Annotated in this window: 52 protein-coding genes; 32 read left to right on the forward strand and 20 right to left on the reverse strand. The window is 36.3% G+C overall.

Going from position 1 to position 57671, the window contains the following annotated elements; genetic code table 11:
* Window positions 1-1311 (forward strand): MSCRAMM family protein (locus tag I583_RS00935; protein WP_016249887.1); only part of this gene is annotated, 1311 nt, incomplete at its 5' end.
* Between the two features lie 12 nt (window positions 1312-1323).
* Window positions 1324-1890 carry a DUF5067 domain-containing protein gene (locus tag I583_RS00940; protein WP_010762670.1) on the forward strand — a complete coding sequence of 189 codons (567 nt, stop codon included), beginning with the start codon at window positions 1324-1326 and terminating at the stop codon, window positions 1888-1890.
* A gap of 128 nt (window positions 1891-2018) precedes the next feature.
* Here I583_RS00940 and I583_RS00945 read toward each other — a convergent pair whose 3' ends face one another.
* The 3 genes from I583_RS00945 to I583_RS00955 all read right to left on the reverse strand — a co-directional run bounded on the left by I583_RS00945 (window position 2019) and on the right by I583_RS00955 (window position 5456).
* Entirely contained in the window at window positions 2019-3179 is a 1161-nt protein-coding gene (locus I583_RS00945; RefSeq protein ID WP_010762671.1) for a pyridoxal phosphate-dependent aminotransferase, read from the reverse strand.
* 98 nt (window positions 3180-3277) lie between these two features.
* Window positions 3278-4000: an amino acid ABC transporter ATP-binding protein gene (locus I583_RS00950; protein ID WP_010762672.1), complete on the reverse strand. Its 723-nt coding sequence runs from the start codon at window positions 3998-4000 to the stop codon at window positions 3278-3280.
* A complete protein-coding gene (locus tag I583_RS00955; protein WP_010762673.1) occupies window positions 3993-5456 on the reverse strand; it encodes an ABC transporter substrate-binding protein/permease in 1464 nt (487 codons plus the stop codon). The genes I583_RS00950 and I583_RS00955 overlap by 8 nt, the downstream gene beginning before the upstream one ends.
* Window positions 5457-5679: 223 nt before the next feature.
* On the opposite strand from I583_RS00955, the gene I583_RS00960 reads away from it, so the two are divergent.
* From I583_RS00960 to I583_RS00995, 8 genes are all read left to right on the forward strand, one after another.
* The gene (locus I583_RS00960; RefSeq protein ID WP_010762674.1) at window positions 5680-6768 is read left to right on the forward strand and encodes an iron-containing alcohol dehydrogenase family protein; all 1089 of its coding nucleotides are present in this window, start codon (window positions 5680-5682) and stop codon (window positions 6766-6768) included.
* 225 nt (window positions 6769-6993) lie between these two features.
* Window positions 6994-8139 carry a tRNA guanosine(34) transglycosylase Tgt gene (tgt, locus tag I583_RS00965; RefSeq protein WP_010762675.1) on the forward strand — a complete coding sequence of 382 codons (1146 nt, stop codon included), beginning with the start codon at window positions 6994-6996 and terminating at the stop codon, window positions 8137-8139.
* Between the two features lie 82 nt (window positions 8140-8221).
* Entirely contained in the window at window positions 8222-8590 is a 369-nt protein-coding gene (gene yajC, locus I583_RS00970; protein ID WP_010762676.1) for a preprotein translocase subunit YajC, read from the forward strand.
* Window positions 8591-8681: 91 nt separating this feature from the next.
* Complete coding sequence (locus tag I583_RS00975) at window positions 8682-8954, forward strand: post-transcriptional regulator (protein ID WP_034682593.1); 273 nt, start codon at window positions 8682-8684, stop codon at window positions 8952-8954.
* Window positions 8955-9143: 189 nt separating this feature from the next.
* Window positions 9144-11741: a bifunctional acetaldehyde-CoA/alcohol dehydrogenase gene (gene adhE / locus I583_RS00980; protein WP_010762677.1), complete on the forward strand. Its 2598-nt coding sequence runs from the start codon at window positions 9144-9146 to the stop codon at window positions 11739-11741.
* 94 nt (window positions 11742-11835) lie between these two features.
* A complete protein-coding gene (locus tag I583_RS00985; RefSeq protein ID WP_010762678.1) occupies window positions 11836-12273 on the forward strand; it encodes a GNAT family N-acetyltransferase in 438 nt (145 codons plus the stop codon).
* A 25-nt stretch (window positions 12274-12298) separates the two neighbouring features.
* The gene (map, locus tag I583_RS00990; RefSeq protein WP_010762679.1) at window positions 12299-13063 is read left to right on the forward strand and encodes a type I methionyl aminopeptidase; all 765 of its coding nucleotides are present in this window, start codon (window positions 12299-12301) and stop codon (window positions 13061-13063) included.
* A 114-nt stretch (window positions 13064-13177) separates the two neighbouring features.
* Entirely contained in the window at window positions 13178-14038 is an 861-nt protein-coding gene (locus I583_RS00995; protein ID WP_010762680.1) for a VOC family protein, read from the forward strand.
* An 80-nt stretch (window positions 14039-14118) separates the two neighbouring features.
* Here I583_RS00995 and fni read toward each other — a convergent pair whose 3' ends face one another.
* The 6 genes from fni to I583_RS01025 form a co-directional block, all read right to left on the reverse strand.
* On the reverse strand, window positions 14119-15165 hold the full coding sequence (fni, locus tag I583_RS01000; protein WP_010762681.1) for a type 2 isopentenyl-diphosphate Delta-isomerase: 1047 nt from the start codon (window positions 15163-15165) through the stop codon (window positions 14119-14121).
* Entirely contained in the window at window positions 15149-16246 is a 1098-nt protein-coding gene (locus I583_RS01005; RefSeq protein WP_010762682.1) for a phosphomevalonate kinase, read from the reverse strand. The genes fni and I583_RS01005 overlap by 17 nt, the downstream gene beginning before the upstream one ends.
* Window positions 16243-17241, reverse strand: coding sequence for a diphosphomevalonate decarboxylase (gene mvaD, locus I583_RS01010; RefSeq protein WP_010762683.1), 999 nt, complete (start codon window positions 17239-17241; stop codon window positions 16243-16245). Before mvaD ends, I583_RS01005 begins: the two co-directional genes overlap by 4 nt.
* Complete coding sequence (gene mvk / locus I583_RS01015) at window positions 17241-18185, reverse strand: mevalonate kinase (protein ID WP_010762684.1); 945 nt, start codon at window positions 18183-18185, stop codon at window positions 17241-17243. Before mvk ends, mvaD begins: the two co-directional genes overlap by 1 nt.
* Before the next feature lie 470 nt (window positions 18186-18655).
* Complete coding sequence (locus tag I583_RS01020) at window positions 18656-19291, reverse strand: pentapeptide repeat-containing protein (protein ID WP_010762685.1); 636 nt, start codon at window positions 19289-19291, stop codon at window positions 18656-18658.
* A 43-nt stretch (window positions 19292-19334) separates the two neighbouring features.
* On the reverse strand, window positions 19335-20393 hold the full coding sequence (locus I583_RS01025; RefSeq protein ID WP_010762686.1) for an FUSC family protein: 1059 nt from the start codon (window positions 20391-20393) through the stop codon (window positions 19335-19337).
* Window positions 20394-20853: 460 nt separating this feature from the next.
* Between I583_RS01025 and I583_RS01030 the strand changes: the two genes are divergently transcribed.
* Complete coding sequence (locus tag I583_RS01030) at window positions 20854-22530, forward strand: peptide ABC transporter substrate-binding protein (RefSeq protein WP_010762687.1); 1677 nt, start codon at window positions 20854-20856, stop codon at window positions 22528-22530.
* 77 nt (window positions 22531-22607) lie between these two features.
* On the opposite strand, the gene I583_RS01035 is transcribed toward I583_RS01030, so the two are convergent.
* Complete coding sequence (locus tag I583_RS01035; RefSeq protein WP_010762688.1) at window positions 22608-22955, reverse strand: DUF3899 domain-containing protein; 348 nt, start codon at window positions 22953-22955, stop codon at window positions 22608-22610.
* 81 nt (window positions 22956-23036) lie between these two features.
* Here I583_RS01035 and opp1B point away from each other — a divergent pair, with 81 nt between their 5' ends.
* From opp1B to I583_RS01090, 11 genes are all read left to right on the forward strand, one after another.
* Entirely contained in the window at window positions 23037-23978 is a 942-nt protein-coding gene (gene opp1B / locus I583_RS01040; RefSeq protein ID WP_010762689.1) for an oligopeptide ABC transporter permease Opp1B, read from the forward strand.
* On the forward strand, window positions 23978-25030 hold the full coding sequence (gene opp3C / locus I583_RS01045) for an oligopeptide ABC transporter permease (RefSeq protein ID WP_010762690.1): 1053 nt from the start codon (window positions 23978-23980) through the stop codon (window positions 25028-25030). Before opp1B ends, opp3C begins: the two co-directional genes overlap by 1 nt.
* Before the next feature lie 5 nt (window positions 25031-25035).
* Window positions 25036-26097, forward strand: a complete 1062-nt coding sequence (gene opp1D, locus I583_RS01050) for an oligopeptide ABC transporter ATP-binding protein Opp1D (protein WP_010771135.1) — start codon at window positions 25036-25038, stop codon at window positions 26095-26097.
* Window positions 26097-27056, forward strand: a complete 960-nt coding sequence (locus I583_RS01055; protein ID WP_010762692.1) for an ABC transporter ATP-binding protein — start codon at window positions 26097-26099, stop codon at window positions 27054-27056. The genes opp1D and I583_RS01055 overlap by 1 nt, the downstream gene beginning before the upstream one ends.
* A 365-nt stretch (window positions 27057-27421) precedes the next feature.
* The gene (locus I583_RS01060; RefSeq protein ID WP_010762693.1) at window positions 27422-28546 is read left to right on the forward strand and encodes an RNA-guided endonuclease TnpB family protein; all 1125 of its coding nucleotides are present in this window, start codon (window positions 27422-27424) and stop codon (window positions 28544-28546) included.
* 265 nt (window positions 28547-28811) lie between these two features.
* Window positions 28812-29597, forward strand: coding sequence for a Cof-type HAD-IIB family hydrolase (locus tag I583_RS01065; protein ID WP_034682997.1), 786 nt, complete (start codon window positions 28812-28814; stop codon window positions 29595-29597).
* Window positions 29598-29611: 14 nt separating this feature from the next.
* A complete protein-coding gene (locus tag I583_RS01070) occupies window positions 29612-30412 on the forward strand; it encodes a Cof-type HAD-IIB family hydrolase (RefSeq protein ID WP_010762695.1) in 801 nt (266 codons plus the stop codon).
* Window positions 30413-30725: 313 nt separating this feature from the next.
* Complete coding sequence (gene infC / locus I583_RS01075) at window positions 30726-31247, forward strand: translation initiation factor IF-3 (protein ID WP_010762696.1); 522 nt, start codon at window positions 30726-30728, stop codon at window positions 31245-31247.
* Between the two features lie 111 nt (window positions 31248-31358).
* Window positions 31359-31559 carry a 50S ribosomal protein L35 gene (rpmI, locus tag I583_RS01080; protein WP_010762697.1) on the forward strand — a complete coding sequence of 67 codons (201 nt, stop codon included), beginning with the start codon at window positions 31359-31361 and terminating at the stop codon, window positions 31557-31559.
* 131 nt (window positions 31560-31690) lie between these two features.
* Window positions 31691-32050, forward strand: a complete 360-nt coding sequence (gene rplT, locus I583_RS01085; protein WP_010762698.1) for a 50S ribosomal protein L20 — start codon at window positions 31691-31693, stop codon at window positions 32048-32050.
* 425 nt (window positions 32051-32475) lie between these two features.
* Window positions 32476-33144, forward strand: a complete 669-nt coding sequence (locus I583_RS01090; protein ID WP_010762699.1) for a CPBP family intramembrane glutamic endopeptidase — start codon at window positions 32476-32478, stop codon at window positions 33142-33144.
* A 71-nt stretch (window positions 33145-33215) separates the two neighbouring features.
* On the opposite strand, the gene celB is transcribed toward I583_RS01090, so the two are convergent.
* Window positions 33216-34526: a PTS cellobiose transporter subunit IIC gene (gene celB / locus I583_RS01095; protein ID WP_010762700.1), complete on the reverse strand. Its 1311-nt coding sequence runs from the start codon at window positions 34524-34526 to the stop codon at window positions 33216-33218.
* 228 nt (window positions 34527-34754) lie between these two features.
* Window positions 34755-35483 (reverse strand): TraX family protein, encoded by a 729-nt coding sequence (locus I583_RS01100; RefSeq protein WP_010762701.1) that lies wholly within the window; start codon window positions 35481-35483, stop codon window positions 34755-34757.
* A 260-nt stretch (window positions 35484-35743) separates the two neighbouring features.
* Here I583_RS01100 and psiE point away from each other — a divergent pair, with 260 nt between their 5' ends.
* Complete coding sequence (gene psiE / locus I583_RS01105; protein ID WP_010762702.1) at window positions 35744-36196, forward strand: phosphate-starvation-inducible protein PsiE; 453 nt, start codon at window positions 35744-35746, stop codon at window positions 36194-36196.
* 55 nt (window positions 36197-36251) lie between these two features.
* Here psiE and I583_RS01110 read toward each other — a convergent pair whose 3' ends face one another.
* Window positions 36252-37298: a YeiH family protein gene (locus I583_RS01110; protein ID WP_010762703.1), complete on the reverse strand. Its 1047-nt coding sequence runs from the start codon at window positions 37296-37298 to the stop codon at window positions 36252-36254.
* Window positions 37299-37408: 110 nt separating this feature from the next.
* On the opposite strand from I583_RS01110, the gene I583_RS01115 reads away from it, so the two are divergent.
* The 5 genes from I583_RS01115 (at window position 37409) to I583_RS01135 (ending at window position 43598) form a co-directional block, all read left to right on the forward strand.
* Window positions 37409-38236, forward strand: coding sequence for a LysR family transcriptional regulator (locus I583_RS01115; protein ID WP_010762704.1), 828 nt, complete (start codon window positions 37409-37411; stop codon window positions 38234-38236).
* 226 nt (window positions 38237-38462) lie between these two features.
* Entirely contained in the window at window positions 38463-38819 is a 357-nt protein-coding gene (locus I583_RS01120; protein WP_010762705.1) for a DUF7006 family protein, read from the forward strand.
* Between the two features lie 241 nt (window positions 38820-39060).
* Window positions 39061-39570 (forward strand): MepB family protein, encoded by a 510-nt coding sequence (locus tag I583_RS01125; protein WP_010762706.1) that lies wholly within the window; start codon window positions 39061-39063, stop codon window positions 39568-39570.
* 1181 nt (window positions 39571-40751) lie between these two features.
* Window positions 40752-42083 (forward strand): dihydrolipoyl dehydrogenase family protein, encoded by a 1332-nt coding sequence (locus I583_RS01130; RefSeq protein WP_010762707.1) that lies wholly within the window; start codon window positions 40752-40754, stop codon window positions 42081-42083.
* Window positions 42084-42341: 258 nt separating this feature from the next.
* The gene (locus tag I583_RS01135; protein WP_010762708.1) at window positions 42342-43598 is read left to right on the forward strand and encodes an MFS transporter; all 1257 of its coding nucleotides are present in this window, start codon (window positions 42342-42344) and stop codon (window positions 43596-43598) included.
* A 187-nt stretch (window positions 43599-43785) separates the two neighbouring features.
* Here I583_RS01135 and I583_RS01140 read toward each other — a convergent pair whose 3' ends face one another.
* From I583_RS01140 to I583_RS01155, 4 genes are read right to left on the reverse strand one after another with little or no spacing between them, the layout of a single operon-like run.
* Window positions 43786-44955 carry a hypothetical protein gene (locus I583_RS01140; protein WP_010762709.1) on the reverse strand — a complete coding sequence of 390 codons (1170 nt, stop codon included), beginning with the start codon at window positions 44953-44955 and terminating at the stop codon, window positions 43786-43788.
* A 34-nt stretch (window positions 44956-44989) separates the two neighbouring features.
* Window positions 44990-45835, reverse strand: coding sequence for a YitT family protein (locus tag I583_RS01145; RefSeq protein ID WP_010762710.1), 846 nt, complete (start codon window positions 45833-45835; stop codon window positions 44990-44992).
* Window positions 45832-46971 (reverse strand): M20/M25/M40 family metallo-hydrolase, encoded by a 1140-nt coding sequence (locus tag I583_RS01150; protein ID WP_010762711.1) that lies wholly within the window; start codon window positions 46969-46971, stop codon window positions 45832-45834. Before I583_RS01150 ends, I583_RS01145 begins: the two co-directional genes overlap by 4 nt.
* A 29-nt stretch (window positions 46972-47000) precedes the next feature.
* Window positions 47001-47210: a hypothetical protein gene (locus tag I583_RS01155; RefSeq protein WP_010762712.1), complete on the reverse strand. Its 210-nt coding sequence runs from the start codon at window positions 47208-47210 to the stop codon at window positions 47001-47003.
* 327 nt (window positions 47211-47537) lie between these two features.
* Between I583_RS01155 and cls the strand changes: the two genes are divergently transcribed.
* Both cls and I583_RS01165 read left to right on the forward strand, forming a co-directional pair.
* On the forward strand, window positions 47538-49034 hold the full coding sequence (gene cls / locus I583_RS01160; RefSeq protein ID WP_010762713.1) for a cardiolipin synthase: 1497 nt from the start codon (window positions 47538-47540) through the stop codon (window positions 49032-49034).
* Between the two features lie 99 nt (window positions 49035-49133).
* Window positions 49134-50615 carry an AcpB/EbpR/MafR family transcriptional regulator gene (locus I583_RS01165; RefSeq protein WP_010762714.1) on the forward strand — a complete coding sequence of 494 codons (1482 nt, stop codon included), beginning with the start codon at window positions 49134-49136 and terminating at the stop codon, window positions 50613-50615.
* A gap of 68 nt (window positions 50616-50683) precedes the next feature.
* Here I583_RS01165 and I583_RS01170 read toward each other — a convergent pair whose 3' ends face one another.
* The 3 genes from I583_RS01170 to I583_RS01180 are packed head-to-tail and all read right to left on the reverse strand — an operon-like array spanning window position 50684 to window position 54439.
* Complete coding sequence (locus I583_RS01170) at window positions 50684-51829, reverse strand: ArgE/DapE family deacylase (protein ID WP_010762715.1); 1146 nt, start codon at window positions 51827-51829, stop codon at window positions 50684-50686.
* Between the two features lie 13 nt (window positions 51830-51842).
* The gene (locus tag I583_RS01175) at window positions 51843-53240 is read right to left on the reverse strand and encodes an MFS transporter (RefSeq protein ID WP_010762716.1); all 1398 of its coding nucleotides are present in this window, start codon (window positions 53238-53240) and stop codon (window positions 51843-51845) included.
* A gap of 2 nt (window positions 53241-53242) precedes the next feature.
* Complete coding sequence (locus I583_RS01180; protein WP_010762717.1) at window positions 53243-54439, reverse strand: M20 family metallopeptidase; 1197 nt, start codon at window positions 54437-54439, stop codon at window positions 53243-53245.
* Window positions 54440-54627: 188 nt separating this feature from the next.
* Between I583_RS01180 and I583_RS01185 the strand changes: the two genes are divergently transcribed.
* Both I583_RS01185 and I583_RS01190 read left to right on the forward strand, forming a co-directional pair.
* Window positions 54628-56967 (forward strand): helix-turn-helix domain-containing protein, encoded by a 2340-nt coding sequence (locus I583_RS01185; RefSeq protein ID WP_010762718.1) that lies wholly within the window; start codon window positions 54628-54630, stop codon window positions 56965-56967.
* Window positions 56968-57049: 82 nt separating this feature from the next.
* Window positions 57050-57523 (forward strand): glutathione peroxidase, encoded by a 474-nt coding sequence (locus I583_RS01190; RefSeq protein ID WP_010762719.1) that lies wholly within the window; start codon window positions 57050-57052, stop codon window positions 57521-57523.
* Window positions 57524-57671 lie beyond the last annotated feature (148 nt).

The following is a 57671-nucleotide window of genomic DNA, read 5'->3' on the forward strand; positions in this document are numbered from 1 at the left end:
CAAATCATCAAGCAAGACGACACGAAAAAACGATTAGCCGGGGCAAAATATACAGTGAAGAACGCCGCTGGAGCCCAAGTAGGAAGTGGACAAACCAATGCGAATGGTGTGTATACATTAGGGAATTTACCGACAGGTAAATACACGGTAACCGAAACGGCAGCGCCAACAGGACACGTAGCGGCGCCAGTAGAAGGAAATAATCGAACTGTAGACGTGGTGAGGAATCAAACGGCAAGTCTGACGTTTACAAATAATCGCCAAGGGCGAATCAAGATCAAGAAGGTAGACAAAGAAAGTAAGGCAGTTTTGTCAGGAGCGGAGTACCGAGTAACGGATAGTCAAGGTAAGGTAGTAGTAACGAGTGTGAAGACAGGAAGCGATGGGACGGTGACAACGGGCTACTTACCAGCAGGAAATTATCGAATTCACGAAAGTGCAGCGCCAGCAAACTATGAATTAGCGAGCCCGTTAAGTGTTGTAGTGACGGTGAAAATGGGAGAAACAACCCCAGAGGTGTTGTTTGAGAACCAACGTCAAAAAGGCGGGCTGCAAATCATCAAGCAAGACGAAGAGAAAAAATATAGGAAATTGTCAGGAGCTATTTTTGATATTGCAAGTGACGATAAAGGTCAAAATATCCTGTATAAAAATCAAAAAACGGATGGATCAGGAAAAATATCTATTCCAGCTATTGCAACGGGTACGTATTATATCAGAGAAACAGCTCCACCACCTGGTTATCAGATAATCGAAAAAGGTTGGATACCAGTAACTGTAGTTCACGGAAAAACAACCACATATCAAGTTGAGAACAGGCCTACTCGGTTGCATTTACGACAAGTCGTACTAAATCAGAATGACGCTTTAGTAGTTCCTAGCACAGGTTATTTCAAACTGGAGCAATTCGCAGGTTCTAACACAGTCAATACGTACCAATTCGTTACTGGTTCGACTGTGAAGAATAAACCAGCAGAGATTACAAAAGAATTGTTTACAACAGTAAGAATTTCCGTTGGCATAGATAAACTTCGGATTATTGATTTAGTACCTGAATATTATATGTATCGTGGAGCCATTGCAACAGAAACTGATACAGATTTAGAAGAAAAACATTCTTTTGATCATACTTCTGAGATAGTAAAAGCTGATCCTATTGTAGATTATAGTAAGTCAAGTGAATATTGGGTAACTGTTTTTGTCGAACCAAAAATGGGAACAACCTCTAATGGTGAAAAAGAAAAAGAGCCTCGACCGTATAGTTGGGACTATAAAACAAATGAACTAGGTCGATTGACTCAAGTGAAGTAGGAGGAAATGTAAATGAAAAAGAAACTTATTGGATTGGCAATTCTTGGATGCTGCCTATTGTTAGCAGGATGTAACTCAAAAAATGAGAGTGAATCTAAGAAAAAAAAAACAGATCATGAAAAAATTGCAAAAAAAGAAGTATCTGAAAATAATTATGCCTCAGCAGACAATTCATTTGCTGTAAATAATGAAAACTTTATCAGCCCAGACTTTGAAGCAAAGCTTACAGGATCAAGTGTTGTTAGTGGAGACGATAATGCAACGTACCTCGTAGTTTTTTATACCTTTACTAATAAAACAAATGTCTTTAAATCAGGACAAGAAGTATTTGAAAAGTATTTGCAAGCTAACCAAGCATCAAATAAAAATGAGATGGAAACGTTATTTATAGATCATCCAGAACTTAGTGAACAGATTAAAAAACTTTCAGATGAATCTACAAAAGAACAAGAGCAAGGGAAAGCAATTCCTATGGCTACAGTTTATAAAACAGTTTCAGATAAAGACTTAAGATTAGATTTTTTAGATGCTGAAGGATCAACCATAGTATCAAAAAATTATTTGATTAAACTAGATTAGTTCCACTATTCAATAAAGAGTATTTACTAGAGAAGTAACGAATAAAATCGGTTAAAATAGAATAAAAAAAGACCTATAGCTAAATTCTACTCATACGAATGACAGAATTTAGTGGTAGGTCTTTTTTTCTAGTTTATTTGAAAGCTCATTTTCTCAATTCGATCAAATGCTTCTTTTAATATAGTTATGTCTTGAGTTGCTGCTAAACGCACGTAACTATCCCCAGTTGTTTCGCCAAAAGCTTTTCCTGGGATCATCAATACATTTGTTTCTTTTAAGACTTTTTCAACAAAGGGGACAGACGTTAAACCAGTTTTTGAAATGTTGATGAACGCATACATACTGCCCTTGACTGGATGTAATGAGAGAAACGGAATAGACGAAATTCGTTGTTCCAAATATTCTAGACGTTCTTTAAAAATGGTTACAACTGTTGGAGTTAGTGTTTCAGCATGATTTAATGCGTAAATACCAGCTTGTTGAGAAGGACTAGGTGCTGAGTAGGTTATACTTTCATTGATCAACTTCGCAGCATCGTTAATATAGTCGGGAGCAATCATATACCCAATACGCCAACCAGTCATCGCGAAGGCTTTTGAGAAACTGCTAAATGTAATCGTATTGTCAGGAGCAAATGTTGCCATTGGGACGAAATCATCATAAAAACAAAATGCTTCATAGACTTCATCAGAAAGAATATAGAAATCATGTTCAATAGCTAAATCAGCAATAGCTTTGAATGTTTCAGGAGAAAAAACAGCGCCTGTCGGATTGTTTGGTGAATTGATGATAAGCGCTTTTGTTTTATCTGTAATAGCAGCTTTCAAAACATCAATATTGATTTGAAAACCATCCTCTTCATAAGTTGGAATAAATACTGGTTTACCACCAGCAAAAATTACTTGATCTTTGTAGGGTGAAAAATAAGGTTCATGAATAATGACTTCATCTTCAGGATCTAACAATACTTGTAACGTTAAATACATGCCATGTAAAGCACCAACAGTTGCTCGAACTTGATTAGGTTCAAAGGATAAGCCATATTGTTTTTGGTAAAAGGCCACGACAGTATCGATAAATTCTTGACTACCACCAGAAGCGGTGTATTTCGTGTGCCCGTTTTTAACATCTTTAAAAGCGGCATCAATAATTCGTTCATCTGTAATCAAATCGGGATCTCCGATCGACAGGTCCAGTAAATCAGGTACTTGTTTTGCTAAAGTGGCAATATCCATCAAGATATTTTCAGCAGGTTGTTGATGTTTCTTTGAAATATTTAGTCGATCCATTTTGTTACCTCCAATTACTTGTTGCTTAACTTCATTCTATACTATTTTTTTAAGAGGGCAAAGTAAGTTTTTCTACTTACTTTGCCCTCTTGTAGTTTTTACAACACTTTTCTTAAAAAATCTTGTGTTCTAGGATTTTTCGGTTGTCCAAAAATTTCTTCTGGTGTCCCTTCTTCTTGAATGATTCCAGCATCCATGAAAATCACACGGTCGGCAACTTCACGTGCAAAGCCCATTTCATGGGTTACGACAACCATTGTCATTCCTTCAACGGCTAATGCTTTCATAACAGCTAACACTTCACCAACCATTTCTGGATCTAGTGCAGACGTCGGTTCATCGAAAAGCATCACGTCAGGATTCATTGCTAGCGCACGGGCAATTGCTACCCGTTGTTGTTGTCCGCCAGATAAGCTGGAAGGGTAGCTAGTAGCTTTATCTTTCAAGCCAACTTGTTCTAATAAGGCAAGAGCCTTTTCTTTCGCTGCATCTGTTGTTTCTTTTTTGACCTTGATTGGGCTGATCGTTAAGTTATCTAAAACTGTTTTATGAGGAAATAGATTGAAGTTTTGAAATACCATACCCATTTTTTGACGAAGGGCGTCGATATCGGTATCTTTGTCTAATAAATTTTTTCCTTCAAATTCAATCGTTCCATCTGTTGGTTGTTCTAATAAGTTTAAACAACGTAAAAAGGTACTTTTTCCGCTACCAGAAGGGCCGATGATCACGACAACTTCACCAGCGTTTACATCTAGGTCTATGCCTTTTAAGACTTCATTTTTTCCAAAGGTTTTGTGTAAATTTTTAATATTAATCACTAGTGCTCATTCTCCTTTCAGCAACACCTAACAGGCGTGAAATGGTAAAGGTTAAAACAAAGTAAATCAATGATACTACAAGGTATGGTAAAAATGGTTTAAAGCTTGCGCCTTGAACATTACCGGCTTGGAAAATCAACTCTGAAACCCCGATTACCGAAACGACAGAAGATTCTTTGATTACAGTTACAAACTCGTTTCCTAAAGCAGGTAAGATATTTTTGATTGCTTGCGGTAAAATGATGTAACGCATTGCTTGCGGTTGATTCATACCAAGAGAACGAGCGGCTTCTAACTGACCTTTATTAACGGCGTTGATTCCAGCACGAACGATTTCAGCAACATAAGCCCCGCTATTTAAGGCAAGAGCGATACAACCAGCAGCGATTTTGGATAAATCAAGCCCTAACACACCTGTACCAAAATAAACGATAAAGATTTGAACTAATAAAGGAGTACCACGAACATATTCAATATAGCAAATCGCAATACCACGTAAAATTTTTGATTTAGATAACTTCATTAAGGCTAATAAACCACCCAAGATAGCACCGAATAATACACCCATAAAGGCTAAGAAAATTGTATAACCAGCACCACTAATATAGAATTTACCGTATTTTCCAAGGAAACTCTCATCATCAGTAAACATTAATTTACCAGCTTCTTTTTTATAACCATCAAGTAAGTTATTATCATTGATGGTTTTGATCGAAGCATTGACCTTTTGTTCTAAAACAGGTGCATTTTTGGGAATGGCAACAGCGGCATCTTTTTGGCCCTGTTCAAATGTAACGTCAGCAAATGTCAACTCTTTATCGCGTTCAACGTAAGCTTCAGCAACCGGACCTTCTAGAACTGCAGCATTAACTTTTTTATTTTTTAAGTTCATGATGATGTCGGGTACTTTTTGTAAAGATGTTGGAATCGAACCTACTAATTCTGTCTTTGCCAACTCTTCTTGCGTGGTTTGTTTTTGGACGCCGACTTTTACACCATCGAAATCTTTTGTTGATTTGAATGTATCTTTGTCATCTTTTCTAACAACTACTTTTTGTTGAACGGTCATGTAAGGTGTTGAAAAATTAACTTCTTGAAGACGTTCAGGAGTTGGTGCCATACCTGAAATGATTAAATCGATTTTACCTGTTTTCAATGCACCTAATAATGCATCAAAACCCAGTTCTTCAATTTTTAATTTGACCCCAAGATCATCTGCGATTTTTTGCGCGATCGAGATATCGAATCCAACGACCTGATCTTTGCCATCTACATCTGCATGAAATTCATATGGTGCATAATCAGCAGACAAACCAACAATCAGTTCACCACGTTTCATAATGCTGTCATAGACTGGATCAGGCTCTTCCGCAATTGCTGTGGTTATGGGGATAAAAGTGAGTAGTACCAGCAATATAGGGATAATAAGTGCTAAGGTTTTTTTACATAATTTCATTTGTTCTTCTCCTTTATGATAGAGTGATAACAGTTGAGTAAGTATAACTGTCTAGTTTTTCAATAAATATTCTAAAAAACGTGTATAAATGTATAAAAATTTATTGTTTTTGGATGTGTTTTATCATATCATAGATTAAGGGAAAGGAAAAGTGAATTTTATCAAAGAATTTAAAATTTTCGCTTTTGTATAAAAATTAGTAAAAAATGAAAGGTCGAGACAAATGAATCAATCATTGATAGTAAGAGGAGCACCGCAAGAATATGAATGCCGAGTGGGTGCGTGGGATGATTTAGAAGAACACTTAAATAGAAGAAAAATCAAACGGGTAATGGTTTTACATGGGAAAGATTCATGGGAAGCAGCTAAATCTTACTTTCCTACATTAGTGAATATAGATGCACACTTTGTTTATTATGGTGGAGAATGCACGGACGAGCAGACGCTAGCTTTAAAGCAAAGGTTTGAGCAAGAGCAGTCAGAAGGAATCATTGCTGTCGGAGGTGGAAAAATTGCAGATTTAGGTAAAGCGGTGGCAAACCAATGTAACACACCGATTTTGATTTTACCCACATTAGCGGCAACCTGTGCGGCTTACACACCGCTTAGCGTAATCTATAAGACTGATGGTGCTATGGATCGCTATGATGTCTTTGCACAAAGCAATGCCTTGGTTTTAATTGAGCCTAAAGTTATTTTGGATTCACCCATTGCATTGATGATTGCAGGGATTGGTGATACTTTAGCTAAATGGTACGAAGCAGATGCAATGATTTCGCAATTAGAAGTACAACCCATCGAAATCCAAGTAGCTGCTTTTGCAGCCAAAAAATGCCGAGATGTCTTGCTTTCTGACAGTCAAGAAGCGCTTGCTGCTATGGAAAGTAAAGAAATCAATCAAGCCTTTTTAAATGTTGTCGAAACGAATATTCTACTCGGCGGAATGGTTGGCGGATTCGGTGATGATTATGGACGAACGTCTGGCGCTCACTCGATTCATGATGCATTAACTATTTTGCAAGAGAGCCATCAACAGTTACATGGTAATAAAGTGGCTTACGGTGTTTTTGTCCAGTTAGTGATTGAAAATAAGTGGGCTGAAATCGAGCAACTAATCCCGTTTTATCACAGCCTTGATTTACCAATTTCTTTAAAAGAGATGAATATGAGTTTATCAGAGGATGATTATCAGCGTGTTGCTGAGCGCGCTGCCCAGCCGCATGAAACGATTCATTATATGAAAGAAAAGATTACGCCTGAAATTGTGAAAAGAGCTATGATGAAGCTTGAAACAGCGATGAGCGATAAATAAGAGTAGTTGAAACACTGGAGCTAGATGAATTTTTATCTAAGCTCCTTTTATTGTAAATCACAGTAACTGCTTGCAGAGCTGAAGGGGCACAATACTTGGCGAGCGAAGAGCGGCGTTTCATTTGTCTAAGGATATCCTAAAGAAAGCCCGTAAAACCTTGCAAATACGAACAAAAAAAAGTATGATGAGGAAAGTGTAAATTTACAAAAGAAAGTAGGAGAATGAATGACAGAACCAGCCATTCGTTATCGTTTAATAAAGAAAGAAAAACATACAGGTGCCCGTTTAGGTGAAATCATCACGCCTCACGGTACGTTTCCAACACCGATGTTTATGCCTGTAGGAACGTTAGCGACAGTAAAAACAATGTCACCAGAAGATTTGAAAGAGATGGGCGCAGGAGTGATTTTGAGCAATACTTATCATTTATGGCTACGTCCCGGAGATGATTTGATTGCAGAAGCAGGCGGCTTACATAAATTTATGAATTGGGATCAACCAATCTTAACAGATTCTGGTGGTTTTCAAGTATTCTCATTAAGTGATATGCGTAAAATCACAGAAGAAGGGGTTCATTTTAGACACCATTTAAATGGGTCTAAGTTATTCCTTTCTCCAGAGAAAGCAATCAATATTCAAAATAATCTAGGCTCTGATATTATGATGAGTTTTGATGAGTGTCCGCCGTTTGATGAAAGCTATGATTATGTGAAGAAATCCATCGAGCGCACGTCACGTTGGGCAGAACGCGGGTTGAAAGCGCACGCTAATCCAGATCGTCAAGGCTTGTTTGGTATTATCCAAGGGGCAGGATTTGAAGATTTACGTCGTCAAAGTGCGAAAGATTTGATCAGTATGGACTTTCCGGGATATTCCATTGGTGGTTTATCTGTAGGTGAACCAAAAGCTGAAATGAACCGCGTGTTAGATTTTACTACTCCTTTAATACCTGATAATAAACCGAGATACCTAATGGGTGTGGGAACAGCAGATTCATTGATCGATGGTGTGATTCGTGGGATCGATATGTTTGATTGTGTCTTGCCGACTCGAATTGCTAGAAATGGTACTTGTATGACTTCTAAAGGTCGTCTGGTTGTTAAAAATGCACAGTATGCAAGAGATTTCCGTCCGTTGGATGAGAAATGTGATTGCTATACTTGTAAAAACTATACTCGAGCGTATATTCGTCATTTGATCAAAGCAGATGAAACATTTGGTATTCGTTTAACGTCTTATCATAATCTTTATTTCTTATTGAACCTTATGAAACAAGTTCGTCAAGCAATCATGGATGATAATTTGTTAGAATTTAGACAAGCCTTTTTTGAAGAATATGGGTTTAACAAAGAGAATCCAAAAAGTTTCTAAAAAATTGATCAAAAGACTAGTGTTGTACATGAAATTTTGTTACAGTAAACTAGTGATTATAGGATAGAGAGGTGAATAGATAATGGGCGGAGGACTTTCGTTTATTTTACCATTAATTCTTTTAGCAGGAATGATGTTTTTTATGACTCGTTCGCAAAAGAAACAACAAAATGAACGTCAAACACTTTTGGATGCAATGAAAGTGGGCGATGAAGTTGTAACGATCGGCGGATTACACGGTGTGATCTCTGAAATCGATAGCGAAAAAAGAACAGTATTGATCGATTGTGAAGGAATCATCCTTGAATTTGATCGTGCTGCAATCAAAACTGTCAAACCAGGTACTGTTGTTACAAATGACAGTGACGTAACAGTTGTTGAAACAGAAGAAACAATTGTTGAAGAGCCAACTGTAACAACAACTTCTGAAAACAACGAAACGAAAGAATAAATTCCAGCTTGCTGGAATTTTTTCTTTCTAACGCAACTAGGCAAATAGACATAGATTATTTTTTGGAAAGAAGGGGAGAACCATCGAAAAGCTGTCCTGGCACCAAAAGTTCTTATTGAAAAAAGAGTTAAAACTCAAATGCCGATCTTTTCAGCAACTTGGTTATTCTTCAGTCAACGAAACAGAATTGATGAACTATCTCGTTTCTTATCGTTGGAAAAAGAACGCTCCATCATCGATCAAAGCTTGTCGTGAAGACATTTTACATATTGAGCCAAATGAATTTTTTGATTATCAGCAATTGATTGCGCAAACAAGCAGTTTAACGATTAAAGATTGGCATGACTTAACGGATCTATTCTAATACAGAATAGGTTCTTTTTTCTTTTTGTATAATAAGAAGCGCTTACTTGAAAAAGATGAATAAAAAAACGATAAATGTGAAAAAAATCACAATAAAACTATTTACAAGAAAAAAATAATGTTGTATGATGTGTATGTGAAATAGTTAACAAACAAAAAATAACTAACTTATTTTTCTAGGAGGATCACAATGGCTAAAACAATGAAGAAAGAAGATACCAAAACGACTGATGTATCAGCAATGATCGACGAGTTGGCAAGAAAAGCAAATATTGCTTTAAAAGAAATGGAAGACTTCGATCAAGAAAAAGTTGACCACATTGTGCACCAAATGGCAATGGCAGCATTAGACCAACATATGCCTTTAGCAAAAATGGCTGTAGAAGAAACTGGCCGTGGAATTTACGAAGATAAAGCAATCAAAAATATGTACGCTTCTGAATATATTTGGAACAGCATCAAGCATGATAAAACGGTTGGTGTTATCAATAAAGACGACCAAACAGGCTTAATCGAAATCGCTGAACCAGTTGGGGTGGTTTGTGGTGTTACACCAACAACGAATCCAACATCAACAACCATTTTTAAAGCGTTGATTTCAATCAAAACACGTAATCCAATCGTATTCGCGTTCCACCCAAGTGCACAAAAATGTTCTGCTGAAGCTGCTCGTATCGTTCGTGATGCAGCCATTAAAGCAGGTGCTCCAGAAAACTGTGTACAATGGATCGAACAACCTTCTTTAGAAGCAACTTCAGGTTTGATGAATCATCCTGGTATTGCCATTGTTTTAGCTACTGGTGGTAGTGCTATGGTTAAATCAGCCTATTCAACTGGTAAACCAGCGTTAGGTGTTGGACCAGGTAATGTTCCTTCATATATTGAAAAAACAGCTAAAATCAAACGTGCAGTAAACGACTTGATCGTGTCTAAATCATTTGATAACGGCATGATTTGTGCTTCTGAACAAGCTGTGATCGTAGATAAAGAAGTTTATGCAGCAGTAAAAGCTGAATTTGAAGCACATCAAGTGTACTTCGTTAAACCAAACGAATTACAAAAACTAGAAGATGCTGTGATGAACGAAGGAAAATATGCTGTTAATCCAGCAATCGTTGGGTACTCTGCTGAACATATCGCAGAACTCGCTGGAATCAAAGTACCAAAAGGCACAAAAATTCTAATTGCTGAACTTGAAGGAGCAGGAGCAGAATACCCACTTTCTCGTGAAAAATTATCGCCAGTTTTAGCGATGATGAAAGCAAAAAATACAGATCATGCCTTTGATTTATGTGAAGCAATGCTTGAATTAGGTGGTTTAGGTCATACAGCAGTGATCCATACAGAAGATGAAGACCTACAAGTGAAATTTGGTTTACGCATGAAAGCTTGCCGTATCTTAGTAAATTCTCCATCTGCTGAAGGCGGAATCGGGAATATCTATAACGAAATGATTCCTTCATTAACATTAGGTTGCGGATCTTACGGTAAAAACTCAGTCTCTAAAAACGTATCTGCTGTTAACTTGATCAATGTCAAAACTGTAGCGAAACGGAGAAATAATATGCAATGGTTTAAATTACCGCCAAAAATTTTCTTTGAAAAAAATTCATTACAATATCTACAAAAAATGGAAAATGTTGAACGTGTCATGATTGTTTGTGATCCAGGAATGGTTCAATTCGGCTATGCGGATACAGTTCGTAAAGAATTACAAAAACGTAAAAACGACGTTCAAATCGAAGTATTCTCAGCCGTAGAACCAAATCCATCTACAAACACAGTGTATGCTGGAACAAAAGTCATGGTTGATTTTGAACCAGATACAATCATTGCTTTAGGTGGCGGATCTGCAATGGATGCGGCAAAAGGCATGTGGATGTTCTACGAACACCCAGATACAGAATTCTTTGGTGCGAAACAAAAATTCTTAGATATCCGTAAACGTACGTACAAAATTGAGAAAGCTGTTAAAACACAATTTGTATGTATCCCAACAACATCAGGTACTGGATCAGAAGTAACACCATTTGCGGTTATTACAGATAGTGATACGCACGTAAAATACCCGTTAGCTGATTACGCTTTGACACCAGATGTTGCGATCATCGATCCTCAATTTGTGATGTCAGTTCCAGCTTCTGTAACGGCTGATACTGGTATGGATGTATTGACACATGCAATCGAGTCTTATGTTTCAGTAATGGCGTCTGATTACACTCGTGGATTAAGTTTACAAGCAATTAAATTAGTTTTTGAACACTTAGAAAACTCAGTGAAACGTCCAGATGCTGAAAGTCGTGAAAAAATGCATAATGCATCAACAATGGCTGGTATGGCTTTTGCCAACGCATTCTTAGGAATTTGTCACTCAGTAGCGCATAAAATTGGTGGAGAATATGGGATTCCTCACGGACGTACAAATGCGATTTTATTACCGCACATTATCCGTTACAATGCCAAAGATCCTTCAAAACATGCAATGTTCCCTAAATATGATTACTTCCGTGCAGACACAGATTACGCTGATATCGCGAAATTCTTAGGTCTTAAAGGAAAAAATACAGCAGAATTAGTGGATGCATTAGCAACAGCTGTTTATGATTTAGGTGTATCAGTTGGAATCGACATGAACTTGAAAGCGCAAGGTGTGACACAAGAAATCCTTGATTCAACTGTTGATCATATGGCTGAATTAGCATACGAAGATCAATGTACAACAGCAAATCCAAAAGAACCATTGATCAGTGAATTGAAACAAATCATCATTGATGCCTACAATGGCTAATTGAATAAAGTGAGAAGAGTAGCTAAAAAAAGTTACTCTTCTTTTTTTATGAAAAGGAGTATAATGAGAGAGATCAAAAGCGGAGGGATAGATAATGACGATTAGAGAAGCAAAACTAGAAGATATCGAAGCAATCAATCAATTAAATACGTATCCATTAAATCATGAATATCCATTAGAAGATGCCAAAGAACAGTTGAGCTATCTACTTTCATCACCGGTCAATAAATTATTTGTAAAAGAAATAGCAGGAAAAGTAGTTGGGTATATCCAACTCAGTGAATATGTCTGCACTTATGGACCAAGATTGATGAATGTCATGGCACTTGTGGTGGGAGAAGATATGCATGGAAAAGGAATAGGCAAATCACTATTGAATCACGCAGAACAATGGGCAAAAGAAAATAGTGCACAAGGTATTCGCCTAAACTCAGGAGTAGAGCGAACTAAAGCCCATAAATTTTATGAGCATCAAGGCTATGAAAAAGTGAAGAAGCAAGTGAATTTCAGAAAATTATTTCAATCAAAATAAATCGAAACAAGAAAAGAGGAAACAAATGATTACATTAAAATCAAAAAGAGAAGTAGAGAAGATGGCAGAATCAGGTGCATTATTAGCAGATGTGCACAAACAATTACGAACATTTATCAAGCCAGGGATTACAAGTTGGGATATAGAAGTATTCGTTCGTAATTATATTGAAAGTCATGGCGGTGTGGCTGCTCAAATTGGATTTGAAGAGTATGAGTATGCAACATGTTGCAGTATCAATGATGAAATTTGCCATGGTTTTCCAAGGAAAAAAGTATTAAAAGATGGCGACTTGATAAAAGTCGATATGTGTATTGATTTAAATGGTGCTATTTCAGATTCTTGTTGGTCTTACTCAGTGGGAAGCGCCACAGATGAAACAAAACATTTAATGGAAGTCACTAAAAAAGCTTTATATTTAGGTATTGAACAAGCTAAAGTTGGTAATCGTGTTGGCGATATTGGTCATGCGATTCAAACGTATGTGGAGTCAGAAGGCTACAGCGTTGTTCGTGATTTTATAGCGCACGGCATTGGTCCAACCATTCACGAAGAACCCTTTTTCGCTCATTATGGAGAACCAGGTAAGGGGTTGCGACTAAAAGAGGGCATGACAATAACGATAGAACCGATGGTCAATGCTGGTTTGTGGCAGATGGAAATGGAACCAAATGGCTGGACTGCTAAGACAAGAGATGGTAGCTTAAGTTGCCAATATGAACATAGTTTAGCGATTACGAAAGATGGGCCAGTGATTTTAACTTCTCAAGGAGAAGAAGGTAGTTACTAGAGTAAGATATTGTTCAATAATAATAAGGAGCATTGCTTTTTCAAATAAATCATTTGGTGTATATAATGGGATTAAAGTATTAGATTTATTTTATTCAAGAAAGGATGATTGAATATGTCTAAATTTTCTCCGTGTTTATGGTTTGATGGAAAAGTAGAAGAAGCAGCTGAGTTTTATGTGAACGCATTTGAACAGAGTAAAATCAATAAGGTTGATTACTATGTAGACAGTGAACATCAACCTAAAGGATCTGTTCTAACAATCTCGTTGACACTTGCAGGACAAGAAGTTATTTTGCTAAATGGTGGACCTGAATTTAATTTTACTCCTGCAATTTCATTTTTCGTAGAATGTGAGACAGAAGCGCAAATCAATCGTTTATGGGAGACACTAAGTCATAATGGTGAAGTATTGATGGAATTTGGGGCTTATCCTTTCAGTAAGAAATACGGTTGGCTAAAAGATCAGTATGGTGTTTCATGGCAGCTGGTGTTAGCTGAAAAGCCGCAGTCTATTGTACCAAGCTTTTTATTTACCGGAGAACAGTTTGGAAAGGCAGAAGAGGCGATGAACCAATGGATCGAGATTTTCGGTGATGGTAGTGTCGAATATGTCCAAAAAAATCCAGATGGTACTGTAGCGCAAGCTTTGTTTACGATGCATGGACAGCCGTTTAGGGTAATGGATAGTGGTGAGGCACATGGGTTTACATTTACGATGGCGACTTCATTTTATGTCTATTGTAAAGATCAGGCTGAAATCGATCGTTTATGGGAAGAAGTCACGGCTCAAGGGAAAGAATGGCCTTGTGGTTGGATGGAAGATGAATATGGTGTCTGTTGGCAAACTGTTACATCGGATATGGAAGAATTATTTGATCACTCTGACCCTGATAGAGCCTATCGTGTGATGCAGGAATTGTATAAAATGAAACGCATTGACATAGCTGCACTGAGAGAAGCGTACAAGGGATAAGATAAAAATGCTTTTTTCTCGCCGTTTATTCGGATAAAGAGCGCTAAACAAAACTAATCTTTAGTTTTGTTTAGCGCTCTTTATTTACTTCTCTTTGCAAACGGTTGATATGCAATCCCACGACTTTCGCACCAATGAATGATTTCAGGAGAAAAAATAATATCAGTTGTTGTAAGCTCAGCTGTGGTTTTCTTTCCTAGTAATGTATACAACATTTTAAGTTCATCTTCCCATTGCTTAACAAGTGCAATCGTTTTATCAAGACCATGTGTCATTAGCTGATTTAAGATAGTCCCAGCTATACCAACACTTTTAGCACCTAAACTCAGTGCTTTGACAATATCTAGTGATTGCCGAACGCCACCAGAGGCTAAAACGTCAAGGTCACGATGCCAATTCGCCGCTTCCAAGAGTGAGAGGACCGTTGATTGCCCCCAATCAGTTAAAAAGCCAAGCTCTCGTTTCTTACGCCGTGCATTTTCAATTTGGGTAAAACTTGTTCCGCCTTGGCCACTCACATCAACTGCTTTGACACCGCGCCGAACTAATTGTTCAATCGTCTCACTACTCATGCCAAAACCAACTTCTTTGACAACAACTGGAACAGACAGTTGAGACGCAATATCTTCAATAGTATCTAGCCAACCATGAAAATCACGATCTCCTTCTGGCATTACCAGTTCTTGAGGAACATTCACATGAATTTGGAGTCCATCAGCATGAAAAAGTTCGACAGCTCTTTTGGCTTCTTCTAAAGAAAGTCCGGCGCCAATATTCGCGAAAATCACGCCTTCAGGATTTTCTTTGCGCATGATTTGGTAAGTTTCTGCTACGTCAGGATTTTTCAAAGCAGCGTTAACAGATCCTGTTGCCACCATGATACCCGTTTCTCTAGCTATGATGCCTAATTGCTGATTGATTTCTTTCGCACGATCACTACCGCCGGTCATAGCATTGATATAAAACGGCTGTTTGAAAGAGAAATCAAGAAAAGATGTTGAAATATCAACGTCATCCAGTGCTACTTCGGAAAATGAATGATGAACAAAACGGATTTGGTCGAAGTCATTGGTTTTATCTTTATGAAAGGCTTTTGCCAAAGAGATATGTTCATCTTTTCGATTCATCTTTTTCCTGCTTTCCGTAAAAATATACATGTAATGGTAAAGGCGTGATGCCTTCTTTTTCCCAAGAGCTCATTAAAGGTAAGATACCAGATTTTTGTTTAAATAAGACAATGCCGCAATCGCCGCCACCTGCGCCAGAGGATTTCGCTGCACCACCACAAGTTTGTGCTAAATTACATAATTTTTTTAGGGCAGGAGTTTCGATCATAACACCTGTGATCGATGTTAGTTGTTGGAGTAATTGCCGGTTTTTCCGGATTTGTGTTTGGATCAATGTGATATTTTCTGTCTGAAAGCCTGTGATCATCGTTTCGACACACGATTTACTTTCATCTAAAAATTGCTGATAGGCTGTTTCTTGGACTTCTTTTGATTGGTTGACTTGATCGACTAAATCAGATGTAGAAGCAGGACTTCCCGTCCAGCCAATCAGCAGCCGTAGTTTTTTGGGAACTGTCAGTGTTTGGATCATTAATTTTGGCCATGCTGCTTGAAGTAATGCAGTCAGTGTTTGTTTTTGAGCCTGATCATTAACCCACTGATGATCGAAAGTTGAAAAGGCGATCCAACCGCCGTAACAGCTTGCTGCGATATCTCCGCAAGAGCCATTTCCTTGAACCTCTAAATGAGCTAGTGCGGAAAGTTTGAATATTTCTTCTTCAGTTAACTCTAAGCCGTAAAAAAGACCCAACGCTTTTACAGTTGCAACAGTTACAGCACCACTGGAGCCTAAGCCATATTTTCGTCCGTTTGAATTGTCTAATTCACTAGTGACTTTTAAGTGATAGAAAGACAACTCTTTATGTTGTTCTTGCGCATATTTTTCAGTTAAGCGAATTGCTGCCAATACATAGTGAAAGGGATTTTCCCGAATATCTAAAACGAGTTCGTTATTTCTTCTTGTCCAACGTACAGGTAATGAACTGTATTGGGCAGACTGAATACTACCGACATTTTCAGCTGATTCAAGCGTGACCGTTACAAATTGATCCACTGCAACGATGATTGCTGGATGTCCTGGTTCAACAACGGCATATTCTCCAGCAATAAATAACTTACCAGGTGTGGAAACTTCTATCATAAATCTTCCGACCTTTCTATAGGAATTGCTTCAATTCCGGGTCCTGCAAAAGCCGTAATCAGCTTTTGCTCAGGCAAATATTCTGCTAAAAAGTTCTTTAAAGCAGTCAGATTTTTCTTTTCTACTAAAATTTTAACATTCGGTCCAGCATCCATTGTAAAGTAGCAAGGTAGACCGGCTTGTCTGGCTGAACGGACTAACTGCATAACGTTAAGACTTTCTGGTGACCAGTAAGTAAACGGTGGTACGGCAGCTAAGGTAGTACCATGCATGCGCAAACCATTTGCTTCAGCGACTTCCCCTAATTTGTTAAAGTCTCTTTCCTTAATTGCTTCTTTGGCTATTGCTAAATCTGCTTCGACATTTTCTAACCAACCAGAGTAAAAACTTGATGTTTCAACGGTTCGTTTCATACCATCACGGCTGGAAATATCTTTCACTCCATCATCAACTAAAACGAATAACATCGCTAACTCGTTTTCCCAGCCCTCAGAAGGAATCGCTTTTGCAAATGAGGTTTGATCAGAGTCGCCTTTTTGCCATTCAGCAAATCCACCAAAAATACTGCGGCAGGCAGATCCAGAACCACGTCTAGCTAAACGAGATAGTTCTGTCTCAGTTAACTGCAAATCTAATGCTTCACTACAAGCACCAGCGAGAGCCGCTAAACCGCTAGCGGAAGAAGCTAAACCAGCTGCAGTCGGGACAAAGTTTTGACTGTCGACTCTTGCAAATAATGATAGATTTTGCTGTTGGCGAATGAGATCTAAGAATTTAGAAATTTTTGCTGTTTGCTTAGAATCTTGTTTTTTTCCATCTAAAACGAAGAGATCTTCTGTTAATGATTTATCGAAATAGACACTAGTTTCAGTATAAAAAGCATCCAATGTTAAAGAAAGACTGCTATTCATAGGCAATATCAAGCGTTCATCTTTTTTTCCCCAATATTTGATCAACGCAATATTTGTATAAGCTCTTGCTTTTCCAACATACATTATTTTTTCACTCCTAATGATTGAATCCAAGTGGCAAAAGCTCCAGCAGACTTTAGTGCAGCAGCAATTTTTACTGCTTGTTCTTTAGATTCTGCTAAAGCAATCATACAGCCGCCGCGGCCGCCACCTGTTAATTTTGCGCCTATTGCGCCATGTTCTCTGGCAGTTATAACTAACTGATCTAATTGGTCATTGCTGACAGTAAGTGATTTAAGCTGATCGTGTGCCTGATTCATTACGTTTCCTAATGTATGAACATCGTCTTTAGAAATAGCTTGTTTCGCAAGTTTAGTCAACCGACCTAATTCAGTAATATGTTGTGAGATTTCTTTTTTATTTTGCTCAAAAAGATGAGCTACGTCGCTGACGGCAGCTCTCGTTTGTCCTTTGATTCCAGTGTCAGCAACGATCAAAAAAGCATTGGAAACATTCATTGGGAATGATTCTAATGGATGATTTTTTATGAAAAATAACGGTTCGTTTCCACTAGTTGCAGCTGCATCAATACCACTAGGGTTACCGTGAGCAATTTTTTCAGCTCGATTGACTAAATGGAGCAGTGTTTCTGGTGAACAAGGAACCTCAAAATAATCAAATAAAGCACGAACGATAGAAACAGCAACAGCAGCGCTTGACCCCATACCACGCTCTGCTGGAATTGTACTAGTGATGGTGATTTTAAACGTCATATTTTTCTGGTGAAGTTCAATCAAGGCTTGATTGATGACTTCTTTAACACTTTTTAATTGTGGCGGAACTTCTGAAAGTGCTCCTGAATAATAATGACAATCCAGTATCATGGTACTGTCAGGTTCAACCTTTGTTGAAATGAAGGTTTCCTGAAATGGGATGGCAATTGCAGGTTCGCCGTAAACGACAGAATGTTCACCCATCAGTATAATCTTTCCAGAGGCTTGCCCATGACCAATTTTTTCTTTATTCATTTTAATAAACAGTCCTTTGTTTAAATATCAAGTGTGTGATGATCTAAGTTGCTGCATAAAGAATCATAAAATGAACGCCAAAAATTCAGTCCATTTATTAAGAGTACCATAAACGATTCATACCAGCAAAACGCCTAAAATAGTCATTAGCCCTAGATATATGCAAAAGCTAATAGTGCCTCATGTAATGTGTATAGTTCATAGCGATATATAAGTAATAATTGAAACGATGATCGAAGTAAACAGAATTGGCAAAAATGTGCCACCATTCCTAAGAGTATCGTCCATTGTAAAATCCTATTATTGAATGAGAATTGCTCTCAAGCTACATTAGTTTACCAAAAAAGCTTATGAAATAAAATTTTTAGATTCTATTTAAGGAAAAAATTAACTTCTCATTAATATCTACAAGCAAAAAAAGAAAGAGCGAAGGAAAATAGCTGAAATTTAGCTCCGATTTTTCTGCTTAATTATTCTTCAATAATTAAGCCCAAACCCGCAGCAATCGTAATTGCCTGTTCTTGTGTTACGTTTAATCCTTTGAGTAATTCTTGTGAAAAAGCAATTTTTTCAAAGGTACTTTTTGTTAAATCAAGACCAGCCAATTTTGTATGGAACCAGTTACTTCCAGTCAATGAACAATTATCTAATAATAGATTGTTCCAAGTGACTTCAACAAATTCTGTATCGTTCAAACTGGTTTGTTTAAATTGAACGACTTTTTGATTTGTAGCGCTGAAAGAAGTATAGTCTGCTAAACAATCTTCAAATAAGCAATCTCGTAAATAACTTTCCGCAAAATTTGTTCCAGTTAATTTACATTGACGAAAATGGACTTGATGAAAGCTAGCGCCAATCCACTCTGTATTTGATAGGTCACAATGATCAAAAATCACATTGCTACACTCAAATCGCTCTAAATGATTTCGATTCATAGTCAATTTTTCAAACTGACATTCCCTAAAAACTAAATTTCGGACATCTTGATAACTTAGATCTTGCTCTTTGACAGATAAGCCTTCAATAATAACTTCATCATCTAGAGAAATAAAATCAGTTTCAGTTAGTTTAGGTAATAACGGTGCAACAGGCTTTTTGATTTTCATAAATAAACCCTCCAAATAAGTGTGATTGATGAATGAGGCAAAACTATTCTGTTTCTTTATCTAAATTTTCATTTAATTGATACGCACGATTATAAAATTTTAAGCAGGTTGTTAACACATACGCTCCTAGAAGGCCTAAAAGACTGCCTAAAACAATCCCAATCAAACGATAATTCAGTAAACTGACTAAATATTGATGACGAGCTAGGTTAGCAAGTAGTAATGACATTGGCGTAGTAAAAAAATTTGCAATCGTATAATTTCTTTTGATAAAAAATTCTACAGTCAAAAAGAAAAAGCAAATCAGAAAAATTGTTTCTAGAGAAGTAAAAGAAATACTCAATAAAAGAGCTGCAATCAACAGTCCAATCATTGTCCCTAAGATTCTCTGAATATTTCGATGCATGACTGCTCGTAAATTATCCCCTTGTAAAACTGCAGCACACGAAACGATCATCCAATAAGCATTCGTTAGATGTAAAGACTGACTGATGTAGGTTGCTAAAAATAAAATAGCTGCATAATGTAAAGCATCTAAAAGTGCCGCAGGATCTGTATATAGTCGCTCTTGTAAGGAAACTTTTTTTTCTGGTTCAACGACTTGACCTTCAACAAAGTATAAGATGACGGCCACCACAAGAGAGGTTAAAACACCTAATAAAACATAACTCATCATGATTGGAACTTTTTCCAAAGGAATTTTAGTCCCACTACCCATAGCGGTGACCATGACAATAAAAAAAGCCCCAGGCTTTGCAATTCTATACAACCTAAAAATAATTCTGGCAAAAAAGGAAATCAACGCTATAGCGATTGGAATAACCCAAGGAATATGAGTACTCAAGACACCAATCAGGTTGCCAAAAAGTAAAAATCCACCAACGGAACTTAAACGAATCAGCAGTTCGTTTAATGGAAGAGTTTGATAGTAGAGAAAAGTAAAAATCCCAAGTGAGCCGAAACTTCCAATCAATAAATTATTTGAGAAATAGCCAATAAATAGCGGTACGGCCATACAGATACCGGCACCAATCAAGCGAAAAGGTGCTTTTTGAGGTTTGTGGAATGTAGTTAATTCTTTGAAAAATGATGAACGATGCATCTGATCACTCCTTACTATTGTTATGAAACACGGAAAATATATTTAAAATTAGTTGGTAACTAGATAAGCCAAAGCGAAAAAAAAGATGGCTTACTAGCAGTACGGTCTGTTTCTTCCATTACTAATCTAACATACTTTTTTATAAGAAAACAATCGCTTTTTATCTAATCTGGTTTTACGAGCTAACCTTTCGAAAAAAAAAGAGAAAGCTTGATTGTGGCAAAAGTGCCATTCTCCTACTTTTCTGTCAAAGCTAAACGAGCACGTACCGCTTGTTATGACCATTTCTAAGAAATTGCTTCTAATGAAGGTACAATTTAATGATGTAAGTATTAAAAAAAAATAAGATTATTCTTGATTTTTTAATTTAAAAATTGTAAACTATATCTCAGTACAGTAAATAATTATTAAATTCTGATTTTTCAGAAAATACTTAGGGTCTTTTAGGGAGGAAAAAAGAATGAAGTTAAAGAAGTCATTTGCTTTTGGATTCATCACTTTATTTAGTTTAACACTCGCAGCGTGCGGTAACGGCGGTGGAAATACAGACGATACAGGCAGCTCAAAAGCAGCCGATGGAAAACCAAGCGGAGAGCAAGTATTCCGTGTCAATGTTTTACAAGAAATGCCAAGTGCCGACTTATCAGTAGCGACAGATGTTATCAGCTTCACTGCTTTAAACAATGTATATGAAGGAATCTATCGTTTGAATCTAGATAATAAACCAGAACCTGCTGGAGCAGCTGAAAAAGCTGAAGTCAGCGATGATGGCGTTACGTATAAAATCAAGCTAAACGAAAAATCTAAATGGTCAGACGGAAAACCCGTAAAAGCAGAAGACTATGTCTATGGATGGCAACGTACAGTTGATCCAGCGACGGCTTCAGAATATGCCTACCTTTATGAATCTGTAAAAAATGGTGCGGATATCGCAGCCGGTAAGAAAGACAAAGCGGAACTTGGAATCAAAGCGACAGGTGATTATGAATTAGAAGTTACATTAGAAAAAGCAACGCCTTATTTTGATTACCTATTAGCGTTCCCATCATTCTTCCCACAAAGAAAAGACATCGTGGAAAAATATGGTAAAGAATACGCAGCAAATAGCGATAACTCAGTTTACAACGGCCCGTTTGTCTTAGATGGATTTGATGGAGCAGGAACGGATACTGAATGGTCATATAAGAAAAACAAAGAATATTGGGATGCAGATTCTGTAAAATTGGACGAAGTAAAAACGAATGTTGTGAAAGAAGCACCAACTTCATATAACTTATTCCAAGATGGACAAGCAGATGATGTAACATTAACTGGTGAGTTAGCGCAACAAGCAGCCAATGATCCAGCTCTTGTGATCCAAAAAGAAGCATCGACTCAATATATGGAATTAAATCAAATCGACGAAAATTCACCATATAGAAATGAGAACTTAAGAAAAGCTATTTCTTATTCAATCGACCGTAAATCGTTAGTTGAACAAATCTTAGGTGATGGATCAGTAGAACCTAAAGGGTTAGTTCCAGCAGATATGTCTAAATCTCCAGATGGAAAAGAAGACTTCACGAAAGCGGCAGATGATAAAATTGCTTATGATAAAGAAAAAGCAAAAGAACATTGGGAAAAAGCGAAGAAAGAATTGGGTATCAAAACATTAGATATCGATATCTTATCTTCTGATGCAGATTCATCTAAGAAAACAGTAGAATATATCCAAGGTGCGATCCAAGATACTTTAGAAGGAACAAAAGTAACCGTAAGTCCAGTACCATTTGCTGTTCGTTTAGACCGTTCTAATAAAGGTGACTTTAAAGCAGTTATCGGTGGTTGGGGAGCTGACTACGTAGATCCAAGTAGTTTCTTAGATCTATTCCAAACAGGTGTTCCATATAACCGTGGACATTACAGCAATCCTGAATACGACAAAGCATTAAAAGCTGCGTCAACTACAAATGCTAATGATCCTGAAAAACGTTGGGATAACTTAGTAGATGCAGAGAAAATAATCATGGGCGACATGGGTGTGATTCCTCTTTACCAAAAAGCTGAAGCGCACTTACGTGCTGAAAAAGTGAAAGATGTTGGTTTCCATCCAGCAGGTGCGCAATACGATTACAAATGGACTTATATTTCAGAATAGTCTGAAATAGTTTTCAATAGTAAAAGGACCTTTGCCCTCTTTGAATAAAAAGGCAACGGTCCTCTTGCTATCTTTGCTCATAAAAAGTAAAATAATAAAGAAACAATAGAGACAATCAGTAAAATACCTCCAGTTTCAAGCCAGTAAAGCTGATGTGCTTTGCCAATTTCTGAAAATGGAATGAATTCTTTCGGTTCATTTTTCTTTCTAAAACGAAAATGCATTTTCATAAAACGTTGGAAATTATCAAAAAATCCTGAGGACATAATCCACATGGCTAAGCCGATAATCAGAAAGAATAATGAAACGATGAAGAAGGTATCAGATATAGAACGGATAGTCAGTGACTGTTTTATCAATAGGTAAGTAAAAATACCGATGCTTGAGACCGCTGAGGTAATCAAGGGCCATTTTAAATTTTTCATGTGCTCATCCTTACTTAATTTTCTATCCTTACTTTATCGAAAAATACTGATGAAGTCAAAATAATCTCGGAGGTGTCATTCTTGAACAGTTTTGGAAAATATTTTCTTAAACGGGTCTTCTTCATGATCATCACATTGTGGCTGATCGCAACGATTACGTTTTTCTTAATGCAATTATTACCAGGTACTCCTTATACCAACCAAGAAAAACTTAGTCCAGAAACAATCGCTATGCTGAACAAGCAATCTGGTTTAGATAAGCCAGTGATCGTTCAATATGGAATTTACTTAAAAAATCTTCTAGTTGGTGACTTTGGTATTTCATTCCAATTTAAAAACCAACCAGTAGCAAAACTTTTGGCAGGTCGTATTGGGCCTTCTGTCCAATTAGGCGCACAAGCCATCATCTTTGGTACGCTAGTCGGTATTTTACTAGGGATCATTGCCGCAATGCGCCAAAACACATGGGTGGATACAGTAGCGACGTTAATGGCAATTTTAGGACGTTCGATTCCTAACTTCGTCTTTGCGGTACTACTGCAATATATCTTTGCCATGAAATTAAAAGTGTTGCCAATCGCAATGTGGAATGGATTTGCTTACACGATTCTCCCAACGATTGCTCTGGCAATGAGTCCAATGGCCGATTCCGCCAGGTTTATACGAACCGAGATGGTCGAAGTTTTACATAGTGATTATGTAGAGTTGGCTCGTGCCAAAGGCTTAAGCCGCTGGCAAGTTGCCGTGAGACACGGACTTAGAAACAGTTTGATTCCTTTGATTACATTACTCGGCCCATTAGCCGTTGGTTTGATGACAGGATCTCTAGTTGTTGAAAATATTTTTGCGATCCCAGGTATTGGGGAGCAGTTCGTAAAATCAATCATGACCAATGACTACCCAACAATTATGGCCGTGACGATTTTATATTCTGCTTTGTTAGTATTTGTAATCTTGATCGTTGATTTACTTTATGGATTGATTGATCCAAGAATTCGTGTTTCAGGAGGTGCCAAAGGTTAATGGAAACAGTTGACTTAAATAATGTCCCAGAAAAAATCAAAAACATACCTGCAAATGACTTCCAGCCTTTGGATACATCAACAACCAAGGAACGTGAACGAATTGCAACGCCGTCACTAAGCTTTTTACAAGATTCTTGGCGTCGTTTGAAAAAGAATAAAGCTGCTGTGATTTCCTTGATTCTTTTAGGAATCATCATCTTTATTTCAATTATAACAATTTGGGTGTCACCACATGACCCAACACAACAAAATGTAGCGTACATCAATTTACCACCGCGTATTCCGTTTTTAGATAGTATCAATGGGTTTAACGGTACAGCCAATGTTGCTGGTAAAATGGTAGATAAGTACGCTCAAGCGAACGTTCCTGATAACGTGAATTTCTATCTTGGAACAGATGGCTTAGGCCGTGATGTATTGAGCCGTTTATTCATGGGAACACGTATCTCATTATTGATCGCATTTATCGCAGCTTTACTTGATATTACGATTGGTGTAACATATGGTTTGATTTCAGGACTATTAGGTGGACGTGTCGACACAGTGATGCAACGTATTTTAGAAGTTCTTTCTGGAATCCCTAACCTTGTTGTCATGATCTTGATGCTGACAGTTTTTGATCCAGGTATTTTATCGATCGTTTTAGCGATGGTTATTACTAACTGGATTTCAATGGCCAGAATCGTTCGGGCGCAGACCTTGAAATTAAAAGATCAAGAGTTCGTTTTAGCTGCCCAAACATTAGGTGAATCTCGTTTGAAGATTGCCGTAAAACATATTTTGCCGAATATCTCAAGCGTGATCATCGTTCAAATGATGTTCAGTATCCCGTCGGCCATTTTCTTCGAAGCGTTTCTAAGTTTCATCGGTTTAGGATTAAGACCGCCGACCGCTTCTCTTGGAACATTATTAAATGAAGGATATAAAACGTTCCGTTTCCTTCCATATTTGATGTGGATTCCTGCCGTAACTTTGTCAGTCGTAATGATTTGTTTCAACTTGTTAGCTGACGGACTACGTGATGCCTTCGATCCTAAGATGAAAGAGTAGAGTGAATGACTATGGAAAAAGTATTAGAAGTAAAAGACTTACAGATTTCTTTTGATACGTTTGCTGGAAAAGTAAATGCTATTCGTGGTGTGAGCTTTGAATTGTTCAAAGGGGAAACTCTTGCGATCGTAGGAGAGTCTGGTAGTGGTAAATCAGTAACTACTAGAAGTATCATGCGATTATTGAGCAGCAATGCAAACATTGACAATGGAGAAATTCTGTTTAAAGGTGAAGATATCGTACACAAAACGGAAAAACAAATGCAAACCATTCGTGGGAAAGAAATTGCAATGATTTTCCAAGATCCAATGACCTCATTGGACCCAACAATGCCGATTGGCAAACAAGTTGCTGAATCGTTGATCAAACACAATAAAGTGTCGAAAAAAGAAGGGCTAGATCAAGCATTAGAATTATTAAAATTAGTAGGGATTCCAAACGCTGAAAAACGTTTGAAAAACTACCCTCACCAATTTTCTGGCGGACAACGTCAACGTATCGTCATTGCGATTGCGTTGATTTGTTACCCAGAAGTTTTAATTGCAGATGAGCCGACAACAGCTTTGGATGTTACGATCCAAGCGCAAATTTTAGAATTATTAAAAGACTTACAACAAAAAATCAGCACATCGATTATCTTTATCACCCATGATTTAGGTGTAGTAGCAAACGTGGCTGATCGTGTAGCCGTTATGTATGGCGGACGTTTAGTGGAAGTAGGAACATCAGAAGAGATTTTCTACAATCCGCAACATCCATATACATGGGGACTACTTGGCTCAATGCCGACAATGGAAGGAACGGAAGATAAGCTATATGCGATTCCAGGTTCACCTCCCGATTTATTAGATCCTCCAAAAGGAGATGCTTTTTATCCGCGTAACGAGTTTGCAATGAAGATCGACGCAGAAGAAGCACCACCGTATTTTGAAGTATCACCAACTCATAAAGCTGCAACGTGGTTATTAGCACCACAAGCACCAAAAATTACCCCTCCAGCTGAAATTGTAAGACGTTGGGCGATTTATGCTGAGCGCCATAATACGACTGCAGGAGGCGTTAAATAATGAGTGAAAAAAGAAAAGTACTTTTAGATGTTAAAGGACTAAAACAATATTTTAACGTTGGACGCCCTGACGAAGTTAGAGCTGTTGACGATATCAGTTTCCATATCTACGAAGGTGAGACTTTCGGATTGGTGGGAGAATCTGGTAGTGGTAAATCAACAACAGGACGTAGTGTGATTCGCTTATACGATCCAACAGATGGCGAAATCATTTTCAACGGTGATGATATCAGTAAAATTCGTTCAAAATCTGGGATGCAAGCATTCCGTCGTGAAGTTCAAATGATCTTCCAAGATCCGTATGCCTCATTGAATCCGAGAATGAAAGTCAACGATATTATTGCTGAAGGAATCGACATTAATCACTTAGCAAAAGATGCCGCTGAACGTGAAGCTAAAGTCAACGAATTATTAAAAGTCGTTGGACTTGATCCGAGCCACGGAACGCGTTATCCACATGAATTTTCTGGTGGTCAACGTCAACGTATCGGGATTGCAAGAGCTTTGGCAGTTGATCCGCGCTTCATTATCTGTGATGAGCCGATTTCAGCTTTGGATGTATCGATTCAAGCGCAAGTAGTCAATTTATTGCAAGACTTACAAAAAGAAGCCGGTCTGACTTATTTGTTTATTGCCCATGATTTATCAATGGTAAAACACATCAGTGACCGTATTGGTGTTATGCATAGTGGTAGATTATTGGAGATGGGGTCAAGTGATGATGTGTATAACTTTGGTGTACATCCATACACTGAAAGCTTATTATCAGCTATTCCATTACCAGATCCTGATTATGAACGTACACGCAAACGTATTGTTTATAAACCGCAAGCAGAAGACAATAAAGAACGTAAACTAAGAGAAATCACACCTGAGCATTATGTGTATTGTTCAGAAGATGAAGTTGATGTGTACCGTAAAAAAATTGAAGAGAAAAAAGCCAGAGCGAATCACGAATAGTCGTTTGGCAAAAGAAAGACTAGCTAAGAAGAGACCTATTTTTCTTAGCTAGAATTTTTAAACCTAAGATGAATGAATCATTTTTCTTTGTGACATAATCATTTTGTAATAGTTTTACGGGCTAGCCTTTCGGAAAAAAGATAAAATCTAAATGAGGCAAAAAGCACCTCAGTTAGATTTTCCTATTTTTCATTCGAGACTAAATGAGCCCGTTCAGCTTTTTAACTAATCTAGCTTTACGGGCTAGTCTCTCGGAAAAAAGATAAAATACGAGTGAGACAAAAAGCGCCTCAATCGTATTTTCCTATTTTTCAGTCGGAGCTGAACGAGCCCATTCAGCTTTTTATTGGTAGGGTGGTATTCTAATGAAGGTATTAAAGGCGTATAAATACAGGCTTTACCCTACTTTATTACAAGAAGAGTTCATCAAAAAAACTTTTTCTTGTGTTCGGCTTGTGCATAATCTTTTATTGCAGGAAAGAATTCAGCTGTATAAGGAGTTGAAAAAAAATCCTGATTTAAAAGTAAAGTTACCGACACCAGCTCAATTTAAAAAAGAGCATCCTTGTTTGAAGGAAGTGGATAGCTTAGCATTATCAAATGCGCAGGTTTACTTGGATCGAGCATTCAAAAAATTTTATAGAGAAAAGTCAGTTGGTTTTCCTAAACTAAAACAAAAGAAAAATGCTGTCAGTTCTTACACAACGAATAATCAAAACGGCACAATTAAAATTATTGATGAAAAATATTTAAAAGTCCCTAAACTGAAATCGTTGATTAAAATGAAAATGCATCGTCCGGTAATAGGGAAAATAAAGTCGGCGACGATCTCTTTGACTCCTAGTAATAAATATTTCGTTTCGATTCTTTGTGAAGAGGAGCTTCCTAGAGTTGAAAAGACCTATTCAGCAATCGGGATAACATTAGGAGCTTCAGAATTTGCTGTATTATCAAATGGTAGACGTATCGATAATGATAAATTTACAAAAGAATTCGAACAGAGGATCACCAGAGAAGAAAGAAAATTAACACGGCGAAAAGAAATTGCTAAATCCAAAGGAACAGAACTGTTACAACAAAAAAACTATCAGAAACAAAAACTAAAAGTAGCAAAAATGCGGGAAAAGTTAATGAATCAACGAATTGATTTTCTGAATAAAATCACGACAGAAATTGTTAAGAAATATGATTTGATTTGTATTGAAGATATTCATCAAGCTGATTTTTTCAGAAATACTAAATTACATCGAGGCGTTTCAGATGTTTCTTGGGCATTGTTTGTCTCAAAACTTGAATATAAAGCGACATGGTATAACAAACGATTAATCAAGGTTTCGGCATGTGGTAAATGTTCGGAACATTCAGATAATGATTTGGTGAGTCAAATATTTACTCAAGACGTCAATGAGGAAAAAGGAAAACATGATCCTGAGACTGCGGCGAGTATTCAAGTGTTGATCCAAGGATTAAAAGGAACAACGGCCAATTAAAAAAAGAAGAACTGTAGGGACTACAGGGATAGCCTAGGGCATATAAGATAGATATAGCGTTTAGTCGATCATTTGTCTTTTTCTAGGAAATTTCTAGTTAAATAGAGATAGTTCACTAATTATTAGTTGATGAAAAATAAAAAATCGGACTTTATTCTACTCGTTTAAACAAGAAATTGTTTAAGATAGAACAGAATAAAGTTTTTTGTTCGTTAAAAAAGTATAGTACAATAAATAAGAAGAGAAGATGAAAAAGGGGAAAGCTATGAATAACTACAGAGCACTTGTTTTCTTTGATTTGGATGGAACGTTATTAGATGCTGAATCAACTATATCTAAGGAAAATCACCAAGCAATTTTGCAATTGAAGAAAAACAATATCCTGCCATTGATTGCTAGTGGCCGATCTCCAAAGGAAATCCAACAAATCACAAAAGGCGTAGCAATCGATTCTTATGTAAGTTTAAATGGGCAGTTTAATGTTGTTGAAAATGAAGTTGTTTCAAAACATGCAATACCATTGAAACAGATTCAAGAATTGATGGCGCTTTCTGAATCGTTTGGTCATTCCTTGGCATGTTATACAGAAACTGAATATGCTGCTTGTTATTCAACTGCGAGCATGGAAAAATTATATCGCTTAGATCACGCACCATTGCCGAAAATTTCAGCAGAGTTTCATAAAGATCATGAGATTTACATGGTTTATCTTTTTTCAGAGGATGAAGAGAAAGATTCATTATATCGAGAAAAATTTGCGGATATATTTACTTTTTTCAGAGATAGTCCTTATTCAATGGCAGTTGTGTCAAAGGGACAGTCAAAAAAAGCAGGCATCCAGGAAATAATTAAGACATTGGATTTGGCTCATGTACCAACATACGCATTTGGTGATGGAAACAATGATTTAGGGATGTTTGAAGCAGTTAATACGGCAATTGCGATGGACAATGCTTCACCTCATGTAAAAAGCCATGCTGATTATATTACAAAATCTCATCTGGAGGATGGTATTTGTTTTGGATTAAAACATTTTGAATTATTAGACTGAAAGGAAGTAGAAAAATGACGGTAAAAATGATTGCAGTAGACATGGATGGAACGTTTTTGAACAGTCAACAAGATTACGACCGAGAAAGATTTAGTCAATTGTATCAAGAGATGAAGCAACAAGGGGTTCGTTTTGTTATAGCTAGCGGCAATCAATACTATCAACTTAAATCTTTTTTTCCAGAAATTGAAAACGAATTATCGTTTGTAGCAGAAAACGGAGCGTACGTTGTTAGTGAAGGAAAAGAAATATTCACAGGCGAAATCGATCCAGAAGTCATTCACGACGTGCTAACTATTTTAGCTGAGTTCAAACAAGGACATACGATTCTTTGTGGGAAAAACAGCGCTTATGTAGCTGAAGAAGAACCAGATTCTTTTATTGAACATGGTCAGAAATATTACCATCGATTAAAAAAAGTTCCTAATTTGTTTGACGTAAAAGACGATACGTTATTCAAGTTTGCTTTGAGTTTTCCTGTTGAACAAGTGCCAGAAGTGCTTGAACAGCTGTATCAAACGTTAGGAGACAAGGTTATTCCGGTTTCTAGTGGGCATGGTGATGTTGATTTGATTATTCCCGGAATCCATAAAGCGTACGGCTTGATCAAGTTACAAGAGCTGTGGGGGATAAAAAATCATGAAGTGGCAGCTTTTGGTGATAGCGGCAATGATCTGGAAATGTTAAAACATGCGGAATATAGCTATGCCATGAGTAATGGACAACCACAGGTCAAAGTAGCAGCTAAAGAAATTATTTTATCTAATGATGAAAATGGTGTGCTTCTTAAAATAGAGGAACTGCTTGGAAATTAAAGAAAAAAGTTTGAGACAGAAGCTCATTGTTCTATAATTAAGGGTTTCTGTCTTAAATTGAAAAAAGCATTGACAAGCTTTTGGAAATATCGTATACTATTAAAGTTGAGAAATGAAAGCAGAAGCACCCGCTTCTCGCCTTAGCTGACAATGTCACTGGGCTAGATATAGGATTCTTTATATCAAATGATATGAATCTGAATCAATCGCGGGATCTGTGTACAGAGCCTGTTTTTTATTGTATTTTTTACAATAGCAGACTTTTGGAAAAAGAGTTTCAGCATTGATTTTCTCTTAAAAAACTTGGAGGTGAATGACCATAGCAAAGGATATGATGGTGAACGACGGCATTCGTGCACGCGAGTTACGTTTGATCGGACAAGATGGGGAACAATTAGGTGTAAAAACAAAAGTGGAAGCACTACAAATTGCTGAAACAGCCAACCTAGATTTAGTTCTAGTAGCACCTACTGCGAAACCGCCTGTTGCGCGAATTATGGATTACGGAAAATTCCGTTTCGAAACGCAAAAGAAAGAGCGTGAAGCTCGTAAGAAACAAAAAGTGATCAACGTAAAAGAAGTACGTTTAAGTCCAACAATTGATTTAAATGACTTCAATACAAAACTTCGTAATGCACGTAAATTCTTAGAAAAAGGGGATAAAGTGAAAGCTTCTATCCGTTTCAAAGGCCGTGCCATTACCCACAAAGAAATTGGTCAGAAAGTTCTTGATCGCTTAGCGGAAGAAACTGCAGATATTGCTACAGTGGAACAAAAAGCGAAAATGGACGGACGCAGCATGTTCCTAACGCTGGCACCGAAGAATGAAAATTAAGCTAACAAGCTGATAACTAGTTAATGAAAATTTTTGAGGATGCTAGTTCAACTTTTTCAACTAATTTAGTTGAACTGTATGCGAAATGAAAATGTAGGAGGAAAATTAGTCATGCCAAAACAAAAAACACACCGCGGATCAGCAAAACGTTTCAAACGTACTGGTAACGGCGGGTTAAAAAGATTCCGTGCGTTTACAAGTCACCGTTTCCACGGTAAAACAAAAAAACAACGTCGTCAATTGCGTAAAGCAGGAATGGTTTCATCAGGCGATTTCAAACGTATTCGTCAACAATTAGCAAGAATGAAGTAAAAAAGCTTTTAGGATTATTCCTGAGGCGACTAGTAACAAAGCTTGCTGAATTTGAGAATGAACTCATTCATGCAACAACTTAGCAATTAAAATAACTCATAGAGATAACAGATATTTAGGAGGAATTAACCATGGCACGTGTTAAAGGTGGCGTAGTAAGCCGTAAACGTCGTAAAAAGATCCTTAAATTAGCGAAAGGCTATTACGGATCAAAACATACTTTATTTAAAACAGCAAAAGAACAAGTAATGAAATCTTATAGTTATGCATACAGAGATCGTCGTCAAAAGAAACGTGATTTCCGTAAATTATGGATTGCTCGTATCAATGCAGCGGCTCGTATGAATGGCTTGAGCTATTCTAAATTAATGCACGGTTTGAAATTAGCAGAGATTGATATCAACCGCAAAATGTTAGCTGAATTAGCTGTTAACGATGCAGCAGCATTCACAACTTTAGCTGACCAAGCTAAAGATGCATTAGCTAAATAATGATTGAATAAAAATGTTCCTTTCGTAAGAAAGGGACGTTTTTTTATATTAATAGGTAATTATTATCAAGTACTTTGATCCATTCAAATAATAATAAAAAGAAAGTTAGTTTTTGAGTGAAAAAGAAAAAGTTTGGGGTAACTGTTCTTTTTTACTATGTTTTTTATTAGAGTGAAAACTGAGGTAACGTCAATCAATTATTTACTACTTGGTTCCTAAATTTAAAAATCTATGGTGATATAGGTTTTAGTAGAGATGAACGATTTAGAACGATTAATATGATGAGATAGGAAATAGCTCTTCATAAAATTAAAAGGAACAGAAGAGAGGTTGTTCACGTTCAAGCCTATTTTACTCTGTAGCTGTAGTCTGATAAGATAAAGTGGTATACAAGAAATTTATTTTATAAAAAGGAGAGTAATGGGATGGTGTATGTTAAAAATTTTTTTATTTTAGTTGGTTTATTTCTGGTAAGTCAAATTAGCATGACAGCATTTGGTGTGGCTAAAGGATTTTCATTAGGGATGGGAGAAGCAAATCTGTCTTTATTTGCATCGATTATGTTGATATTACTGGTTATAGGGAATATCTGGTTATTGATATTTTTAGGGAAAAAACTAGGATTCTCAAACTTAAAATGGGATTTTTTCACTAAGAAAAATGTTGGAATCATTCTAGGCGGTTTTATTTTAGCAAGAGTGATTGCTGTTGGAGGAACTCTGTTACTAAATAATCAAGGATCAGAAAGTACTGCAAATGATGCAGCGATTCAATCTATGTTCACTGGAGAAAATCCTTTATTGATCATATTATTAATTGGAATTTCTGCACCAATAATGGAAGAAATCGTTTTTAGAGGTGGAATCATTGGTTTTTGGTTGGAAAAATTTCCGATAGTTGGCATCGCAATTAGTTCTATTTTATTCGGTTTGATTCATGGTCCGACGAATCTAATCAGCTTTTTAATTTATGGTTCGATGGGTCTGATTCTTTCTATGGCGTATTATAAAACGCAGCGTTTAGAGATTAGTATATCTATTCACTTTTTAAATAATATATTTGCTGCAATCGTCATCGCATTTGGACTGATCTAGTTTAATAGAAGAATAAGCAAAAAGCGAAAAATCGAGGGAGGATTTTTCGCTTTTTTATTCATAATTAGACTTTAAGCTTCCTCTAGGATTGCTGTCTCACTAGTTGTTTCATCTTCTGTCTCGATTCGATACGCTTTTAAATCTTCCATCTTGAAGAAAGGATAATACAATCCAAAGCTAAGCAAAATCTGAACGATCTGTAAAACAGCTCCTCGCCAGCCGCTAACCATCAATCCTGCAATAACAGGTGGCATGGTCCACGGTAAATTTACGCCGTTCGCTAAGGGAACAATTCCAGTTGCCATTGCAGTATACGCCAACAGACACATCAAAAGTGGCGCAATGACAAAGGGAATCAGCATCATTGGGTTTAACACGATTGGAATACCAAAAACCAAAGGTTCATTGATATTGAAAATGGCTGGCGCAAATGAGAGTTTCCCTAAAGTTTTAAACTGAGAGGATTTTGCGAAAAATAGACAAGCGATAGCTAAACCAATGGTGGCGCTAGATCCACCAAGTTTGACGAAGTTACTATAAAATTGATAGTTCACAATATTGGGTAATTTTTCTCCTGTAGCGAAAGCTTGGGCATTTTCTACCGTCAGCGCGATCCAAATCGGCTGCATGACAGCACCCACAATATTTGAACCGTGAATACCAAAGGACCACAACAACGCTTCAAATAGTAAGATGATCAATGTTGCAGGAAGTGAACTGCCTAAAGCCAAGAGTGGTGTTTGCAGAACTTCAAAAATAAAGTTTTGAGCAGTTTCATAAGAAGTGAAGGTAAAACCAATACGAATCAAGTTAAAAACGATCACCACGAAAAATCCGGGAATCAATGCTGAAAAAGATTTTGCAACGTTGGAAGGGACAGAATCAGGCATTTTGATGGTCCAGCCTTTTTGCACGACCCAACGAAAAATTTCTGCCGCTAGAATAGCTGTGATCATACCGACAAATAGACCAGATGCCCCAAAGTTTCCCAACGGTAAAAAGGAACCGTTATCCGTTGTCATGATCGGTGTTAGTACTAGAAAAGCAACTAGAGCAATTGCCTGAGTTGACCCTCGATCAACAGCGTAATATTTTGCCATCTCACTAGCAATCCCTAAGATCACAAATAGGGTCATCGCATTCATTGTCATATCGTTGACTTGTAAAAATAGTGACATCCAATTTTCCCCTAAAATAGACGCCATAAAATTAGTATAGGGTTCTATCGGTAGTTGTGTGACTAATAAAAACATAGAACCAATGATCAACAAGGGCATCGCGACAAAGAACCCATTCTTGATTGCTGAAAGATAACGATTAGAATCAAGTTTATAAGCGATTGGACCTAACTTTGCTTGTAACTTATCTAAAAAAGTATTCATGTTGTTCCTCCTTTTTTTGGAAACCCTTACATTTTTAAATTAATAAAGATGTATAAATTTATTTTATAATATGTATTTACTAAAATCAATACACTAGAGTCAGTTTATTTTGATTAAAAGACTGATTTATTTTTGGTGAATGCTTAATAATAAAAAGTCATCCTAGCAGCCAATCCATTGAGTATCCAATAAATTTGAATGCAGGGATGATTCAAAAGGAAATAAAAGTTACAATATTCCACGTACAAGGATAAGTAGAATCATGTGTAATGGATAAAATAAATAAAAACCCCATTTGACCCAATTTGGAGAATAACCACGTTTCCCATTATAATTTAAAAGTAGCGGAATGGTTCCCAGAATACCAAGTCCTGATAGAAGTTCATACCAGGGGACTGAACTAGGTGAAATGAAGTAAACAACCAACATCAATAAAAATAAAAATGCAGTGGCATAAATTGGTGGCAAGATTTTCTTAAGTTTAACATTTTGAATATGATAAAATCCAAAAATAATCAAGACACCAATTAAATTCCAGTCAGACATTACTGTTGTAAGTGAAAAAATAATAACGAGCAAAACATGGATTGCTGTATTTTTAGTTTTATCATACAGCGTAATCAAAATAAGCCCCATTAAAAGAGTAAAGAAAATATTATTGACTAACTCTGTCGGACTAAAAGGATGATCTTGATAAAACAAGGCATGAAAGGGATAAATCGAAATGATCCAAAAAAAGGCGAGTCGAGCAGCATATTTTTTTACATTTCGGGTATAATGAAACCCCTCAACTAATAAATAGGCCATTATCGGAAATGTCAGTTTACCAATAAATTCGGTAAAGAAAAATAATTGATCTGAATACTCGAACAACCTAAACCCACTGCCTATATGGTTTAGTAACATAGCAACAATTGCAATAACTTTCAAGTGAAATGCATCTAATTTCTTGTTCATATATGAATTCCTCCAAACGTTCTAATTCAAAAATAACATAAGTAATATACAAAAGATTGGGACTTTAGTTGCATTTTTCACTCAGACTTTTTACTTTGATTCTAAAAAAAAGGAGCCCAAGTGATTGACAGATATGACTTTCTTCCAGATTTAGATTTTTACATCATCTTAAAAAAATGTTATATTATTCTTATAATGAAAGAATAGCGAATGTCTTGAGATAGACTGATGCAATTGCATTGAAACGAAGGGAGAAAAAAATGAAAGAGGAACAGAGATTTGGAATCATGAAAAAATACGTTAATTGGGTGTTAGATATCGTTTTAGGAGTACTTGCCTTACTTATTTTGATTTTTATGATTCGTCAATTGATTGATATTGCTACATTTATCAACAAACCAATGACACCTAAAAATTTATCGATCGTGATGCAAGAAGTGGTGGCATTTTTCATGTTATTTGAGTTTATTATGATGGTGATCCGCTATATTCAAGAAGGTCATCATATTCCAATTAGATATTTGATTCTGATTTGTATTACGGCAATCTTAAGACAGTTAATGGTATTACATGGTGATGCAGTTCAAACATTATTATTATCTGTATCGATTTTATCATTGGTTATTGTGTTGTTTGTTCTTAATTTAAGTGGGAATAAATCCTACGTTGGATTTAAATCTCATACAGATGATAGTCAAAAAATAGATAAATAAAATCAGTAAAAAGATCACTCAACGAAAATTTGAGTGATCTTTTACTGATTTTAAATTAAATTCTTAATAAAGAAATCAACGCGATAGCTAAAATAACTTGAATAAGCCCGACTGATAATCCATAGATTAAGAAACGTTTTCCTTCTTTGAAGAATTTTTGGAAATCTAAACGTAATCCGATAGCAGCTAGTGCAGTGATTTCAAACCAACCACTAAAGAAATGAGCAGTCTCACTTAGTTGTGCGGGTAAATGAACCAGACTATTGATAACACAAAATAAAACAAATCCCACAACATACCAAGGTAAAGCGCCGTTTTTTTTCTTAGGGGTTACTTCTACAGTGGAAGAGAACGCAGACCTTTGTTGTTTAAATTTACCAAAAAAGTAAACAACGACCACAAGTAGCATGATGCGCATGATTTTAAATAGCATAGCAAGCTCGACAACTTCTCCGTTGACCATACTGGCACTTGCAACAACTTGTCCCACAGATTGCAGGATACCGCCGATCAAAGCGCTTTTGGTTAGAATGTCACTGCCGTAAATAAGGGAGCCGATAATAGGCAATAACAACATTAGGATGGTTCCAAGCAAATTGACCAACGTAATGATCTGCCCTTTTTCTTCTTCTTTTGCGTGAATGGCAGGAGCGATCGAAGCCACCGCAGATGAACCACAGACTGCGTTTCCGCCAGCCATTAATAACGACATGTTATCTGAAAACTGCATCTTTTTACCAAGTACATACGAAGCTATAATCGTCAAACTCATTTGTAAAAGGACAAAAATACCACCTGAGACACCAATTTGAGCGATGGTTTGGAATGTAACGGTTGCACCTAATAATACAACTGAAAATTCTAATAGCTTACCTTCAGCCACTTTAGTTCCTTTTTCTAAAACTGGATTTTTCAAAAAAGTGTTGCCCAGTAAAATCCCTAATAAAATCGCAATTGTCGCGGCGCCTAAGGTCGGCAGCCAGATGGCTACAATTTTACTAATAACCGCTACGATAAAAGCCGTAATCAGTCCAGGTAAAATGATCATAGCCTTTGTTAAATAAGAATGTTTTACATTATTGTTTTCCACTAAATCATTCATCTTCTTTCTTTGTTTGTCTATCTATAAATCTAGTATAACGAAATAATTTGCATTTGAGAAATAAATAGTTAAAATGATATCTATAACGAAAGTGAATGGAAGGGGTCTCTATGTTTAAACTACTGAAAACATTTCGTGCTGTTTATGAAACAAGAAACTTTTCAAAAGCGGCGGAACTTTTATATATTTCACAACCGGCCGTTTCTAATCAAATCAAGCAGTTGGAAGAAGAACTTGATATTCAGCTATTTGTTCGTAATGGACGGCAAGAATTTATTACGACGAAACAAGCTGATATTTTATATCATCATTTGCTTAATTTATCAGATGATTGGGAAGATACACTACATGCGTTGCGGATCCAAACAATTCCAAAAGAAACATGCAAAATTATTGCTTCAAATACGTTTGCAGTGTATTATCTCCCAGAATTAATGGAACAATTAATTAGAGAATTTCCTGAGGTTTCATTCATTTTAGATATGGATAATTCTGAACAAGTGTTGGATAGTATCGAAAAGCATCAAGCACATTTTGGGTTTATTGAAAAACCGTTGATAACAGATGCCATTATACGGCAAGAGATTTTATCGGATGAACTAGTTCATGCAGGTGATTTTTCTCAAGGGCTATGGTTGGTTCGTGAAAATAATTCTGGTGTTTTTCATTATACCGAGCGATACTTTTTAGAACATAATTTAACTCCTCAGAAAATGATAATCAAAAATAATGAAATGATCGTCAGATGCTTGGAACAAGGGATAGGACAATCAATCATATCAAAGAGAGCGTTGAATGAAAAAATAAAATGGCGTTCATTGAACCAAGACTATCAGAGGAAGTTTTATTTTATCAAGAGACAACATATTGAATCTTTTCAATTACGAGCAATTGAAAAGTATATCAGTCAATACTATCAGCAAAATAAAGTGCAATGACTTAAAATTGATAAAAAATGGAAAAAAAATAGAATATATTTTAAATATGTTAATAAAATAGACATTTTAATGGAAAAAAATAGGTAGCTTGTGCTATCTTAATAGAAGATAAATTAATAGTGACAATAATAACAGAACTAAATTGCTTTTATAGCGTTTTTCATTTTACGTTTTGGCAGGAAAGATGATTAGAGTAACTATGGGATATAGGACGGGAGGGAATAATATGGAAGCATTTTTATGGAATGTGGAGCTAAAAGAGTATATCGAAACAGTAGATCAAACAATCAATATTGACCAAGAGTATATCGATTATTATCATGATTTAGCAGAAGAAGCCAATCAACTAGTCAATAAGATAAATGCAACAACGTTAGCGTCAATTTTACCAAAATTGATGGCTATTGACGAAAAATGTACCTTGGTCATTTTTTATATTTTTAATGGGTATGCCTTAGAAAATGACTCGGCAGGTGATACCATCCAACTGATTGAGCAAGAATACAAGAAGACACATAGAGAAAAGTACATTTTTGATATGCCAGAATATGAAACGTGGTCTATTTCTCAAAGAATTCATTGATCTGTAAAGTAATAACTACATAGATACTCAATGAAAATAGCAAAAAACTCCTTACTTCAGAAAAAATTAAGACAATTATTAGGATTGATCTATAAAATAAACACGACTAGAGAGCGATGCTAGTCGTGTTTATTTTATGCAATGATATCGAGTTGATGCTTTTTTTTTATGTCAAAGGCTTTATTTCTATAAATTTTACGTGATACAATAAAATAGAAGTCTATCAGAAAGGAACTTAATAATGGAGTCATTGGATTATCTAACAAAACTAGTAAGTAAAATAAGCGATTTACCGTTAGAAGATTTTCAAATTGAAGAGCAAAATAAAGAGTATGAAGGAGCTACTTTTTCGCTAGGAAAACAAACATTTAGAAGTAGAAAAGCAAAAAGAACACCGAAAAAAATAGGCTATTTCGTTTCTTTTTGGGAAAAGGATACTGAGCGTAACAATCAACCTTATCATTCTACAACAGCACCTGATAAATTAGTCATCACTGTATTGGATCAAGAAAAAAGCGGGCAATTTGTGTTCCCTAAAAAAGTTCTAATAAAAAATGGGATTTTAAGACATGGAGAAGTAAGAGGAAAGATGGCACTACGAGTATATCCTGACTGGATTCAGGCGTTGAACAAAACAGCTACGGCCACACAAAACTGGCAAAGGCCATTTTTTATTGATCTAACTGATGAACTTGATTTGGAAAAACTAGAAATGCTTTATTTTAAGCAAGCTGATTTGTTATCGAAATAAAAATAGACTAGAAATAAGCAATCAAGCTTATTCCTAGTCCTAATAGTCATCAATAAAGAAAATACAAACAATGATATTCATATAAAAGGAAGTATTGAAAAAGGTTGTGTTGATTTTTGATCATTGTGTTTTCTTAATGAATACTTGGGAGTAGTAATGTGACTATTATTTTTTAAGAATCGCTGCTTACTCCCTAAATCATCCAGGAGAATGGGTAAAAGACTGGTTGGGATCAGCTTTTAATATAGTCAATGGTTGGTTGACAGTTATATGTTATGATTTAAAAAGTAAGCAAGCGTTCCTTCATGATAGAAACGAATACATAAAAAAATGGCGTTGGACACACATCCAACGCCATTGTAAGTTCAATAAATAAGCATAAACATTTCCAAGTCAGAAAAAAACTAGTATAAACCTCTAGAAATTTCTGTCAAAATTGAGTAAAATGGAATATGTCAATGTATAAATATTGGCTTAAGCAACTTGATTGGTCAGGTGTTCACTGACTGTTCAGGGCTTCGTGATTTAGTTGGTAGCTAAATCATGAAGTGCTTTTTTTTATCCTATTCGTTTCTATCTAACATCCATTTTATAGGAAAACCCTTTTAGGGTCAATAAAGGGTTGGAAAAAAATTACGTGAATTGTTAAATTGTTTTAAATATGTACGGAAAATATATATATCAAAAAATAAAATAAATATATCATGAGAGGTATATAAATAGAAGAAACACAAAAAGGAATTTAAAAATAAAGCCAAGTATGATAATAGCGCTGTCGGGTGTAATGAATATCCAAATGCTTAACAAAGTGAAATCACTATCTCAATATGCTGGGTCGATTAATATAAGTGAAAAGTGAGTGAGAATAAACGATGGGTGCAAAAGTAATTTCTTCGAAAATAAGCTGAAATTGCTGTAAAACACAATGAATATAATGAACTGATGTTGCACAGTAATTACTTGGTTCTCAGGATTAAACAGTTCTGTCCCATCCTCTTGTTGTATCCGCTATGAAACAACGCAGATTCCTGTGAAGATCTAAAAATATAACTTTATATAAGAAACCCTATCATATGCACTTTCCGTGATCCCTTGATATAATTAATCTGTGTTGTACTGTTTGTATTAGTTTCTTTGTTGATGCAACTTAAATAAGTTAAGAAATAAAGGAGGATGCTACAATGGAACATTTTGATGTAATTATTATAGGAAGCGGACCTGGCGGTATGGCGGCAGCTTACGATTTAGCTGCTGCTGGGGAAAAAATTGCTGTAGTAGAAGCTGATTTATGGGGCGGCACGTGTCCTAATCGCGGTTGTGATCCAAAAAAAGTTCTTTATGGAGCAGTTGAGGCTAAGGATATGCTTAGCCAATTAAAAGGTAGTGGTTTTGATGTGATACCAGAAGTTAATTGGAGCGATCTGATGGCGTTCAAGGAGACTTTTACCCAGTCGGTACCTGTTGAACAAAAAACGGGATTAGCAAATGCAGGGATTCGAACAATCACTGGATTTGCTCGTTTTAACGATAAACATACGATCACAGTAGAAAATAAAAATTATCAGGCTGACAAATTTATTTTAGCGACAGGACAGCGATCCGCTATTTTAGATATTCCAGGAAAAGAAAATTTTGGTACGAGTACTGATTTTTTAAATATGAAAGAGTTACCTAAAAAAATAGCCTTCGTTGGTGGAGGATATATTTCTCTAGAACTTGCTAATATTGCTAATAGTTGTGGCAGTGAGGTACATTTACTGCATCATAATGAACGACCTTTAAAAGGATTTGATGAGGCGTTGACAAAAGAGTTGATCGAAAATCTTAAGCTCCGTGGAATTCATTTTCATTTTAATGACTCGGCTGAAACGATTGTCAAGAAAGGTACACAATTTGAAGTAGCCCTAACCAGTCAGGGAACATTAGTGGTTGATCGTGTCTTTTGCGCAACAGGTCGGATTCCTAATGTGGAAGGCTTAAACTTAGAAAAAATAGGTGTCGACTTTACCCATAAAGGCATTAGCGTAAATGAGTATTTGCAAACAACTGTAGAAACAATTTACGCATTAGGAGATTGCTTAGACAAAAATAAACCCAAGTTAACGCCTGTTTCTAGTTTTGAAGGCAGCTATCTTGCAAAATGTCTTAGCGGAAAGTCGCAAGAAACCATTAAATATCCTGCACTGCCAACCATTATTTTTAGTTCGCCTAAACTAGCGCAAGTTGGTTTAACAGATCAAGCAACTTTAGAGGATAAAAAATATAAAGTGCAAGATTTAGATTTAACTCAATGGTTTACTTACAAGCGTCTTAATGAGCCTTTAGTAAAAGCTAAAATTGTGACTGAAAAAGCAACAGGTCTATTAGTTGGTGCAACAGTCTTAGGGAATGAGGCCGATCAGCTGATCAATCTGTTTACTCTGATGATCAACCAAAAATTGCCAGCTGATAAAGTCAATGACATGATTATGCTTTATCCAACGGTTTCTAGTGATTTAAGTTATCTATATTAAAATAAGCTGTAAACGAAATTTATAACATTTCGTTTACAGCTTATTTAATTATTTATTTATAGAAGAAATTAAACGTTGACTTGCAGCTAAGTGTAAGTAATAATAGGATAATTACTTACACTTTAGAGGAAAGTAATTGATAAATAGTATTTATCAATTACATAAAAATAAAGCATTAGATATTATAGACGATTCTTTTTAAAATATAGATAGTGAAAAACTGAACAAAGTTAATTTTAAACAGCTAGGAGAATGGCAATGGAAACAACCAAAAAAAATTACACCCCTTTGATCGGATCATTATATACAAATTTTATTTTTCAGGGTATGGCAGCAATTATTTTATCCCAAAATCTTAATGCTTTGATGGATAGTTGGCAGGCAACTGTGCAACAAGTAACTTTAGTTATTAGCGGTATCGGTTTGGGACGCGTGCTGATTTTGTATTTTGCTGGTTATTTTTCGGATAAATTTGGACGTAAAAAAACAGTACAGTTAGGGATCATCAGTTATTTGATTTTTTTCCTTGGAATCTTAATCAGTCAAAATTATTTACAAGGTCTCTTTTTTGCCTTGTTTGCTGGGTTTAGTAATGCCTTTTTGGACACAAGCACTTATCCAACCTTGATGGAAGCTTATCCAAATGAAAAAGACAATAGTTCTCTTAGTGTGCTGAACAAAGCGTTTATTTCTTTAGGGCAGTTTATCTTACCATTGCTAACACGATTTATGTTGAATCATGGAATTTATTTTGGACTTGTTTTCATTGGATGTGCTGTAGGTTTATTTCTTAATTTGTTGTATATTTCTAAACTGGGATTTCCAGAAAGAGCAGAAATAGATGTGAGCATACCGCAAATGATCAAAGAAGAAGTAGATGCTAAGAAAAAACAACCGTTGTTTAAAGTAGAAGGATTAGCATTATTAGTGTTTAGCTTTACTTGTGTATCTACGTTCAATATTTTTATTTTGTGGGTTCCATCTTTTGCAGAATCATTAAATCTTATGAACCATTCAAATAGTTTGGTTTTAGTTAGTGCATATAGTATTGGTTCATTTGCATCTGTATTTTTAACGTCATTGATTGTAAAACGTGGAGTTGCACCAACGTTGTTATTAGTCTGGTGTACGCTAATTTCATTATTCTTACTGGTTGGCATGACACTGTTTCCAAGTGTACCGATGTTTTTGATTGGCTCGATCGGTATCGGCGTTTTTGCAGCAGGAGGAATCTGGCAGTTGGGACTGGCTGTATTGCTAGAGCTATTTTCAAAAGGGAAGGGACGAATCACTAGCTATTATTCGATTGCGACCTCTGTGTCTGTGATGATCATCCCTTATATAACAGGGCAACTTGAAAAAATCAATGTTTCACTGATTTTTGGATTAAACATTGTTCTGACTGCGATTGGTTTTGTTGCTGCAATAATCATTCGGTACCGCTATAAAAAAGTAACGAGTGAGTGGAAAGAACACGATAAAGAAATGATTGAGTTAAAAGGAATCGTTGAGTGATAAATCTAAAAAAGCGTGGGACAAAACTAAAGAACAGTTTTGTTTCGCGCTCTAAATCCGAATAAACGGCGAGAAAAAAGCAGCTCCTTCGGAAATAAGCTGAAATTCACAAAAATTTGAAAAGCAATTTTCGTGAATTTCCTCTTATTTCTCGGAGCTAAACGCTTTTGTCTCGGCCTCTTTTATGTTACCCAATCAAATTGACTAAAATCCCTGTAATGAAAACAGATGTGATCGTTACGGTAGAAAAACCAGCGATAACCATCTTTGGTAGAATTTGTCCTTCGATCAGAGCAATTTCTTCAGGTGTGCCGTTGATACTTTTCGCTGCTTCCTGACTCAAAATCATTGTTCCAGGGAAACCATATAATGAAGTTAAACCGATCGCAATCGACATAGATAAACTATAGCCAAGAAACTTGCCGGCAATCGCCGCAAACAATACATTTCCGGTTACACCGACTAAAAACGAAAGCGTCAAAGGTAAAATCAATTCGATCAAATCATGTATAGAAATCGTTGCTAAAGGACCAAAGATAATAATCAAAATAGCTAACATCATCAATCCATACGCATCAATCCCATTCAAGATATTTGGCTTAAAAATATTTAACTCTCTTAAAGCAATCCCAAACAATAAGCAGAGAATGAATGTGTTGATCATGCCATTCGTTAGATTATTAACAAAAGTAGCAAGTAAAACAGTTACTCCAACAACAAATAGTGTCCCTGCTGTTGTATGGAAAAGTTCTGGTAAACGTGTCTTTTTTTGTTCTTTTTCTTCTACTTTTTCAGCTTTAGCAAAAGCATCAGGATTTTCTTGGTATTCTTGATGTAGACGGTTGGCTTCTTTTCTTAAAATTAAAGAAGTCAATGGAAAACCAATCAACCCTTGAAAGGCTGAAATCAAAACAGGTAAAACAGCAACAGACAATAAACCTGCAGCGATTGCGGCATCTTGAACCATGATGATTGAAATTGTACCGCCAGAAATCGCCCCGATTGCAGCAATTGCATAACTTTGATCTTCGAATAATGGACCAACTAATAATAATGCTGCAACAATCCCAAGAGTTGCGGCTACTCCAATCAAGAAAGTTCGCCATTGTTGTTTAAATTCTTTTAAACTGATTGTTGTTCCCAGGTGGACTAAAATAAACCCAACAACAGTTGTTCCTAAAGCGAGTAACGAAGAACTAGGTAATAGATCCTCTGGAAATAAGTTTGTTTTAAAACCAATCAAGAAGATCAATGAGGCAATCAATAAGGTTGACAAGAGCGACTTGGTTTTTTTAGAAATATAATCACTAACCGTCCAAACAAGCATAATAATCGTAAAAGCTAACACAGAATTCATAATTTTCGCTCTCCTTTTTCTAAGTGGCTATTTTTTATTGAATAGGATGGTAAGTAAATCCTAACCCGTGAACCTCAGCAACATTTGAAACAATCACAAACGAAGTGGGATCGATCTGGTCGATAATTCGCATGACTGTAGGGTACTCATTATTTGAACTGACGATCATCAACATTTGATTTTCCTGCTCCGTTTTGCCACCGGTAACGTTGAAAAGAGTCACACCGCGATTAACTGTCCGAAGTAGTTCCTGTTTGATTTCAGATGTTTTATCCTGACTGAAAATCAAAATAGATTTTCTTCGTTTTACGCCTGTTTCAATATAGGTCATGACAATAGACGTAATGATGATCGACAATATCGCATATAGAAACGATTCAACACCAAAGATAAAAACATTCAGTAAAACGATAAAAGCATCTGTTACTAAGAGGCCGGTTGATGTATTGATGTGCCAATATTTTTGTAAAATAAGTGGTGGAATCGTTGTTCCTCCGCTAGAGGCGCCGATTTTATAAAGAATCGCAACACCGATCCCAAAAATTGCACTGCCGAAAAGAACAGAAAGCAAACGATCTGAGGTGACCATGATTTCAGGGACGATTGCTAAAAAGAATGGAAACAATAAACTACCGATCAGTGTATTGAAGAAAACTTTTTTACCTAAAAAGAAGATCGTTAAAAGCAACATCAAACAATTTAAAACCAAAACAACGATCGACCGATCAATCGAAAAGGCCGCTTCTGCCAAAATACCTAATCCACTTACCCCACCTGCCGCTATCTGATGAGGACCTAAAAACATATTAATAGAGATACTCAATAGTAGGACAGCTAATATGATTAGCAAGATATTTTGACCTTTACGTAGCGCAGTCATTTTACTGACCTGCTTGAAATGGTGCTGTCTGGCATTTCATTGACGATAGCCAAAGCTAATTCAACTGACTTTAGCATTTCATCAATTGGGATATATTCATTGACTGTATGGATGTCTTCATATCCAATCGATAAATTCAATGTTGGTTTACCTTGAGCATTAAAGATATTAGCGTCACTGCCGCCACCACTAATTTCAGGTATAAAGGTTCTGCCGATTTTAGTTGTTGCCGCTTTAGCGATTCTAACAGGGGCAGAATCGTCAGCTAAATGAAAACCAGTCGCTTTTTGATCCACCGAAAGAGTGAAGTCACCGCCGTGTAAGCTAATAGCATTTTTGAATGCTTGTTCTAATGTAGCAAGAAAGTCACGCGCTTTTTCATTCGAGATAGATCGTACTTCCCCTTGTATCATCAAATGTTCCATTACAACATTAACTCCTGCGCCACCGGAAATTTTTCCGATATTTGAAGTAGTATGCTCATCAAGTCTACCAAACGGAATTCCTTCTAAGGCCGTTTGAGCGATCGAAAAGGCTGAAATGCCCTTCTCTGGTTCTAAACCAGCATGAGCCGCTTTTCCTGTAACGTCAATATCAAACATATAGAGGAAAGGACTAGCTACGATCCCATTACCAGCGGCCCCAGAATTATCAAATACATAGCCAAATGTTGAGTCGATCAATGACATGTCCAATGCGGCTGCACCAATCAAACCAATTTCTTCCCCAGGAGAAAAGACGAGCTCAATCGGTCCTGTTTCGATATTGTTATCCAAAATCGTTTCCATCATTTCTAAAAGAATCGCAATACCCGCTTTATTATCTGCGGCTAAAATTGTTTCACCTTTCGAATAAAGAATATCGTTTTTTTCAACTACTTCAATGCCTTCACCTGGTTCTACAGTATCAACATGACACGAGAAGAAGATTGGCTCCTTCGCTAAATTTCCAGTGTATTTGGCAATCAAATTGTTTGAGCCAAGTTGTGTTGTTTCCATTGAATCATCTTCTATGACGGTCAACCCTAATGAAGTTAATTTGGTACTTAATAATCGTACAAATTCCCCTTCTTGACGTGAAACAGAAGCGACTTTTACCAACTCAGTAAATGTATCAACTAATCTTTGCTTATTCATATAAAACATCCTTTCTTGTTAATGATTATTTATTCAGTGACCATCCAGACTTCATCGACGAGTTTGATTTGATGCAATTTAAAATCTTGCAACAAAGAGATATGAGAAATAATTTTTTCCATGGCGATTTCTTCATTAGGCTCCATTGAAACAAATTGCTTTGTGATCGATTCGCCATGTTTGTTCAATAATTTGGTTTCAAAAAGGTATCCATAAGAAAAGTACTGCTCGATTTTCATGATTCATCACCATCCATTCCAACTTACTTGTTTTCTATGTCACAAATTTAACATGTAGAGTTCCTAAAATGAATGGCAAAAAAAGGACTGAAATGACATTTTCTGTCATTATTGTGTTTTATTTTAAGCATAAGTCAATAGGGACAAGGGCTTAGCTAGAATAGTTCGTTTTATCCGGCAATGTTTTCCTTTAAAGTGAAAAAAATGCCTGTATTATTAGATTTTTATCCGTTATTATAATGAATAAACAAGTTTTTTATAAAAATAAATCTACAGTTGTTATAGTAGTTTTATAAAAAAACTTTAGTTATTTTAAGGAGGATAAATATGAATCAGACGTTACGCCAATTTAGTATGGTTTTGTTTGTTACTATAATCACATTTTTATTGATTTTTATTTTTTTACCACAATTTATTTGGATTATATTTTCATTTTTTGAACTGATTTCTATTTTATTAAGTATGTACATTGTTTTTAGACGCAAAGATGTTACGAGCGTCAAAGTAGCATGGGTGCTGACGTTATATTTTATTCCAGTCGTTGGTCTATTTTTATATCTGTTCTTTGGGCGCAGTAATTTGAAAAGTAATGCCGTTCAAAGGCGAGAGCAGGATAGACTGATTCGCTATGTTCAAAACGTAAATACAAAGCCTTTGAAACCCTTGAGTCGTTTGGAAGACAAAAATGAGCGCTTATCGAAAAAATCGGTAGTAGGAGGTAATCAATTTGGAGTGCTGACAGATGGTGAAGAGACCTTTTCTGCTATTTTTGCAGCATTGCACGAAGCTAAACATCATATCCATTTGTTTTATTTCATAATCAAAGAGGATGAACTTGCAGATAAGCTCAGAAGAATTTTGATAAAGAAAGCTTCCGAAGGGATCAAGGTTCGTTTTGGTGTGGATGGGTTAGGTTCAGTGAAGTTATCGGATGAATATCTTGATTCTTTAAAAGCAGCACAGATAGAGGTAGAAATTTTTAATCCGATCCAATCGTTTTACCATATTGCTAGGGCAAATTGGCGCAATCATAGAAAAGTGATCGTCATTGATGGAACGCTTGGGTTTGTGGGTGGTTTAAATATCGGAAATGAATATTTAGGTATAACCCCAAAATTTTCTCATTGGCGCGATACACATTTGCAAATAAAAGGTCCTTTAGTAACACAGTTACAAGAAAGTTTTCTCTATGATTGGCTATATATGAAAAATAGTGCTGGAAGTGCTAGTGAGTTTATGCTGGAAAGTTATTTCCCTACAGTTGAGGTAGGTAGCGATGAAGGTCAAGTGATATACGGTGGTCCTTATGATCAAGAACGATTGGTTCGCGATGTTTTGTTTAATTTGATCGATTCAGCGAAAGAAAAAATTTCTATTGCCAGTCCGTACTTTGTTCCTGATGATGAATTATTGGCGTTATTAAGAAGAGTTGCTCGTAATGGTGTGAGTGTGGAAATCATCATTCCGGGAAAAGGAGACAGAAAACTTTCTTATTATGGAAATGACTTTTATTTGGAAGATTTAATTAGTGCTGGAATTCATGTTTACAAATACGATGATACCGCTTTTTTACACTGCAAAGTAATGATTATTGATGCACAAGTTGCAACGATTGGTTCGACAAATTTTGATATTCGTAGCTTTGATATCAATCATGAAGTGTCGGCTATTTTATATTCTGGCCAAGCAATTCAAAAATTAGCCGATGATTTCAAAACGGATCGAACCAATGCAAAACGGATCACCGCTCAAGATTTAGCACAAAGAAGTACCTGGAAAAAAATCAAAGGTAAAATATGTGGTCTTTTTGCACCCCTTTTATAAAACTGAAAAAATCAAATCAGGCGTGTTTTGAAAGGGCTCGTGCTATACTAATATAAAGGCTTTTAATGGGAAATAACGGCACATCCAAGGGGGAAAAACATGCGGAAATTGTATATAGATTTAGTAACAGATAAAAAAGCAATTCGATTGATCAATCTAATTTATTTTTTAGCGGATACCTCTGATTTACTAACAATGGAAGATGTGGCAACCAACTTAGGTGTGACAAAAAAGACGCTAAAAAGTGATATCGCTCTATTACAAGAATACAATCCGGTGATTGATGGATTTGTACAAGTAAAAAAAGAAACCATTATCTTTAATAGAGATAGCACCTACACGATTGAAGAGATTTTATCGGATATTATCGATCAACAGCCGCTTTTTACTTTGTTGAGCGCTCTGTTGGACGGGGAAGAATATTCAATTGAAACTTGGTGTGAACGGATTTGGCTATCAGAACGAACCTTAAGACGCTATTTACCTCATCTAACTGAGGTGTTAGAGCGATACAATTTAACCTTACAATTATCGCCATTTCTAGCTCTGATTGGAGAAGAAGCAGATATTCGGTATTTGTATTTTGATTATACGAGTCAACGTGGTTGGAGAGACGAAGATGTTCAATTAGATGAAATGGTTCAAAAGTTTTATTATGAATTTCAAGAAGCCTTTCTAAAAAAATATCAACGAGTGTTGACACTGGATGCTAATCGGGCAAAAATGTGGCACCATGTTATTTTGCAAAGAGTCGGCAAGCATTTGTACATCCCTAAAAAGCAAGAAGCAAATAAGAAATATGAGATGACAGATCGTTTTGAAGTGTTTTCTGAAATCTATGATCAATTGATGAAAAAGTATTTTTCAATAGAAAACCTCCCTTATGAAGAACATATCTATGCTTATATCACAACCTTAGCAACTGTCATTTATTTACCTCCAGAAGGGGAAATTTACTCAATCAATCTGACACGGAAATCCAATTACGACAATCAGTATAATACGCTCTTTGATTTTGGTGAAAGCATTCCTTTGGATCCTACAAGAAGAAAAGAAATGTATCATTGCTTGAATTCATTTTTAGAAAATCTTAGCTTGCTATCTAGAGTTACATCGTTATTTCAAAGAAACTCATTTGAGCTGAATCAGTACGCTAAAAGCGAATTTCCGACGATTTACCAAGCGTGTTTGGTAAAATTAAAACAAGTCAAATTAGCTCATGATGCGCGATTAGTATATCCGGAAGATGTAGCAACGAATTTGAGTTTGCTGCTTAGTTCCTATTTAATTGATACGACAATTGAAAATAATAAAAAAATTCTTTTAAGCATTTCGGGTGAAGCCTGTTATGTTCAGCATTTGATTGCTATTTTAAAGAAAAGAATTCCTGGTAATTTTGATGTTATCTGGGTTTTTAATGAAAAGATTACTGAAGAGTATATAAAAAGAGAAGGAATTGACGTGATTATTTATAACCATGTGATGCTAGTACCAATTGAAGGCTGTTTAAGTATTAAGGTTTCGCAGTTTCCTGCAACAGGTGAGTTGGAGAGACTGACGAAAAAGTTATTTGAGCTTTGAGTAGAATCCGAAACAATAGAAAAAGCCGAAATGAACTTTAGTCTGTTCATTTCGGCTTTTTCTATTGTTTAGTTTAAAAATTCTTTTGCAATGTTTTCATTGATCGTGATCATTTGGTAAAAGTCATTGATGTTCACGAATTCATTTGGCTGATGCGCATATTTAGTTTCACCAGGTCCTAAAATTAAAATGGGGAACTCTTTTTTTACACGCTCAAATTGAGAGCCATCAGTATAGCCTGTCATACCGAACGTATTCGTTGCTTTACCAGTAACGTCAGAAACAACTTTTTGAGTTAATACAGTAAATGGATCGTCAAGTTCAGTTTTCATTGAAGGTAAATCATTGATGAACTCGATTTCTGCTTTAAAATCAGGGACGGTTGCTGTTAATTTATCCAGCATATCGCTAAATTGTTTTTTTAACTCTGAATGATTTTGCGCTTTGATTGTTCGGATGTCGATTTCTACTGTACATTTATCGGGAACGACATTGGTTCCATTACCGCCGTTGATAATATCTAAACTGGAAGTCGAAGCCCCCACTAATTCGTCTACAGATTGAGAAAAATCAAAGGTTTCTTTAAAGGCATTTAAGACTAAAAGCATATGCTCGATTGCATTTACTCCTTGATCTGGCATTGAGCCGTGAGCTGTTTTCCCGTAAGTTGTGATACGTGGCCATAAGGCGCCTTTATGAGCCACACCAATCTCGACATTTGTAGGTTCACCAATCACTAAGGCGTCTAAATCATCTGCATAGCCTTTATCAACTAATTGACCAGAACCGATAGCGCTTGTTTCCTCTCCTACAGTAGCTAAAAGTTTGATGGTTCCTTTAAAGTTTGAACCAGCTTCTTTTAAACGAATCATCGCAACAACGGCTGCAATCAAGCCTGATTTCATATCACAAGTTCCACGTCCATAAAGTAAACCGTCTTTTTCAATTGCTGCAAAAGGATCTTCATCCCAAGCGATTTCTCCCACAGGAACCACATCCATATGACCAGAAAAACCTAGGACAGGTCCTGCTTCAGTACCTTTTAGAGTCGCAACTAATTGATTTCGTCCTTCGCTATATTCTACTTGTTCACAAGGGATGTCATACTTTTCAAAAAGAACCTGCAGTTTATCTGCAACTAATTTTTCTTGTCCTAAAATACTTTTGATTTGAACAACTTCTTTTAATAATTGTAATGCTTCTTGATTATCCATGAATGCTCTCTCCTTATACTTGTTTTTCTTTTGGAATAATAAATACGATTGAACCTAAGGCTAAAACACAGAAAAGAATATTTGTCAGTAAGCCAAATGTTGCACCTTGTGTATAATTACCACCAGCACTAAATCCATTGTAAACCGCAGCAGAAATCGCAACACCTAATGCTCCTCCAAGAGAACTGGCCATTTTGTAAATACCAGAAGCCACTCCGGCTTTTTCATTTGGCACACTGGAAATCGCTGTATCTGTAGAAGGTGTTGCATACATGCCAAGTCCCATTCCAAATAAACTATAGCCAATAAAAACTAATACGAAATAGGCAGTGCCAGTAATCATGGTTAACGCCATCAAACCAACACCCGTGCCGGAAAGAATCGTTCCCCATAACATTGGTTTTTTCGCTCCGATTGTTTGCAATAATTTTTCGCCGATTCGAATCGTGATCAAAACTAGACACAAGTAACCAATCGATAACATACCCGTTTTAGCAGAAGAAAGGCCTCGGCCTTGTTGAACATAGGTATTGATAACAATCAAAGTACCTGCAACAGCATTCAATAAGAAATTAGAAATCGTTGCACCAAGATAACCGCGGTTTTCAAATAAAGCAAACTCAACAAAACTATTATCGATTGCTTGTTCCACTTTATAAAAAGCAATCAGCCCTATGATAACGACTACGGCTAAAATAAGCACGATCGGACTTGTCCAGCCGAGTTCAGAGCCTTTCGAAACAACTACGTTTAAAGCAACCATTGAAACGATAAATAAAAGCAACCCAATTGAATCGAATTTACTATTACTATCGCTAGTAACCTTACTTTCAGGTGTACCAAAAATCAATAATGCACTACAAATTGAAACAATAATCGAAAAAATAAAGACATAACGCCAGCCTAAAGAACTAGCAATGGCTCCGCCAAAGAATGAACATAAACCAGAACCACCCCAAGAACCGATCGACCAATAACTTAGCGCTCGTTGACGATCTTTGCCTTCATAATATGTTTTGACTAGCGCCATCGTTGCAGGCATGATACACGCAGCTGATAATCCTTGTAAGATGCGACCACCCACAAATAATATAGGTCCGTGTGCAACCACCAAAGCTGCTGAACCGATAACACTTAAAATAAGTCCAATATATGTTAATTTCATTCTGCCTAATTTATCCGCCAATCCGCCAGCTACGACGATAAAAATACCAGAGAATAAACCAGTCATGGAGATTCCTATGTTTAAAACGCCAGAAGAAACACCTAAGTCACTTTGTACGGCTGGCGCCATATTTAGTAAAGATTGGGCAAACAACCAATAGGTTAATACGCTTAAAACGATGCCTATCAGTAATTTGTTTGTCCCTTTATATGTTGCAGCATCTGCTGTATGTGTTGTTGCTTTCATGATTAAACTCCTTCAGATAAATAATGTAGAACAGCTGCACCCATTGATTTTGCAGCAATTAATAAACAATTTTCATCAATATAAAATTTTGGATGATGATGTGGATACATTGGTGTTCCTTCTTTATGCGCACCTACGAAAAAGAAACAGCTTGGTCGTTCTTTGGCATAATAAGCAAAATCTTCAGAAGGGGTTTGTGGTCCGCATTCGACCAATTGCTTCACTTCGGGAATTTGCGCTTCAGTCAATGCTTTAGCAACCATTTCAGTAGTTTTAGCATCATTGACACAAACTGGATAATCATTGGCGTAATCAAGCTCATAGCTGATGCCGAATGTCCGACAGATGCCGTCTAGAATTTGTTTGAATTCTTTCTCTACGATGGCGCGTGTTTCTTCTTTCATGATTCGTACATCACCTTCTAATGTAACAGAATCTTTGATAACGTTAGCCGAACCTTTACCGTCAAATGAACCAATCGTAACGGTTGCTGTGTCAAAAGGATTGATTCTGCGACTGACGATGGTTTGAACGGCTGTAACGAATTGAGAAGCCGCTACGATCGTATCGTTGGCATCTTGTGGTGTTGAACCATGCCCGCCTTTTCCTTGCATTACAATTTTAAAAGTTGCCCGACCAGTGTGAACGGGTCCTGAATGATAAAGAACATCGCCAAGCGGCATCAAACTCATTACATGAATTCCCAGAACATGATCCACCCCATCTAAACAACCAGCTTCGATCATCCCTTTAGCGCCACCTGGTGGTACTTCTTCTGCTGGTTGATGAATCACACGAATCGTTCCTGCTAATTGATCTTTTAATTCAATCAGTGAATCAGCTAAGATCATCATGTATGCTGTATGGCCATCATGTCCGCAAGCATGCATAACACCAGCTGTTTTGGATGAGAAGGGCAGTCCTGTATCTTCTTGGATCGGTAAAGCATCGAAATCTGCTCGAATCGCTAAAACAGGTCCTTTTTTTCCACCATGAATATCGACTAAAATACCATTGCCACCGCCAATATTTGTTTGGATAGTACAATCTTTTCCTGCATAAAAATCAGCAATATAGCGTGCTGTTTCTGTTTCATGAAAAGATAGTTCAGGGTTTTCATGGAAATGACGGCGAATTTTGATCATGTCTGATTCTTTTTGTTGAAGTTTTGTAAATAATTGCGTACGTAAATCGTTCATTTGATCTTCTCCTTTAAATTACAACTCATATTCTATGCTTAATTAAAAAATTCACAATGCTAAGAATTTCTAAATTTCAGAAATCCCTTTTAGATTAGATAGATCAGAAATAAAAAGGTTGTCGAACGAACGATATTTTCTTGTTTAAGTGTTATAATGAAAGGAGAATAAATAAATGAGGTAAGTAAATGATTGTAAATGAAAATTATCAGATCAATTATCAACAATTACAGGCAGAACAAGCTATGTTTTGCAAAGAAACCACCATTTTGATCGTCTTAAAAGGAAGTATGTTTATTACTATAGAAGAAACAACGAATCAAGTAAGTGCAGGAGAAGTGTTTGTAGTCAATGCAGGGGATCATTTAATTTTGACTGCTGAGGCAACACAAAATTGTACTTATTTGCAATTAGGAATCAATAGTGTTTTCTTTGCGGCACAATTTCCCGCTTTTTTCTATACTCGATTTGACTGTACACCAATCCAAAAAGAACATGGGAAAATGCCTGCGATTGCAGCTCTAAGAAGGCAAGTTGCGGAGTTATGTTTAGTTGAATTAAGTGATGATCCTTCAAAAAGGCTCAAGATTACATTATTTTTAACTCAGATCATTTTGTCTCTGGTTCATCATTTTCAAAAAGAAGAAGTGACAGAATATCATCCTTCAGACAATCAAAAATTAAGGGAAATTTTGGACTATATCGAAGAGCATTATCATGAAGGTGTTTTATTATCTGATGTAGCAGAATATTTTTTTATGTCGGATTCCTCTTTATCGAAGTTTTTTAAGAATGAAACTGGAGAGTACTTTTCTCATTATGTGCGGACGATTTGTGTGAAACACAGTTTATCAGAGTTGCTGTATACGAAAAAAAGTATCGAGCAAATTGCTTTAGATAGTGGTTTTAGTAATAGCAAAACCTATCGTCAACACTTTAAAAAAATCTTTAATGATTCTCCAACTAGTTATCGTTCATCTCACTTAGAACAAACGAAAGCACCGCAGACAATCAAACAAGTTGCGCAAACAACAGAGCTTCAAATCAAAGAAATTTTGGTTCCATTATATAGTTATATTCAAACCGGTTTAGAAGAATCTCGTCCTTCAGAATTATCGTTAAAGACTAAACAGCTTCATATTACAACGGAACAATCCGTAGTCGATTATTTAAAAAAAGACGTGATCATTCATGTTGGTTCATGGGAAGCGTTAGCTTCTAAGAAAATACAAAGTGAGATTTTGAATATAAAAAAGCAAATTGGCATCAAGTATATTAGTATCCAATCGTTATTTACACAAGTCCCTTTATCCGTTCAGATCCATCAAGAAGCTGGGATGAATTCATTTCCTGCGTTTGAACAGTGGGACTACATTCTAACATTTTTAGAAGATGCTCGGCTGGAACTTCTTTTTCAGTTGTCACTTGTAGAATTTAAGCAACTTAGTCTTAGCTTGAAACAGATTTGTCGTAAATTTTTCCGACATGTTCAAAATAAGTTTGGAACAAAAATGACGGAGCAATGGAAGGTTAATTGTCTCTTTAAAGGTCAAAATCTTGTAGAATACTATCCAGAATTTCTAGAAGTAAAAAAATTACTAGTTGAGATCGCACCTAAAATAGCTGTAGGAGCAGAAATCCCTTCACCTGACCCGTTTTTTGAGCAAAAGGATCCAGAGCAAACGCGTTTTTTTTGTGAGACGATTGCAATAAAGTGTGAATTCCTGTCATTTTCTGCCGAACCTAATTATGTGTTTCAAAATTTGGATAGTACCTTTCCGGATTTAAAAAATTATCATCAATATGTGCTGAATAAAACCCTGCATATCAAGCATATTCTAAAGGAATATGAAATCAAACTGCCGCTTTATCTTACTGAATGGAACACATTGACTGGGATGACAAGAAATAGTAATGGAACATTCTTTAGAGGAGCGATTATTTTAAAAGATCTTTTAATGTTGGATACATTGGTAGATGGGTTCGGTTTTTGGTTGAATATCGAGTTGTATGAGAAACAAACACAAGAACGCCCCTTAAAAAATGATGGATTGGAGTTATTTCATTTTTATAGTGGAAAAAGACCTGTCTATTTTTGTTTATGGCTAGCTAGAAGGATGGAAGGGAAGGTTTTGGCACAAGGTGAAGAGTATCTATTGACCTACATCAATGGCAAGTACCAGTTGTTGTTGTTTAATACGAATTATTTTGATCCTCATCTTTCTTCTGAAGAAGCTTTTCTTGAAAGCCAGGCTGTGACCTTTGAGATTGAATTAGTAACAGTTACACTAGCGCATTATCAGATCAAGCAAATTGATTTTAATCGGCACAATGGAGCGTTATTTTACACTTATGAAGAGTTCCGTAATGCTGAAGCACTTGATTTTGAAACGCAAAAATATGTTGTAGATAGTACTAGACCGAAGATCAAAGTTTTTGATACTCAAGTTGAGGATGCGTTTAATTATTATGTGACACTAGATACAAACGGTATCGTGCTGTTGGAGTTGACACCAATCATAGAATGAAAGTAAAACTCGTTTCCTTGACGAATACATTTTTACTAGTTAGTATTTAACCAATACAGGTAATTGGAGAGGGAGAAGCAAAATGAGTATCTATGATTATCAAGTAAAAACAACAAATGATGAGACGGTTTCGTTGGAAGCGTATCGAGGAAAAGTGCTCTTGATCGTGAATACTGCAACTGGTTGTGGGTTTACACCTCAGTATGAAGGGTTGGAAAACTTATATAAAAAGTATCGTGAACAAGGCTTGGAGATTCTAGATTTTCCTTGTAATCAGTTTGGCCATCAAGCGCCTGGTACAGACCAAGAAATCAGTGACTTTTGTCAGTTGACGTATCAAACAACGTTTCAAACGTTTGGAAAAATCGATGTGAATGGCGAAAATGCTGATCCTTTGTATGATTTTTTAAAAGGTGAAAAAGGTGGTCTTTTAGGTGGCGCGATCAAGTGGAACTTTACTAAGTTTTTAGTGGATCGTGAAGGGAATGTGGTAAAACGTTTTGCGCCCACCGTTGAACCAGAGAAAATTGCTGGAGATATTGAAAAATTACTATAAGAAATACTTTTTTTATTCTTGATATCATGAATCATCTCACGATATAATGATCTTGCTAAGAAAAAATACAAAGAGTAATCCCCTGGATAGTGCGATATCCAGGGGATTTTTGTGGGCTAATGTCGCCATATCTACTGTTACTTCTGTA

The organism is Enterococcus haemoperoxidus ATCC BAA-382 (assembly GCF_000407165.1).
Taxonomy (GTDB): Bacteria; Bacillota; Bacilli; order Lactobacillales; family Enterococcaceae; genus Enterococcus_L; species Enterococcus_L haemoperoxidus.

Bases quoted from the DNA above. Each gene is read 5' to 3' on its own strand.
- I583_RS01185 (WP_010762718.1), top strand. From the start codon at position 54,628: ATGATTGTAAATGAAAATTATCAGATCAATTATCAACAATTACAGGCA.
- I583_RS01065 (WP_034682997.1), top strand. From the start codon at position 28,812: ATGAATAACTACAGAGCACTTGTTTTCTTTGATTTGGATGGAACGTTA.
- I583_RS01150 (WP_010762711.1), bottom strand. From the start codon at position 46,971: ATGAATAAGCAAAGATTAGTTGATACATTTACTGAGTTGGTAAAAGTC.
- I583_RS00985 (WP_010762678.1), top strand. From the start codon at position 11,836: ATGACGATTAGAGAAGCAAAACTAGAAGATATCGAAGCAATCAATCAA.
- infC (WP_010762696.1), top strand. From the start codon at position 30,726: ATGACCATAGCAAAGGATATGATGGTGAACGACGGCATTCGTGCACGC.
- psiE (WP_010762702.1), top strand. From the start codon at position 35,744: ATGAAAGAGGAACAGAGATTTGGAATCATGAAAAAATACGTTAATTGG.
- adhE (WP_010762677.1), top strand. From the start codon at position 9,144: ATGGCTAAAACAATGAAGAAAGAAGATACCAAAACGACTGATGTATCA.
- opp3C (WP_010762690.1), top strand. From the start codon at position 23,978: ATGGAAACAGTTGACTTAAATAATGTCCCAGAAAAAATCAAAAACATA.
- yajC (WP_010762676.1), top strand. From the start codon at position 8,222: ATGGGCGGAGGACTTTCGTTTATTTTACCATTAATTCTTTTAGCAGGA.
- tgt (WP_010762675.1), top strand. From the start codon at position 6,994: ATGACAGAACCAGCCATTCGTTATCGTTTAATAAAGAAAGAAAAACAT.
- I583_RS01155 (WP_010762712.1), bottom strand. From the start codon at position 47,210: ATGAAAATCGAGCAGTACTTTTCTTATGGATACCTTTTTGAAACCAAA.
- I583_RS00995 (WP_010762680.1), top strand. From the start codon at position 13,178: ATGTCTAAATTTTCTCCGTGTTTATGGTTTGATGGAAAAGTAGAAGAA.
- I583_RS00960 (WP_010762674.1), top strand. From the start codon at position 5,680: ATGAATCAATCATTGATAGTAAGAGGAGCACCGCAAGAATATGAATGC.
- I583_RS01035 (WP_010762688.1), bottom strand. From the start codon at position 22,955: ATGAAAAATTTAAAATGGCCCTTGATTACCTCAGCGGTCTCAAGCATC.
- I583_RS01190 (WP_010762719.1), top strand. From the start codon at position 57,050: ATGAGTATCTATGATTATCAAGTAAAAACAACAAATGATGAGACGGTT.
- I583_RS01055 (WP_010762692.1), top strand. From the start codon at position 26,097: ATGAGTGAAAAAAGAAAAGTACTTTTAGATGTTAAAGGACTAAAACAA.
- cls (WP_010762713.1), top strand. From the start codon at position 47,538: ATGAATCAGACGTTACGCCAATTTAGTATGGTTTTGTTTGTTACTATA.
- I583_RS01020 (WP_010762685.1), bottom strand. From the start codon at position 19,291: ATGAAAATCAAAAAGCCTGTTGCACCGTTATTACCTAAACTAACTGAA.
- I583_RS01005 (WP_010762682.1), bottom strand. From the start codon at position 16,246: ATGATAGAAGTTTCCACACCTGGTAAGTTATTTATTGCTGGAGAATAT.
- I583_RS01030 (WP_010762687.1), top strand. From the start codon at position 20,854: ATGAAGTTAAAGAAGTCATTTGCTTTTGGATTCATCACTTTATTTAGT.
- I583_RS01170 (WP_010762715.1), bottom strand. From the start codon at position 51,829: ATGGATAATCAAGAAGCATTACAATTATTAAAAGAAGTTGTTCAAATC.
- I583_RS01165 (WP_010762714.1), top strand. From the start codon at position 49,134: ATGCGGAAATTGTATATAGATTTAGTAACAGATAAAAAAGCAATTCGA.
- rplT (WP_010762698.1), top strand. From the start codon at position 31,691: ATGGCACGTGTTAAAGGTGGCGTAGTAAGCCGTAAACGTCGTAAAAAG.
- I583_RS00945 (WP_010762671.1), bottom strand. From the start codon at position 3,179: ATGGATCGACTAAATATTTCAAAGAAACATCAACAACCTGCTGAAAAT.
- I583_RS01140 (WP_010762709.1), bottom strand. From the start codon at position 44,955: ATGAATTCTGTGTTAGCTTTTACGATTATTATGCTTGTTTGGACGGTT.
- I583_RS01025 (WP_010762686.1), bottom strand. From the start codon at position 20,393: ATGCATCGTTCATCATTTTTCAAAGAATTAACTACATTCCACAAACCT.
- I583_RS01145 (WP_010762710.1), bottom strand. From the start codon at position 45,835: ATGACTGCGCTACGTAAAGGTCAAAATATCTTGCTAATCATATTAGCT.
- mvk (WP_010762684.1), bottom strand. From the start codon at position 18,185: ATGAATAAAGAAAAAATTGGTCATGGGCAAGCCTCTGGAAAGATTATA.
- I583_RS01130 (WP_010762707.1), top strand. From the start codon at position 40,752: ATGGAACATTTTGATGTAATTATTATAGGAAGCGGACCTGGCGGTATG.
- I583_RS01175 (WP_010762716.1), bottom strand. From the start codon at position 53,240: ATGAAAGCAACAACACATACAGCAGATGCTGCAACATATAAAGGGACA.
- celB (WP_010762700.1), bottom strand. From the start codon at position 34,526: ATGAATACTTTTTTAGATAAGTTACAAGCAAAGTTAGGTCCAATCGCT.
- I583_RS01125 (WP_010762706.1), top strand. From the start codon at position 39,061: ATGGAGTCATTGGATTATCTAACAAAACTAGTAAGTAAAATAAGCGAT.
- I583_RS01060 (WP_010762693.1), top strand. From the start codon at position 27,422: ATGAAGGTATTAAAGGCGTATAAATACAGGCTTTACCCTACTTTATTA.
- opp1D (WP_010771135.1), top strand. From the start codon at position 25,036: ATGACTATGGAAAAAGTATTAGAAGTAAAAGACTTACAGATTTCTTTT.
- map (WP_010762679.1), top strand. From the start codon at position 12,299: ATGATTACATTAAAATCAAAAAGAGAAGTAGAGAAGATGGCAGAATCA.
- I583_RS01180 (WP_010762717.1), bottom strand. From the start codon at position 54,439: ATGAACGATTTACGTACGCAATTATTTACAAAACTTCAACAAAAAGAA.
- I583_RS00940 (WP_010762670.1), top strand. From the start codon at position 1,324: ATGAAAAAGAAACTTATTGGATTGGCAATTCTTGGATGCTGCCTATTG.
- I583_RS00955 (WP_010762673.1), bottom strand. From the start codon at position 5,456: ATGAAATTATGTAAAAAAACCTTAGCACTTATTATCCCTATATTGCTG.
- rpmI (WP_010762697.1), top strand. From the start codon at position 31,359: ATGCCAAAACAAAAAACACACCGCGGATCAGCAAAACGTTTCAAACGT.
- I583_RS01100 (WP_010762701.1), bottom strand. From the start codon at position 35,483: ATGAACAAGAAATTAGATGCATTTCACTTGAAAGTTATTGCAATTGTT.
- I583_RS01090 (WP_010762699.1), top strand. From the start codon at position 32,476: ATGGTGTATGTTAAAAATTTTTTTATTTTAGTTGGTTTATTTCTGGTA.
- I583_RS01110 (WP_010762703.1), bottom strand. From the start codon at position 37,298: ATGAATGATTTAGTGGAAAACAATAATGTAAAACATTCTTATTTAACA.
- fni (WP_010762681.1), bottom strand. From the start codon at position 15,165: ATGAATCGAAAAGATGAACATATCTCTTTGGCAAAAGCCTTTCATAAA.
- mvaD (WP_010762683.1), bottom strand. From the start codon at position 17,241: ATGTATGTTGGAAAAGCAAGAGCTTATACAAATATTGCGTTGATCAAA.
- I583_RS01070 (WP_010762695.1), top strand. From the start codon at position 29,612: ATGACGGTAAAAATGATTGCAGTAGACATGGATGGAACGTTTTTGAAC.
- I583_RS01120 (WP_010762705.1), top strand. From the start codon at position 38,463: ATGGAAGCATTTTTATGGAATGTGGAGCTAAAAGAGTATATCGAAACA.
- I583_RS01135 (WP_010762708.1), top strand. From the start codon at position 42,342: ATGGAAACAACCAAAAAAAATTACACCCCTTTGATCGGATCATTATAT.
- I583_RS01115 (WP_010762704.1), top strand. From the start codon at position 37,409: ATGTTTAAACTACTGAAAACATTTCGTGCTGTTTATGAAACAAGAAAC.